Annotated in this window: 42 protein-coding genes, 2 tRNA genes, 1 rRNA gene and 4 riboswitches; of the genes, 5 read left to right on the top strand and 40 right to left on the bottom strand. The window is 42.7% G+C overall.

The genetic code is table 11. The features are described 5' to 3' along the window. Positions 1–408 precede the first annotated feature (408 nt). The 25 genes from ACXAHI_RS20790 to ACXAHI_RS20670 all read right to left on the bottom strand — a co-directional run bounded on the left by ACXAHI_RS20790 (position 409) and on the right by ACXAHI_RS20670 (position 24,744). Positions 409–1,713: a VWA domain-containing protein gene (locus tag ACXAHI_RS20790; protein ID WP_474850976.1), complete on the bottom strand. Its 1,305-nt coding sequence runs from the start codon at positions 1,711–1,713 to the stop codon at positions 409–411. Positions 1,714–1,765: 52 nt separating this feature from the next. After that, the gene (locus tag ACXAHI_RS20785; protein ID WP_474850974.1) at positions 1,766–2,056 is read right to left on the bottom strand and encodes a hypothetical protein; all 291 of its coding nucleotides are present in this window, start codon (positions 2,054–2,056) and stop codon (positions 1,766–1,768) included. A gap of 97 nt (positions 2,057–2,153) precedes the next feature. Beyond that, entirely contained in the window at positions 2,154–2,438 is a 285-nt protein-coding gene (locus tag ACXAHI_RS20780; RefSeq protein ID WP_474850972.1) for a hypothetical protein, read from the bottom strand. Between the two features lie 51 nt (positions 2,439–2,489). Then, entirely contained in the window at positions 2,490–2,756 is a 267-nt protein-coding gene (locus ACXAHI_RS20775; RefSeq protein ID WP_474850970.1) for a hypothetical protein, read from the bottom strand. A 507-nt stretch (positions 2,757–3,263) separates the two neighbouring features. Beyond that, positions 3,264–3,530 (bottom strand): hypothetical protein, encoded by a 267-nt coding sequence (locus tag ACXAHI_RS20770; protein ID WP_474850968.1) that lies wholly within the window; start codon positions 3,528–3,530, stop codon positions 3,264–3,266. Positions 3,531–3,629: 99 nt separating this feature from the next. Beyond that, a complete protein-coding gene (locus tag ACXAHI_RS20765; RefSeq protein WP_377891776.1) occupies positions 3,630–3,908 on the bottom strand; it encodes a hypothetical protein in 279 nt (92 codons plus the stop codon). 23 nt (positions 3,909–3,931) lie between these two features. After that, the gene (locus ACXAHI_RS20760; protein WP_474850966.1) at positions 3,932–5,377 is read right to left on the bottom strand and encodes a hypothetical protein; all 1,446 of its coding nucleotides are present in this window, start codon (positions 5,375–5,377) and stop codon (positions 3,932–3,934) included. Positions 5,378–5,398: 21 nt separating this feature from the next. Beyond that, positions 5,399–6,073 carry a pilus assembly protein TadG-related protein gene (locus tag ACXAHI_RS20755; protein ID WP_474814498.1) on the bottom strand — a complete coding sequence of 225 codons (675 nt, stop codon included), beginning with the start codon at positions 6,071–6,073 and terminating at the stop codon, positions 5,399–5,401. After that, entirely contained in the window at positions 6,070–6,459 is a 390-nt protein-coding gene (locus tag ACXAHI_RS20750; RefSeq protein WP_270182998.1) for a TadE/TadG family type IV pilus assembly protein, read from the bottom strand. The genes ACXAHI_RS20755 and ACXAHI_RS20750 overlap by 4 nt, the downstream gene beginning before the upstream one ends. A 6-nt stretch (positions 6,460–6,465) precedes the next feature. Next, the gene (locus ACXAHI_RS20745) at positions 6,466–6,672 is read right to left on the bottom strand and encodes a hypothetical protein (protein WP_474814499.1); all 207 of its coding nucleotides are present in this window, start codon (positions 6,670–6,672) and stop codon (positions 6,466–6,468) included. A 42-nt stretch (positions 6,673–6,714) separates the two neighbouring features. Beyond that, entirely contained in the window at positions 6,715–7,656 is a 942-nt protein-coding gene (locus ACXAHI_RS20740; protein ID WP_270182996.1) for a type II secretion system F family protein, read from the bottom strand. A 3-nt stretch (positions 7,657–7,659) separates the two neighbouring features. After that, complete coding sequence (locus tag ACXAHI_RS20735; RefSeq protein WP_474850964.1) at positions 7,660–8,592, bottom strand: type II secretion system F family protein; 933 nt, start codon at positions 8,590–8,592, stop codon at positions 7,660–7,662. Beyond that, a complete protein-coding gene (locus ACXAHI_RS20730; RefSeq protein WP_474833110.1) occupies positions 8,589–9,920 on the bottom strand; it encodes a CpaF family protein in 1,332 nt (443 codons plus the stop codon). The genes ACXAHI_RS20735 and ACXAHI_RS20730 overlap by 4 nt, the downstream gene beginning before the upstream one ends. Before the next feature lie 13 nt (positions 9,921–9,933). Beyond that, positions 9,934–11,052, bottom strand: coding sequence for a CpaE/TadZ family protein (locus tag ACXAHI_RS20725; RefSeq protein ID WP_474850978.1), 1,119 nt, complete (start codon positions 11,050–11,052; stop codon positions 9,934–9,936). Between the two features lie 15 nt (positions 11,053–11,067). Further along, complete coding sequence (locus tag ACXAHI_RS20720) at positions 11,068–11,841, bottom strand: CpaB family protein (RefSeq protein WP_474814506.1); 774 nt, start codon at positions 11,839–11,841, stop codon at positions 11,068–11,070. After that, positions 11,834–12,586 (bottom strand): hypothetical protein, encoded by a 753-nt coding sequence (locus ACXAHI_RS20715; RefSeq protein ID WP_474850962.1) that lies wholly within the window; start codon positions 12,584–12,586, stop codon positions 11,834–11,836. The genes ACXAHI_RS20720 and ACXAHI_RS20715 overlap by 8 nt, the downstream gene beginning before the upstream one ends. Positions 12,587–12,836: 250 nt before the next feature. Beyond that, a complete protein-coding gene (locus ACXAHI_RS20710; protein ID WP_474850960.1) occupies positions 12,837–14,132 on the bottom strand; it encodes an NCS2 family permease in 1,296 nt (431 codons plus the stop codon). 125 nt (positions 14,133–14,257) lie between these two features. Further along, positions 14,258–14,359: riboswitch (purine riboswitch) on the bottom strand. Positions 14,360–14,443: 84 nt separating this feature from the next. Further along, complete coding sequence (gene guaA / locus ACXAHI_RS20705; protein WP_270182990.1) at positions 14,444–15,982, bottom strand: glutamine-hydrolyzing GMP synthase; 1,539 nt, start codon at positions 15,980–15,982, stop codon at positions 14,444–14,446. Between the two features lie 134 nt (positions 15,983–16,116). After that, positions 16,117–16,218: riboswitch (purine riboswitch) on the bottom strand. A 39-nt stretch (positions 16,219–16,257) separates the two neighbouring features. Next, on the bottom strand, positions 16,258–18,429 hold the full coding sequence (locus tag ACXAHI_RS20700) for a DUF4129 domain-containing transglutaminase family protein (RefSeq protein WP_474850958.1): 2,172 nt from the start codon (positions 18,427–18,429) through the stop codon (positions 16,258–16,260). Beyond that, positions 18,416–19,666 (bottom strand): DUF58 domain-containing protein, encoded by a 1,251-nt coding sequence (locus ACXAHI_RS20695; protein WP_474850956.1) that lies wholly within the window; start codon positions 19,664–19,666, stop codon positions 18,416–18,418. Before ACXAHI_RS20695 ends, ACXAHI_RS20700 begins: the two co-directional genes overlap by 14 nt. Continuing rightward, positions 19,663–20,637, bottom strand: a complete 975-nt coding sequence (locus ACXAHI_RS20690) for an AAA family ATPase (RefSeq protein ID WP_474850954.1) — start codon at positions 20,635–20,637, stop codon at positions 19,663–19,665. The genes ACXAHI_RS20695 and ACXAHI_RS20690 overlap by 4 nt, the downstream gene beginning before the upstream one ends. Before the next feature lie 217 nt (positions 20,638–20,854). Further along, positions 20,855–21,682 (bottom strand): MetQ/NlpA family ABC transporter substrate-binding protein, encoded by an 828-nt coding sequence (locus tag ACXAHI_RS20685; protein ID WP_474850952.1) that lies wholly within the window; start codon positions 21,680–21,682, stop codon positions 20,855–20,857. A gap of 17 nt (positions 21,683–21,699) precedes the next feature. Beyond that, the gene (locus ACXAHI_RS20680) at positions 21,700–22,359 is read right to left on the bottom strand and encodes a methionine ABC transporter permease (protein WP_474850950.1); all 660 of its coding nucleotides are present in this window, start codon (positions 22,357–22,359) and stop codon (positions 21,700–21,702) included. Further along, positions 22,331–23,359: a methionine ABC transporter ATP-binding protein gene (locus tag ACXAHI_RS20675; protein ID WP_474850948.1), complete on the bottom strand. Its 1,029-nt coding sequence runs from the start codon at positions 23,357–23,359 to the stop codon at positions 22,331–22,333. The genes ACXAHI_RS20680 and ACXAHI_RS20675 overlap by 29 nt, the downstream gene beginning before the upstream one ends. After that, positions 23,356–24,744, bottom strand: a complete 1,389-nt coding sequence (locus tag ACXAHI_RS20670; RefSeq protein WP_474850946.1) for an LLM class flavin-dependent oxidoreductase — start codon at positions 24,742–24,744, stop codon at positions 23,356–23,358. Before ACXAHI_RS20670 ends, ACXAHI_RS20675 begins: the two co-directional genes overlap by 4 nt. 82 nt (positions 24,745–24,826) lie before the next feature. Further along, a riboswitch (SAM riboswitch) is annotated at positions 24,827–24,928 on the bottom strand. Positions 24,929–25,073: 145 nt separating this feature from the next. Further along, positions 25,074–25,179, top strand: a riboswitch (SAM riboswitch). Positions 25,180–25,263: 84 nt separating this feature from the next. Between ACXAHI_RS20670 and ACXAHI_RS20665 the strand changes: the two genes are divergently transcribed. Together ACXAHI_RS20665 and ssuE are read left to right on the top strand one after the other, a co-directional pair. Beyond that, entirely contained in the window at positions 25,264–26,406 is a 1,143-nt protein-coding gene (locus ACXAHI_RS20665) for an acyl-CoA dehydrogenase family protein (RefSeq protein WP_474850943.1), read from the top strand. Positions 26,407–26,454: 48 nt separating this feature from the next. Continuing rightward, on the top strand, positions 26,455–26,985 hold the full coding sequence (gene ssuE / locus ACXAHI_RS20660; RefSeq protein ID WP_474850941.1) for an NADPH-dependent FMN reductase: 531 nt from the start codon (positions 26,455–26,457) through the stop codon (positions 26,983–26,985). Between the two features lie 596 nt (positions 26,986–27,581). Here ssuE and groL read toward each other — a convergent pair. Together groL and groES are read right to left on the bottom strand one after the other, a co-directional pair. After that, positions 27,582–29,222 (bottom strand): chaperonin GroEL, encoded by a 1,641-nt coding sequence (gene groL / locus ACXAHI_RS20655; RefSeq protein WP_474850939.1) that lies wholly within the window; start codon positions 29,220–29,222, stop codon positions 27,582–27,584. A 48-nt stretch (positions 29,223–29,270) separates the two neighbouring features. Beyond that, the gene (gene groES, locus ACXAHI_RS20650) at positions 29,271–29,558 is read right to left on the bottom strand and encodes a co-chaperone GroES (protein WP_224885549.1); all 288 of its coding nucleotides are present in this window, start codon (positions 29,556–29,558) and stop codon (positions 29,271–29,273) included. 341 nt (positions 29,559–29,899) lie between these two features. On the opposite strand from groES, the gene ACXAHI_RS20645 reads away from it, so the two are divergent. Beyond that, entirely contained in the window at positions 29,900–30,610 is a 711-nt protein-coding gene (locus tag ACXAHI_RS20645; RefSeq protein ID WP_270182978.1) for a CPBP family intramembrane glutamic endopeptidase, read from the top strand. Continuing rightward, positions 30,607–30,831, top strand: a complete 225-nt coding sequence (locus ACXAHI_RS20640) for a YdiK family protein (protein WP_270182977.1) — start codon at positions 30,607–30,609, stop codon at positions 30,829–30,831. Before ACXAHI_RS20645 ends, ACXAHI_RS20640 begins: the two co-directional genes overlap by 4 nt. 19 nt (positions 30,832–30,850) lie before the next feature. On the opposite strand, the gene tatC is transcribed toward ACXAHI_RS20640, so the two are convergent. From tatC to moaC, 4 genes are read right to left on the bottom strand one after another with little or no spacing between them, the layout of a single operon-like run. After that, positions 30,851–31,612 carry a twin-arginine translocase subunit TatC gene (gene tatC, locus ACXAHI_RS20635; protein WP_474850937.1) on the bottom strand — a complete coding sequence of 254 codons (762 nt, stop codon included), beginning with the start codon at positions 31,610–31,612 and terminating at the stop codon, positions 30,851–30,853. Positions 31,613–31,632: 20 nt separating this feature from the next. Further along, positions 31,633–31,815, bottom strand: coding sequence for a twin-arginine translocase TatA/TatE family subunit (locus ACXAHI_RS20630; protein ID WP_224885557.1), 183 nt, complete (start codon positions 31,813–31,815; stop codon positions 31,633–31,635). 27 nt (positions 31,816–31,842) lie between these two features. Next, positions 31,843–32,481 (bottom strand): redox-sensing transcriptional repressor Rex, encoded by a 639-nt coding sequence (locus ACXAHI_RS20625; protein ID WP_474850935.1) that lies wholly within the window; start codon positions 32,479–32,481, stop codon positions 31,843–31,845. Between the two features lie 43 nt (positions 32,482–32,524). Then, positions 32,525–33,007, bottom strand: coding sequence for a cyclic pyranopterin monophosphate synthase MoaC (gene moaC / locus ACXAHI_RS20620; protein ID WP_270182974.1), 483 nt, complete (start codon positions 33,005–33,007; stop codon positions 32,525–32,527). Positions 33,008–33,253: 246 nt separating this feature from the next. Between moaC and ACXAHI_RS20615 the strand changes: the two genes are divergently transcribed. After that, positions 33,254–35,173: an ABC transporter ATP-binding protein gene (locus ACXAHI_RS20615; RefSeq protein WP_474850933.1), complete on the top strand. Its 1,920-nt coding sequence runs from the start codon at positions 33,254–33,256 to the stop codon at positions 35,171–35,173. 249 nt (positions 35,174–35,422) lie between these two features. Here the strand turns inward: ACXAHI_RS20615 and tsaD are convergent, their stop codons facing one another. The 9 genes from tsaD to rrf form a co-directional block, all read right to left on the bottom strand. Next, positions 35,423–36,439, bottom strand: coding sequence for a tRNA (adenosine(37)-N6)-threonylcarbamoyltransferase complex transferase subunit TsaD (tsaD, locus tag ACXAHI_RS20610; RefSeq protein ID WP_474850931.1), 1,017 nt, complete (start codon positions 36,437–36,439; stop codon positions 35,423–35,425). After that, positions 36,429–36,887, bottom strand: coding sequence for a ribosomal protein S18-alanine N-acetyltransferase (gene rimI, locus ACXAHI_RS20605; RefSeq protein WP_474850929.1), 459 nt, complete (start codon positions 36,885–36,887; stop codon positions 36,429–36,431). Before rimI ends, tsaD begins: the two co-directional genes overlap by 11 nt. 10 nt (positions 36,888–36,897) lie before the next feature. Further along, complete coding sequence (gene tsaB / locus ACXAHI_RS20600; protein ID WP_474850927.1) at positions 36,898–37,593, bottom strand: tRNA (adenosine(37)-N6)-threonylcarbamoyltransferase complex dimerization subunit type 1 TsaB; 696 nt, start codon at positions 37,591–37,593, stop codon at positions 36,898–36,900. Then, positions 37,574–38,044: a tRNA (adenosine(37)-N6)-threonylcarbamoyltransferase complex ATPase subunit type 1 TsaE gene (gene tsaE / locus ACXAHI_RS20595; RefSeq protein WP_270182969.1), complete on the bottom strand. Its 471-nt coding sequence runs from the start codon at positions 38,042–38,044 to the stop codon at positions 37,574–37,576. Before tsaE ends, tsaB begins: the two co-directional genes overlap by 20 nt. Positions 38,045–38,053: 9 nt before the next feature. Then, positions 38,054–39,043 (bottom strand): thiamine-phosphate kinase, encoded by a 990-nt coding sequence (gene thiL / locus ACXAHI_RS20590; RefSeq protein WP_474850925.1) that lies wholly within the window; start codon positions 39,041–39,043, stop codon positions 38,054–38,056. A gap of 197 nt (positions 39,044–39,240) precedes the next feature. Continuing rightward, positions 39,241–39,316: transfer RNA gene (locus ACXAHI_RS20585), tRNA-Asp, on the bottom strand. Positions 39,317–39,436: 120 nt separating this feature from the next. Beyond that, positions 39,437–39,513, bottom strand: a tRNA-Met gene (locus tag ACXAHI_RS20580). A 245-nt stretch (positions 39,514–39,758) separates the two neighbouring features. Continuing rightward, the gene (locus tag ACXAHI_RS20575) at positions 39,759–40,898 is read right to left on the bottom strand and encodes a trans-sulfuration enzyme family protein (protein ID WP_474850923.1); all 1,140 of its coding nucleotides are present in this window, start codon (positions 40,896–40,898) and stop codon (positions 39,759–39,761) included. Positions 40,899–41,473: 575 nt separating this feature from the next. Further along, positions 41,474–41,562 (bottom strand): 5S ribosomal RNA (rrf, locus tag ACXAHI_RS20570); the annotation flags it as partial.

Here is a 41,562-nt window from a genome sequence, read left to right as displayed (position 1 = left end):
CTCCGATAGAAAAGTTCAATCTAGCTTTAAAACAATGTTGTTTCCGTAGAAACAATTTCTTGCATGGCGTTTCGTTCAGTTTTCAAAGATCAAGTGTTTCTTTCGTTTGTCGTTTTCAGCGACTCAACTAATATAACATTTCGTTTAAGTCGTTGTCAACAACTTTTTTTGAGATTGTTATTACAATCTGTTTGCTCCGTAAGAAGCAACGTGATTAATAATACATGACTACCGAAGTAGTGTCAATCCCTTTTTTTAATTAAGTGATGTTGTCTTTGCAACAACGTTTACTACTATATCAGCTAAAATAGAGTGGGTCAATACATAGATTGATATTCTTTTAAAAAAAAGAGCCAGAGCAAATCGACTCTGGCTTGTGCGGTCTCTCTTATTCAATCAAACGTTTGTTTAACTCGCTGTTTTCTCGTCGATCTTATCGAACATTTTCTCTTTTTCTACCTTTATTGACTCACTCAACTCATCATGCTTTTTCTCGCTATAGTCGAGAAGCGTATCTGAACGCTGAGTAATTTTCTCTTTGAGGAGCTCTACTTCTTCCTTTGTAATCTTTTCTTCAAAGTACAACTCTTGAGCTGCTTTATATAATAGGTCTTCTTCCGTTTGAACGATATCATTAAAGGTTGCTCTGATTTCGTCTACCTCTTTATTCTTTTGAAGATGCTCTTTGTTTACTGCAATATCAGCCTTCGCTGATGCAAGGTCTGCTTGAATTGATTTATGGGCATCGTTCAATAATTGATTGAGGGTGTTATTTAGCTCAACTTTTGAATTAACAGTCTTATAAACTCCACCGCCTGCTTCTGCCGCATCTTCAAGCTGTCTACGACCTTCAGTATCTACATTGAATCCGATGATGTTTACCGTTACCTCTAAATCAGATTGATGAAGCTTTTCCGCTTCACTCACAGGGTCTCCATCACAGGTTTCCACACCATCACTCACTATATAAACTGTGTTTTTCACACGCTCTCCAGTTTTCCCTTTTAAATCAGACTGAACAGAGCTAATCGCATCCCCTAGTGGAGTCCATCCTGTAGGTTTGAATTGACCCAAAGCTTCGTTGAACGTGTTTTCATCATATGTATCCAAATCATAAAAGACTTCATTACTACTACAAGAGAGTTCCTTATCGCTATCATCATTACTCCCTTTGTGACCGTAAGCTCTCAAGAGTATATTCGCGTCTTCAGGTAAGTTACTAGAAAATCGCTTTAAAGCATCCTTTGCGAGATCCATCTTCGTTCCTCCGCTTACTTGCCCTGCCATACTCCCACTAGAATCCAATAAAATCACAACATTCTCTTCATCAATCTTTTCTTCCTCAGATGTAAGACTTGCAAATTCAGGATTATAATCCTCATACGCCGCGTGAACCTCACTGTAATCGGCATGAAGCATAGAGACTAACCCGTTATATGCCGTCTCCGCATCAGCAGAAGAAGGGATTTCCTTTAAAATGTTATCGGGATTAATGGATTGTTTACCACTACCACTTTTGATTAAGGATCCTGGACTTCCTTTTACAATACTCTGTGCATCTGTTGCAGCTTCAGGAAAGTCTGTTTTCTCTTCCTGCTGCTGTTCCTCTTGTTTATTATCTTTATTATTTTGACTAGCACTTTCTTCGTTATTAGAGCAAGCTGCTAGTAGTAGACAAACTAACCCAATTAGAAAAACAGAATATGTCTTCAAATGTAAGCACCTCCTATAATGTTAATAAACGAGCTATCTTTAAAAATAACTTTTACCTAAACATACTTAACACGGTGACAATACCTGCAAGGAAAAATATCATCAATATAGTTTGAATTAGACGTACTATTATACTATCCCCCGGATTTCTTCTACTCATATGAGCAAACACACCCAACACAGCAAAAACAAATACAATCATTGAAGCATAAATTAACCATGGAGGGCGCTCAATCATTTTATAGACACCCCCACCAGCCGGTTCTGCTGTTGTAAAGACTATCCCAACGATACTACCAATAACGATAATACCTGAAATAGCTTCTATTAATCCCCATCTCATTCATTATCCTCCTTGAAGTATTGCCCGTGGAGTTATTAAATAAATAAACAGGTGCATAAGAAAGGAAAATTAATTTCATCTCACCAACTGCTAATTCTTATAAAAACTCTACAGCTAATCTATAAAGTACAAATAGTAAAAATAACGCAACTCCACCAACGAAAGATTTACGTGTTATCTGCTCACCATTTCGACTTGTTAGATTGACTGATGAAATGATTCCAACAAATAGGAAAACAAGAATAACTACAGCAAAGAATAGCTTATCGTTATAGTCTAATTTTCCATTTTTAATAAACATTTCAGAATAAATAATAATCATTATAAATATTCCAATTAATAGAAAGGTAGAAAACCTTGATAGTTTTTGCCACTTTTTCATACTTTCTCTCCAAAACGTCTAATAAATTAAAACCTTTCGCACTTCCTCTTATCACCTAAACATATTAACAAGAGCTATTGCACCAGCAAAAAATAATACAAGCAATGCAGTTTGAAGTATACGCACTTTCATACTAACGCCCTCGGCTCTTCTACTAATATGGGCAAAGACACCAACAACTATTGTTGTTCCAAGACCAATTCCAGCATACATCAACCAAGGTGGACGTTCCGTCATTTTATAGACACCGCCACCCTGTGATTCTCCCAATGAAAATACTAGTCCAGCTGTGATTCCCAAGATGATTATTACACACACTGACTCAATGACACCCCACACCTTATTCAATTAACATTCACCTATATTCTATTTAAGGGTTTATCTATAACTGCACTGACATTCGGTATAAGGTGAAAAAATCAAAAAGATTATTGCTGCAATCACACTCTTCTTTGTTATCTTCTTACCTCCGTCACTAGTTAGGTTTATACTAGAAACAACACCTACAAATGCCATAATAGTTAAAACAATGATGAAGACCTTCCTATCAGTTGAGTCGACAATACCATCCTTCATAAACATCAGTGGATATACAAAAATAAATATCATAGAAATAATCCAGAGTACATTAGAAAGTTTAGATGCTTTTTTCCACTTCAGTTCAAAAACCTCCAACTTGCCGTTGTGCTATTCAAATCACCCATCTCTTAGAATGAAAACTTGAGAATTACATAACTTAATATTATTTACTACTTCTATAAAACCCCACACCTTATTCATTTAACTTCAACCTTAGTATAAATAAACCTAAGGAATTATATATAACTAGAATTCTACTATGACCCTATAAACTTGGAAGATTACGAGCAATATTATTGCACTTACTACAGATTTGGATTTTATCTTTTTCCCATTTTCACTTGTTAAATTAATTCCAGAAATGACACTTACAAACAAAGCCGCAACCATGACTCCCACAAAAACGCTGTTGTCTAACACTCCATCTTTAATAAACAATTGAGAATAAATTGCAACAACGACAATAACACCTATAAATACAATAGTTGATGCTTTAGATAAGTATTTCCACAATTACTTCTCACTCCATAATTAAAGATGATTGAGAGATCAGCAAAGATTTATTGGCTTAACTGTGAAGTTGTTGAGATCAATCGTTCAACATAATTTTATTTATAAAAACTCCACTGCTGCTCGATACATAATAAAGAGCAAGAATATAACAATGCCGCCGATAACAGAACGAAATGTGATATTTTTTCCATGTTGTGAAGTAAGGTTAATACTTGATATAACTCCTACAAAAATAAATACAACGATCACCATCAGTAAAAAAATTCTATCATTAAAATCTAACCTACCATTTTCTATAAATAATTTAGAATAGATAAAAACTATACCTATTGTCACTACAAAAAAGATTTTCGATGCTAGCGAAATTTTTTTCCACATTTAAACACCCCCTTTTTTCATAACTAATTTTTCATGTTTGAGGTTTTCATATTATACGTTTTTGAGTTGTGTATATCTCTCATTTTATTTAAATCCCTTGCTTTATCCGAGTTATCTATTTTCCCATTGTTTTGGTTATGATCTTGGAATCTATCATTAAGGTTCGGTTTTTCTGAATCACTCATATTGTTTTTTACATTATCCTTAATAATATCTTCAGTTCCTTTGTTAAAAATTTCTTCATAAACATCTGTAGAAGCAGGGTTTCTAAGAAAATCACTCACCCTTTGATTACTGAAGACCCACTTACTTATATGAGATATTAATCCGTAACCTGCGATAGCCGCAATAGAGCCAGAGACAAAGTTATCTACAAAAGCCCACTCACCTTTCAGACCTTCAACTACAAAGTTCTCTAACCCTCCAATCGTTGCAATCGGGAGCCCCCAAGATGCATATTGGCCGAATTTCCCAGCTGAAAGTAGGCTTCCTGCGAATACGGACATAGGCGCTAACAAACTCCCCATCGCAGCCCCTGAAACAATATCAATCATGAAGTTTCCAAAGGTGAAATCACCAGTTATAAAACTTTTTACGCCTGAAATAACACCAGATCCTGCTCCACCTATGATTGCACCCTCGGCCATAGTTGAAAGCACACCACCGGCTCCATATGCTAATCGCAAATGTCCCCATGCACTCTTCCCTAAACTCAACAACCCTCTCCCAGCAGCAGCCAACGCCCCAGTAGCCTGTCCAATTCCACCTAACATGGCACCACCAGCTGTCCAGCCTAATGAGCCTAGGAAACTATAATCGCTTGAGTTTCGATTCATAAGGTAATAAGCGCCACCTGCAATACCAGCACCTATTCCAGCTGCGATTGCAACTGGTGCGCTGATTACGCCAAGAGCGACGGCACCGACGATTCCGGCACCAACGCCTACAAAGCTCAAGGTTGATTTTACCCAGTTTGGCGTCGCATCCCAGACATTCGAAGTGAAGTTTGTAAAAGCGTTCCATGTATTGACCGTGCCATCGACGAAAGCTTCCCACGTGTTAGCTGACCAGTCCGTGAATGAATCCCATGTGTTCGCCGACCAATCTGCGAAGGACGACCACGTGTCTTGTGACCAGTTACTGAAGTCATTCCACGTATCACTCGACCAATCAGTGAACCTATCCCAGCCGCCAGCAATGACATCCCCCATATCCCCGACAGTATCAAAAAGCGGGCCTAGAAACTCTCTTCCTTTGTTAAAAGCGTCTCCGATACCGTTCCCGATTTCTTCCCACCAATGACTATCTTTCTTACCGTCATTACTAGTGGCATCTCCATCACTTTCCGTTTTGTTGAGGTTATCATTGTTATAGTCGAGTTCCCCAACCTCGGCTAAAGCGACGGGAGATACACTCGTAGCAAGCATGAAGAGAAGAATCACGAACGATATCAGTCGTTTAAACGCCACTCTGCACCCTCTCCCCTCAACTTATTTACATGTTATATCGATCCCCACCGGTGTACCGATTCCAGCAGAGGCATCTGCTTTGATGCCGTCGAACTGCGAATCTTCGACCGTGACGTATGAACCTTTGCGTTCTGATTCCACAAAAATGCTGAACGTTTCTTCATCAAATTCAACCCTTACATTTCGATCAGCACCGTTTTTCTTCGCATAGCGATTGGCGGCGTCTTTGATATCAGACATGTTTCCTCTTACAGCGTCGCATGCGATCTCGCTAATTTCGTCTTCTTCATATAAAAAGAGCAGCAGTTCATTCGCATCCAGGTCAACACTGTCACCTTCTTTAAGCCATTTTTCAACTGTTGACCGATACGAATCATCGCTGCCTTCAATTTCATCTTCAAGCCAGTTCCCAATCTCGTCATCTGTTAATTCTTCACTTGAGAAACGTTCTTCAAGTTCTTCTAACCGCTCTTCGAGTTCCTCACGAAGTTCTTTGTCATAAGAGTTCTTCGCCTCTTTTGCAGCGGCTAGTACCGCCGAGTCCGCACTCGTTTGGCTGACGCGTTTTGAGATGAACACATTAAAGAAATCAAAGAAAGCGAAGCTGATGAAAATGGAAACGACGAGTAAGCCTACCATGATCAGCAGCATACTGTTGCCTTGTTCATTTTTCAGGTAAGAACGTAATGTTGTCATGGCAAACTTCCTTCGTCGTCATCCTCTTCCATCGGCATCGTCGCATCTGCATCAAAATCCAGTTCAATCTGACCAACGAGAGGGATCGAAACGGTCGGTATTCTTGAAACGACCGTTACGGTAACGTCCTCTCCCGATTCAACTGAACTGACGGATTGAATCTGTAAACCGCCTGCTGATCGTTCCGCTACTTGTTGTGCATTCCCACCTACCGATGCCGCTCTGGCACCATCTCTGGCAGCTGACTCTGTGACAACAACCGCATAAGCAACGAGCGCCATCTGCCAGATGATCATAAATGCCACGATCACAAGCGGGAATACAGCTAAAAATTCAATCGTTTGTGACCCTTTCTCATTTTTTAGGTAAGAAGTAAGCTTTCTCATCGCGAATTAAATGTCACTAATCATTTGAGCGATACGATCAACGATAGCAGATGCAATTCCGTCTCCATTACCATCTACTGCAGTAGCAACAGCTGCCATTACTGCTAACACGACTAGTCCTAGTGCTACCCACTCAAGAGCCTGTGCACCTTCTTCATTATTTACGTACTGATTCATCGTTTCCTTAGACTTTATTACTAGTTTGTTTAACATCATAATCTCTCCTTTTAGGTAATTAGTTTTTATTTGAACCTTCTAATTGAAGAAGGTATCAAGACCAAATGCGCCAGGGTTGTAAATCACATTCAGAGCAAGCAATCCAATGATCAAGATGAACACACCCGGCAATACGAAAAATGTTGTGACTAACGTAATTTGAGGACTTGCCTTCGCTGCTTTTTCCTTCGCTTTAAAGCTTCTTGTCGCGCGAAGGTCATCCGCTTGAATGGCAAATGTTTTAGAAACAGGGACACCTAGAGTAGATCCCTGGATAAGAGAGTTCACAAGCATCTCTAGCTCTCTAGATGAATTTCGATTGATTAGATTTTCATAAGCAGTTTTCCTCGGAACGCCGAGATCAATTTCTCGATTAAATCGTTCGATCTCTTCGCTCAGCGGTCCATCGAACTGCCTTGTCACTTGATGGAGCGCGCCATCTAACCCAACACCTGCCTGAAGCGTAACGCTAACGGTATCGAGAAAGTCCGGCATCATCATGCTGATCGTTTCTTGTCGCTCACGAGCTTTTAATAATAGCCATAGATTCGGCCCTAAATAGCCCCCGAGCGGCAGAAGTAGAAACATCGCAAAAGCAAGCGGCAGTCCTAGAAGAAGGTAAAGCATTCCAGCGACAATCCCGCACAGTCCGAGGAAAAACCTGAGACCATAAAAGCTCTCTAGCCGGAGCCCCATCGGGTTCCCTGCCTGGATCAGCTGGTTTTCATCCTTCTCTCGATCTGAGAAGAACGCGTATTTAACACCTGTAGGTCCTGCATATTCAGCTGCTTTTATGAGGCGATCACTCATTTTTCGTCTGAAACTCACTCGCCTCTGTCGAACAGATTCCTCTACCTTTAGTTGATCAACTAGCTTATGTTTCTTGCTGATATACAAATAGATATAAATAAATCCGATGAGTAAAATGAATAGAATGGCAGTAAATAAGAAGCCGGCATATACACTTAGTAATGAACTCATAAGTTACACCCTTATCCTTGAAATCCGTTTGATCAGAATGAAAGCCGCGAACATAATGAGTGAAAATATCGCGAAAAGAAGCAGCCCCCATGTGGTAAATAGAACGTTTAGAAAGCCTTCGATGAACAAGTTCATCATGATCGCCATCATGAAAGGCATAATCACAAGGATGTACGCGATCGAACGCGACTCCGCTGTTGCGGTTTGGATTTCTTTTTGTACGCGTCCTCTTTCTTCGATCGTTCCAGCCATTAAATCTAGCACTTCAGCGAGGTTCCCCCCAACGCGTCGTTGAATCAAGATCGTACTAACGAAGATTGAGATCTCTTTACTTGAATACCTCTCACGAAAACGTCCCATCACTTCTTCAACATCGTCTCCAAGCTTTATTTGCTGATCCATTATTCTAAACTGCGGACCTGCTGGTTCTGAAACCTCTGAACCTACCATTTCGATCCCTTGAGGAATCGTTTGACCAGCTTTAATCGAATTTGACATCATCCTGCATATTTCAGGAAGCTGTTTGTTGAAGCTTTCGTTCAATTTATCTTGCCTCGCGTTTAATAAGAGTCTCGACCCGATCCATACCGAGAAGTAGGCGATCAACAGCGCGATAAGCGGAAGTAAACCTAGTAAGAAAAACCCCACGAACCATATCACGGCAAGAGTAAGTAAATAGATCCCCATATACTCCGACGGCTTTAAGCGGATGTTCGCTTGAACAAGCTTCTTTTGTAAGTCTCGTGACAATTCCGATTCATCATATTTATCACCGATTAGAATTACGAAACTCTTTCTGTTCTGTTCACCTGTTTCAAACCATTCATCGATCTTCTTTACTGACTGCTTCGCTCGGCGGCTTTCCATCACGTAATAGATAAATAGGAAGAATGAAAGAAACGCAGCGGTAAGCGCTAGGAGGAGAGCGATTGTCATACGATCGCCCCCTCAAGGAACAACGAATCGGATAGTTCAACACCATATGCTCTAAAACGATCGACTAGTTTAGGTTTATATCCAGTCGCTTCAAAGTGCCCTTTCACCTTGCCATCTGCCGTAACGCCTTCGCGTACGTACCGGAAGATGTCATGTATTTCGATCTCTCCATCACCTTCAGTAATTTCTGCGATACTCACAACCTTACGTCCACCATCGGGCTGTCTTGACGTTTGCACGATCAAGTCGAGAGCACCAACGAAATAACCACGAATGATCTCAACAGTTATCGGTAGACCAGACATGACAACCATCGCCTCCAAACGACCAAGTGCATCTTTAGGTGAGTTCGCGTGGACGGTTGTGAGAGATCCTTCGTGTCCGGTATTCATAGCCTGAAGCATATCGATCGCTTCAGAACCACGAACCTCCCCAACGATAATGCGATCAGGACGCATGCGCAGAGCATTCTTTACAAGCTGGCGGATCGTGACTTCACCCTTGCCTTCCATGTTAGGAGGCCTCGCCTCTAGCCGAACAAGGTTTTCATATGAAAAGCGAAGTTCTGCCATATCCTCGATCGTTACGACTCTTTCCCCGAGCGGAATTGAATCAGAGAGAACGTTGAGTAACGTCGTCTTCCCGCTCCCTGTTCCTCCTGATACGAGGATGTTTGTCTTTGCCTGTACCGCCGCTTGAAGAAACCGCCCCATTTCATCCGTAAACGTCCCAAAACTCTGAAGGTCTTCAAGAGTGAACGGCGTTTTGTTAAATTTACGAATCGAAATCGATGGACCATCAAGTGAAATGGGCGGGATGACCGCGTTCACACGGCTTCCATCTGGAAGTCTCGCATCTACCATCGGTGAACTTTCATCGATCCGTCTTCCGAGCGGGGCGATAATGCGGTCGATGATATGGCGGATATGCTGATCATCCTTAAACTGAATATCTGTCTCCTGCATTTTTCCGCCGCGTTCGATGTACACTTCGTTCGCACCGTTCACCATGATCTCGGTTATGCCATCATCCTGAAGCAATGCTTCGAGAGGTCCATACCCTACGGATTCGTTGATGATCTGTTGAATGATCCTCTCCATTTCCTGACTAGGAATGATTACTTTCTCTTCATCGATCATTTGCTTTACGAGTCGCTCGATCGTTTGTTTTCGTTCAGTTGGGGGAAGGGTCGTAATACTTTCAAGATTCGCTTCCTTGATCAAACGATTTTTGTAGTGCCTCACCCATTTTTCTTCAGGGCTGTTCGTCACTTCCCACTCTTTCGACCGAGGCGTACTTTGATTCGATGCTCGTTGTAACCAAGACATACACTCACCTCCTCTACATCAGCACTTTGTCAACAAAGAGCTTCATATCCTTCGTTGCTTTCGACTGCCCACGATCATTTTTCTTTTTATAAAATGGCTCTCCCATATTCAGAACTGGTTGTAAGCCGAAGTAATCTGAACGAACCGAAGCAGTCACTTCTTTTGAAAGAAGCCTCGCGATATCTTTTTCCGCTAGCTCACCTTTTGGATGCGTTCGATTTAAAAGCAATGACACAGGATGGTTGCGTCCACTCAATTGGAAACGCTCGAATAAATCCATCGCATTTTTTAATGCTCTAAGCCCAAGGCTATCCGGAGTCAAAACATAATGGATCGCCGTCGATTCTGATAATCCTGTAAAACTGATCGAGCTGATCGCTGAAGGAACATCTAGAATCACATGATCATAGTGAGCTCGGCACGTTCGAATCACCTTCGTGATCAACTCTTCGTTAATCTCTTCTGCCTTAGCTGGATTTGCAGGCCCTGTTAACACATCGATACCCGTCCGTTCATCTCTGATCAATACGTTCTCGATGTGGTGTAACGAAAGCTCTTGAAGGACAGGCTGTAAATCATAATACGACCTTGAAAATTCAAGACCAAGTGCTGGTTCAACTCCGCCGAACTGCGCGTTTAAATCGATGAGAATAACGCGCTTATCATGGTGAATGCGAAGTGACTGAGCAGTTAAGATTGATAGTAACGTCGTGCCACTGCCACCCTTAGCACTATAAAAGGCATGAACGATGCCGTTCCCAGAATCGCGATTAAATGATTGCTCCGTTAATTCAAGGCTTTGCTGAATATCGACAATTAGTTGACTCAAACGATCGATCTCATCAGGGAAGACCATTACGTCATAGGCACCGGCCTTCACCCACCGTCTACCTTCATCAAACGAACGATCTTCTGTAATTCCGATTACAAAACTTGAAGTAGGAACCGTAATGGCTTGTAGAGCCTCAAGCTCATCACTATCTACAAAGTAAAATTGAAAGGTTTCAGAGAAAGAAGGTTTCCATTCTTCCTGAGTCACAACATCGACTCCGCTTTCTAAAAGCTCTCTTTTCACCGATTCAATAACATCTTCTTTCTTAGATAAAATTAATGACTTATACGACGAACTCATCTCATCCACCCCGCTTTACTCCTCATCAGCATCATCCTCAGCTGCTTTTTTCTCAGCTTCTTTTTTCTTTTCAGCAGCTTCTTTTGCTTTCGCTTCTTCTTCCTTCTTCTTCTCAGCCGCTGCTTTCTTTGCTTCAGCTTCCTTCTTCGCTTGTTCAGCTTCAGCTGCAATTTGATTCACACGAAGAATACGGATCTGTTTGGCAGCATTTTGAGCATGTATCAGCTTTTCAGCCTGTTCTAGGTCCAGCGATACTCTGATTGCAGGACCAAACGATTCATCATCGTTATCCGTCTGAAGCTCTTCTTGTTGAACGACTGGAACCGTTTCAAGCAAGCGCTCAGTTGTTACACCGCTTTTTGTTTCCATAACGGAATACACATCAACAAGATCACCTTCTGTGATCGCTTGGTCGATCACGACATTAGACGTTGGATTCAACCACACGACCCGATTCTCAGCAGGGATATCCAACTTCTTCCTCACGACGTTTTTTGTAAGGATATCGCCATCGTTTAAGTTTACGACCGCAATGGCTTCTTCTAGGTCCTTCTCATCCTGTATGAATGAGGATACCTGACTGCTTCTCGGCATCTCGACCCACTCAATATCACTTTCTTCAAGAGAGGTATAGGAACGGATATCAGATCCTGCCGCTGCGACTTTCACCGTTTCACCGAGCGACTCTTGAGCCATTCGAATTTGGTTTAAAATAAAGCCAGCCGCGACGACGGCAAGTATAAAAGCAAGTGTAAGAAAGATAAGTGCTTTTCTTTTTGCATCAATCATTTGATTCACCCCAACGATTCGTTATAGGAATACGAGCGATATGAATAAATGGAATGTTAACTGGAAGATGGGGCTTTGCGATCTCGATCTCATGGTCTGCTCTCAGTGAGTCAGACACTCCTTTTTTCACAACCCAATACTCTGAGTCAGCCGAAGTAGTGGCGGCTTTTAATAATCCTGATAGACTCCCAGATTCTTCTACAGTTAGTGCTTCGTTTTTCCAAACAGCTCGTTTGTAGATGTCTTTCTTCGGTGCTCGATATGTACGAAGCATCCTTCCATTCGAGAAAACTGCTGGCTTTTGAGAGATGACCGTTCCCGATACAGATCGAACCTGCCACTCAACCCAACGCAGGACTTCCTGTTTCGTTGGATTGGTTAAAGCTTGCACCTTTTCAACGAGCATGTAGAGCAGTGCTCGGTTATCGGGAGCTGGAATCATGATCACAGACCTTTCATTCATGAGCCAGTTTGATAACTTACTAAGTTCATCAGCCGGTTGTACATGAGGATCATAAAAATAAATGATCCGACTACCTGATGGGAATCGATCGATGAAGTAGGCAATCTCTTCTTCTAGCTGCCAATTGGCAATCGGAACCTTCTTTGATCGTAGGAATTTTGCATCATACTTTTCGAGAAAGTTTTCTAAACCATCAGCACCCTTTATATTGATCGGTTTTATACGTATGTTCTCGCTTTGGAGTGATTGAAGCCCTAGTGATTCATCAAGTACGATTTTCATATAATCTCCCTACTCCTAATTTTTTTCACATTGCTATATTCGCATAAAAGTGTAAAATTTTGTGTGCGATTCGCCTATAAAATGGATTTACCAAAAAAAGACGAAAATAGTCACCGTTAGTATGCTGAAGGACCCTATGTTTTTATAACTTTATACCCAATAGAAAAGAGAATTTAACCCTAAATATTGGAAATAAAACACAAAAAAAACAGACAGCGTTTTGCTGTCTGTTTTCTATTAAACTCGTAATCTATGCTAAAAATGCAAAATACGCAACGAATACGAAGAACAACACATACATGATCGGATGGATGTTCTTTCCTTCACCTTTTACTAGCATGGTGATTGGATACATAACGAATCCAAGTGCAATTCCAGTTGCGATACTGTACGTCAGCGGCATTGCGATGATCGTTAAGAATGCTGGCACAGCGATTTCAAAACGATTCCACTCGATTTTACCAAGAACACTGACCATTAGAACTCCTACGATAATTAGAACAGGAGCTGTAACGGCGGGTGTTACGACAGCTAATAAGGGCGAGAAGAACAGTGCGAGAAGAAACAGTCCAGCTGTTACGACCGAAGTGAAACCAGTTCGTCCACCTGCTGCTACACCTGATGAAGACTCGATGTATGCTGTTGTCGTAGATGTTCCTAGTACAGCACCAAGTACCGTTGCAGATGAATCAGCGAACAACGCTTTTCCTGCACGAGGAAGCTTATTGTCTTTCATGATTCCTGCTTGCGTCGCAACTGCGATCAATGTTCCAGCTGTATCGAAGAAATCGACAAACAAGAATGTAAGAACAACAACTAGCATGTCGATCGATACCAAGTCACCAAGATGACCAAGTGCTACACCAAACGTTGGCTCGAGACTCGGAATACTTCCGACGATGCTGTCCGGAACTGGTACCTGATTAAAGATCATTCCTACGATCGCTGTAATCACCATTCCGTAAAAGATACCGCCGTTTACGTTCCGAACCATGAGGATGACCGTGATGATAAGGCCGAATACCGCTAGTAGCGTTGAACCAGATAACAGATTTCCTAACTGAACGAGCGTTGAATCGTTATTCTCAACGATTCCAGCACTCTTCAGTCCGATAAACGCGATAAATAGTCCGATCCCGCTCGCTGCTGCGTATTTTAATTCCATCGGGATGGCGTTGATAATCATTTCTCGAATTTTAAAAATCGTAATGATGATAAAGATAAGTCCTGAAACTAAAACACCTGCAAGTGCCGTTTCCCAAGGCACTCCCATTACTGTTACAACGGAATAGGTGAAGAATGCGTTCAATCCCATTCCAGGTGCTAATGCAATCGGATAGCCAGCGAGTAGACCCATGATTAGCGTACCGAGTGCAGCGGCTAACGCCGTCGCTGCGAAAACGGCTCCTTGATTCATTCCAGCATCCGCTAGGATAGATGGGTTAACAAACAGAATGTATGCCATGGAAAGAAAGGTTGTTAATCCGGCAATCGATTCCTTTTTGTACGTTGTGTTGTGCTCTTGAAAGCGAAAAAATCGCTCCATCTTACTTCCCCCTTATTTCAACATCCGTCGTAAAAATAAAAAAAGCTCCGGGTTCTCTACCCGGAGCGGACTAATAGGAAAAGAAAGATCGCAAACCGTTATGCTTCAAGAGCCAAACGGTTCACTTCTCTCACTGTTTCCTTCGTAGTCAGGTTATTTACGGTAACCTGGTAGAGACTTTCGGGCCTTATTCCCGATGTTATACGATGGATTGTCGTTCTTTTATTTACTTTTGCAGTATATCAATTACAACTTTACGCGTCAACAGTAAATACGAACATTTTTAGTCTATACTTACGTTTCGTTCGTGTTTACTCCCACTCGATTGTAGCAGGCGGCTTGGACGTAATATCATACACTACGCGGTTTACGTGGTCGACTTCATTCACAATACGAGTTGAAATGATTTCAAGAACCTCGAACGGAATGCGCGCCCAATCGGATGTCATGCCATCGATCGATGTTACAGCACGTACGCCAACCGTGTAGTCATATGTTCTCGCATCACCCATGACGCCGACACTACGGAAGTCAGGAAGCGCCGTGAAGTACTGCCAGATTTCTCGATCAAGACCTGCTTTTTTGATTTCTTCACGAAGAATCGCATCAGATTCACGGACAACCTTCAGCTTTTCTTCCGTTACTTCACCAATCACGCGGATACCAAGACCTGGTCCTGGGAACGGCTGTCTCCACACGATTTCGTCCGGTAGGCCAAGCTCTGTACCCACTTTACGAACCTCATCCTTAAATAGCATGTTTAACGGTTCGATCAAGTCGAGCTTCATATCTTCTGGAAGACCACCTACGTTATGGTGGGATTTAATCGTCTGTGCCGTTGCTGTTCCACTTTCAACGATATCCGTGTATAGCGTACCTTGTGCAAGGAAAGACATATTCTCAAGCTTCTCAGATTCTTCTTCAAACACGTAAATAAATTCGTTCCCGATGATCTTACGCTTCTTCTCTGGATCTGTTACGCCCTTAAGCTTAGATAAGAAGCGGTCAGAAGCATCGATCTTGATCAGATTCATTTCGAACCCTTCACCGAACGTCTTCATCACACTGTCCGCTTCGTTTTTACGAAGAAGACCATGATCGACGAACATACACGTTAGCTGATCACCGATCGCTTTATGAACGAGGGCCGCAACGACTGAAGAATCTACACCACCGCTTAGTGCGCAAAGAACTTTTTTGTCGCCAACAGATTCGCGGATCGTCTCGATTTGTTCATCGATGAAGTTTTCCATCGACCAGTTTCCTTCACATTCACACACTTTGTAAACAAAGTTCTTCAATAGTTCGTTCCCGTGCTCCGTGTGACGAACTTCTGGGTGGAACTGTACGCCATAAAGGTGACGAGAAGAATCGCTCATTGCAGCGACAGGACATGATGGGTTTGTTGCTGCGACATCGAATCCTTCTGGCGGTGCTTTTACAAGATCACCATGACTCATCCATACGGATTGCTTTTCTGGAAGGCCATCATATAACGGCGATTGGTGCGTGATGTCGAGCATCGCTTTCCCGTATTCACGGTGTTTCGCTGCTTCTACACTTCCACCAAAATGGTGCGTCATAAGCTGCATACCATAACAAATGCCAAGAACCGGAATGCCAAGCTCAAAAATTTCTTCATCACAGCGAGGTGCTCCTTCACCATACACACTGTTTGGCCCGCCGGAGAAAATGATCCCTTTTGGATTGATCTTCTTTACCTCTTCAGCAGTAATGGTGTTTGGATGTAATTCACTGAATACACCGAGGTCACGAATACGTCTTGCGATTAGCTGATTGTACTGTCCTCCAAAGTCGAGGACAATAATGGATTCCTGTTCTTCTAACATCTAATTCCCTCACTTCTATTTAGTCTTCAGTAGTTTTGTCTCGTCTAGCTTTAACTACTCTAATAAAAAAATTGCCCTGTACTATAAAAAAAGCCAGAACTCTGCCATGGTACAAAGGCAGAATCCTGGCTTTAACTAGGAATATCTGCCTTCATAGTCAGATCATTTACGGTGATCCGGTAGAGACTTCTGGGCCATATTCCCAGGGATATACGAAGGTGACTCTTATTCTCGCTAAAACTATGGATTCATTCTATCAACCGTCTATCAAGCGGTCAAGATTGCATCTTTTTAATTAAATTTTCCCATAATTCCTTCATTTCGTTCCAACTAGATTCTGAAGGCTTCCCGCGATAATGACTTTCCTCATAACGTCTCGTTAAAACCTTCATGTCTTGCGTGCCGAGTTGATGGTCGACTTTCACCGCATACTCGCGTAACGTCTGACCTTCTCCGCGCTTAATTCCATGAAGTTCCAATAACCACAGAAGTCTAAAGTACGCTTCAGAGAGCGCTTTGTTATCATGACGCTTATTGTATTTACGAAGGAAAAAGCGTTTGATCCATTTCTTGTAATTTTTAAACGCATAGACTATGAACGCTGCAAGCACCATGACTAAGCCGATCGTATGCCAGATCGTCCAGTTCCATGATAATGAGAAACCTTCTGAAGATGATTGCTGTTCATTTTGCTCTGTTTGGTTCTGAGTTTCCTCTTCTTCTGGTGTAGTCGGTTCAAGAGCTTCTGCTTCAGCACCGCCTTCAGCATCATAATCAGAAACAAAGTCAGCTAAGCTTGTAAAACCACGGGTCGGTTCGAACGGTACCCAGCCTACACCTGGAAAGTACGCTTCTACCCAAGAGTGCGCGTTATTATTTGTGACCTGATACTCGCCGTAATCGCCATCTGTGTTCACGTACTCGCCTTCAGTGAAACCTTTTACCCAGCGTGCAGGGATATCAAGACTTCTCAACAGGACTGCCATTGAACTTGAGAAATTATCACAGTATCCTTGTTTACTTTCAAAAAGAAATTGATCAACATAGTCTTCGTCTTGATCAGGAATTGATACGTCTCTCGTTTCATAAACAAACCCATTACCAACAAAGTAATTCTCAATCGCTCTCGCTTTATCGTACGGATTATCTTCTTCTGCTACGATCTGTTCAGCAAGTTCCGAAACACGCTCTGGCAGTGATTCAGGTAACTGAAGATACTGATTTTGAACCGATTCTGGATACTCTTCAGGTGCTTCTCTAAGCAACTTCTCTGAAAAGGTCGGACTTTCATAGGACATTGCGTAGTCATCGAGCACGAAAGGCTCTGCCAGTTTTTGAGTGAACACTTTTCCTGAAACGACGTTCGTTAATAGCTGCACATCATCTGGTACGTCGATATCAGTTACTTGTCCAGGGTGAATGATGAAGTCATACTCCTCTTCCCCACTCATCGATAGTCTTGCATCTAAAGCTTCAACTTCAACGCTTTCTTCGTACAAAAGGTCAGTTCGCCCTTCAAAAATTCTTCGATCAGGGAGAGAAACGTCCCAACCTTTCCCCGTATACACGTCTTTCGTCTCTACTCGATAGTAGCCTCTTTCCTCTGTTTTTGCAGTGAAAACCGGCGTATCATCTTCAATAAACGGACCGCCAAGTCTCGAATCATCTTCATCGTAGCCAATCTTACTAATGCCATTTCCTTTCGCATCGCTACCCTCTTCATAAGACGTTGTCTTCTTAATGAACGGTACTGGGTCTGGCCACTGTGGTTCAGCCTTCGGTGCGAGATAACCAAACATAGAAGAAAACGCAATGATCACGACAAGAGGCATAAGCCAGAACACTGGAAATTTGCCTTTAGAAAACGTCACGCCCTCTTGCTCTTGAATTCGTAGAATCTGGAGCAAGCCTAATAATACAAAACCAATGATCAAGATGCGAATGATCGCAACATCAGCATTATAAGCCGTGAACGTATCGATCACAGATATATAAACAATGGTAACAACGAGGAAGAGGAAAATCCTCCTCGTTTGAATCAGCCAGTACTGCATGAGGTAGCTGATCAGCCATAACAAAATAAAAAACAACAGTGTCCTGAACAGGTTGGATAATTCACCCCAACTTGCATCGAACATTAAACCGATATTTTTGCCAAGGTCTGAGAGTAAGTAGTCAAACCACATCATCTCAAAAAAGCTTCCAGGGAAGAAAAGCGAATGAAGCGCATAGATCATCGCGACTCCCTTAATCGGAAACGATAGCCAAAATGGTATTTGAAAATAGGACATCAAAAACAAAAAGGCTGTGAATAGGATAAATACTTCCGTTTCCCCGGTATCTGAAATGACAGAAAGAGGCCTCAGCCACTCCCAGAATAAGAGGAAACCTAGACCGTAAAGGAGAAGGGAATAAATCCAGTCTAATTTCTGATCAGTTTGTTGCACGTTTCCCACCTACCTTTAGTTCCTCATTGAAAACCTCGCCTGATACCGCATGAACTTTTACTCCGAATTGAATGAGCTTGTTCAGTTCTGCTTGCTCAGCGAGTTTGATATTTTCTGTCACATAAAAGAATTCCACCTGTACTTTTCTTGATACAAGCTCTTTTAACGTAGAAAGAAAGACGGCATCAAGAGAAGGACTCACGATAAACACACCCGTTCCTGACGGGAAATGGTGCGCTTCTCTTTTAATAACGGTATCGAAGGAAGACGTTCCGTTCGGACTTACTCTAGCAAGATGGTGAAAGATTCTTCTACGCTGGGCCTTGCCACCATTTACGCTCAAGACGGTGTGATCTCTTCCTGAGGAAACGACGCCAATCATCGCATTCTGCTTTAACGCAGCATGCGTGATTGAAGCAGCAAGTCGAACCGCCTTCTCAAAAAGGGGCGAATAATCACGTCCGTAGTGTTTTTCCTCGCGATCTAGAAACAGCATGAAGTCACGACTCACCTGTTGTTCGAACTGTTTTGTCAATAACTTCGTGCTTTTCGCAGTTGACTTCCAATCGATCCATGACAACTTGTCACCTGGCACATAATCTCGTACGCTTACCGCTGTTGAATAATCAAAGTCTGCTTTTCTAGGAGATGGCCTCGTCCCAGAAAGCTGCTGGCGATAAGGCGTCCATGTAATAGATTGATAGCTTGGAAGAACATATACAGATTGCTCGACTTTCAACTTCTTTTCATGTTGAACAAAACCGAACATATCGCCCGCCTTACACCGCAACGAGTGAAAGTGATATTCACCTCTTGGGATCGGATTGATGTGATAAGAATACGTCAACTCTTTTTTAAACATAGGGAAAAGAAGTGCTAATGAACCTCTTTGATACCGAGACGACTGTTCTGAAGCAAGCGGGAATAAACGCTCAGGTAAGAGATCCTCTACGATCAAATAAAAGAGAGGAAAACGATTGGCGCGCGTGACGTGAATCGTCACTTTCAGCTCCTGTCCATCTACCAATTCCATCTTATTAATCTCTCTCGTCATCTTGATTCCATCCAGTGGATAGAAAAGCAGTGCGAGAGAATAAATGACGAAAGGGACAAACGCATAAAAGAGAAACCAGCTAACAAACCCGCCCTGGAACATCGCATATGAAAAGGTGATCAGTAGGAGGAGAAGTAAAAAGAAGAATTTCAATACCCGATTTTGTGAAAGCTTCTCTCTCATTTCACTTTCTCTTCTCGGATGAGAGGTACTTTTACTCGTTGAACGATCTCTCGTATAATTTGCTCAGACTCCTGCCCTTCAAACGCTGCTTCTGATTTTAACAGCACACGGTGTGACAAAACGTAAGGTGCTAAGTATTTGATATCGTCTGGAACCACATAATCCCGATTCCGCATGAATGCATACGCCTGCGCTGCTTTCATCAATGATAGGGACCCTCGAGGACTCGCTCCTAAATAGATCGATGTATTATGCCTCGTACGACTCACGATGTCGATGATGTACTGCTTAACAGATTGCTCGACGAACACTTCTCTCACTTTCTTCTGCATGTCGATCAACTCCGCGATCTCAAGAGCTGATTCGATCTTATCGATCGGATGACCGTGCTCCGTTCTGTTCAACACCTCGAGCTCTTCTTCAGGCGTTGGATAGCCCATCTTCAATTTTAATAAGAAACGATCGAGCTGAGCTTCAGGTAGTGGATACGTGCCTTCATACTCGATTGGATTTTGTGTTGCCATAACGAAGAATGGCTTTGGAAGAATGTGCGTTTCTCCATCGACCGTTACACTCCCTTCTTCCATTCCTTCTAACAGCGCAGACTGTGTCTTAGGAGAGGTACGGTTGATTTCATCGGCTAGAATAATGTTTCCTAGAAGTGGTCCTTTTCGAAATTCGAACATCATTTCTCTTTGATTAAAGACGGAGACTCCTGTTAGGTCAGATGGCAGTAGATCCGGGGTGAACTGAATACGATTAAAACCTGCGCCCACTGACTTTGCGAGTGCTCGCACCATCATCGTCTTTCCTACACCTGGAACATCTTCGAGAAGGACATGGCTACCTGCTAGTAGTGCAACAAGACTAAGTTCCGTAACCTCCCTTTTTCCTACCATGACATTTTCAATGTTTTCTATGACTTTTTTCACAGATGGTTGGTACGTATCGTACTGGTACTCTGAGCTCATGAACGATTCCTCCATTAACCTTTTACAAGGTAGTTGTATTCGATATAGGTATCTTTACCTATTAAACATAATGTCTAAGTACTCATATCCTTATTGTAACAAAAATAGGAAACAACACGTTAGTAAGTTACTATGTTTTCACACAATTACAAAAACAAAGCATGGTGTCGGGAACGAGAAAAGGCTTCGGTTCAAAACCGAAGCCTTTCGCAGACTGTTATTTTTGTTTAAACCACTCAGGCTGATGAAAGCCCTGGAACTCTTCTTCTATGACTTTTCGAAATTCATTAGATCTTACTGCTTCTTCAATATCCTTCACATACTGCGCATCTTTATCTGCCGTGTTCACAACAACCTGGTTGATGATATTCTCAGGAAGCTTATCTTTCACGATCGCATCGTTTAGGTCCATACCTGCCGCGATCGCAAAGTTACCGTTCACTGCCGATACATCGACTGAATCGAGCGTTCTTGGAAGCTGCGCTGCTTCAACAGGCTTAAAGACAAGGTCTTTCGAGTTCTTCGTGATGTCTTTTACTGAAGCTTTTAGAGGATCAACATCGTCATCAAATTCGATGACGCCATTATCACGTAGAACTGTTAGACCACGTGCAAGGTTCGTTGGATCATTAGCGATTGCTACCGTACTCCCCTTCTCAATCTCGTCTAGCGAATCATACTTGTTCGAGTAGATTCCGATCGGAGCAGTAGGCACCCGAATCACACCGCTTAAGTCCATATTGTTCTCTTTCGCAAATGCCTTCATATATACCTCATGCTGATACAAGTTGGCATCGATCGACCCGCTTTTTAAGGCTAGGTTTGGCTGAACATAATCATTAAATTCCTTGATCGTAACCGAGTACCCTTTTTCCTCAAGATAAGGTTTAACACCCTTTTCTAGCATATCGCTATACGGAATCGTTCCTCCGAGTATCAATTCTTTCTTTTCTAACTTGCTCGCTTCACTACTCTTGTCCCCACATGCCGATAATACACCGACTACTAGTAAGAGAACGATCATCACGATCGTATTTTTCTTCATATAAAAGCCTCCATCCATTATTTCTTATCTACTGTTTTCGCAATAAAATCACCAAAGTACTGTACGAGCTGAACGATGACGATCAATAGAATGACGGTCGTGAACATGACCGTATCATCATAACGGTAGTATCCGTAGCGAATCGCAAGATCCCCGATTCCTCCACCGCCGATCGTTCCAGCCATCGCCGAGTAGCCGATCAAACTAATCGCCGTAATCGTGAGCCCTGTGATCAATCCAGGCTTCGCCTCTGGCAAGACGATGTGTTTAATGATCATCCACGGTGAAGCACCCGCTGCTACGGCTGCCTCAATCACACCTTTGTCGATCTCACGAGCAGCCGATTCTACGATTCTTGCATAAAACGGAATCGCTGCAACGGAAAGGGAAACAGAAGCTGCCATAGGTCCAATCGTCGTTCCCAACAGAAGACTCGTTACCGGAAGCAAGAATACGAGCAAGATGATGAAGGGGACGGAACGAATCAAGTTGATGATGATGCCGACCGCTTGTTTCACCCATTTATTTTCTAAAAACAACCCTCGATCTGTGATAAAGAGGATGACCCCTAACGGGAGACCAATGAAAACAGCAAACAACAAAGCGATTCCAACCATGATCAACGTCTCAAAAAACGCGACGTTCAGTTCAGGCAAGAGCTCGATAATGTGGTCCATCGTTGATCACCTCCACGTTGTTTACTCGCTTCTCTAAGTAAGCGATCGCTCGAGACACTTCAGCATCCTCTCCACTCACATCCATGATGAACACACCGAGCGGCGTTTCCTGGATGTATTCGACTTTTCCATGCAAAATGTTGCCTTTCACATTAAACCTCTGCAGCATATCGGAAACGACCGAATCCGTTGCTAGATCGCGGAGAAACATGAGCTTCACTAGCTTCCCTTGTACATGTTCGATCAACGAATCAGGAAGATGGAACTCTAGTACGTTCTGAATGAACGTTTTTGTTAATGCATCTTTTGGATCCGAAAAAATATCGAACGTCGTGCCCGACTCCACGACTCTTCCCTCACGCATGACCGCACAGCGATGACAGATCTCCTTCACCACTTCCATTTCATGCGTGATGATGACGATCGTAATCCCAAGTTTTTGATTGATGTCTTTCAGCAATGAAAGAATGGATTTTGTCGTGTTAGGATCTAGAGCGGACGTCGCCTCATCACACAGCAACACCTTCGGATCATTTGCTAAAGCCCGCGCGATACTCACTCTTTGCTTCTGACCACCGCTCAACTGTGACGGGTATTTCTCCTTCTGATCAGCAAGGTCAACTACGCTCAATAAATGATCGACCTTTTCACCGATCTGCTTTTTACTAACTCCAGCAGCCAGAAGTGCAAATGCGACGTTCTCATAGACTGTTTTTGAAGCAACCAAATAGAATCCTTGAAAAATCATTCCGATCGATTGCCTTGCTTTTCGAAGCTCTTTATTCGATAGCGATAGCAAGTCGATTCCGTCAACGTGTACTGATCCTGTCGTCGGTCTTTCCAAAGCATTTATAAAACGTAGAAGCGTACTTTTACCCGCTCCGCTATACCCAACGATTCCGTAGATTTCTCCCTTTTCTACACGAAGAGAAACGTTATCGACAGCAACGATCTTGTCCTTCTTTCCATACTCTTTCGTAATCTCTCTTAGTTCGATCATCGCACGACTTCCTTACGAAAAGCGTAGTTTTTTCCTGGATGGTCGTCTGGCAGTCTTGCGTCTTTGTTGAAGAGCTTTTCACGCAGCGTACCTTCTTGATAATCCTTTTTATAAAGACCACGCTTTTGTAGTTCTGGTACGACTAATTCTACGAAAGCTTCCAAGTCTCCAGGCGTTACGAGGTGGTTCAAATTAAATCCATCTACTCCTGAAGCTTCGAATTGAAATTGAATCGCATCTGCTACATCAGAAGGGTTACCAACGATCACGCTGTTGCGGTCGATCGATTCAAAGCGATTCAACACCTCTCTTACCGTCAGCTTTTTCGGCGCATCCTTCGTCAACGTTGCCGCTTTATACTGACCGCCTTCTGTTGATTTCTTATATTCAAACGGCTCATCAAGGTCCATCTCTTCAAACTCTGCAACATCATAGCCGCTCGCACCGTATTGAGCCTTTGCTGCATCAGCACTCCATAGCTTGTTGTACGCCTCAAACTTCGCCTCTGCTTCCTCAGTCGTTTCACCTACGATCACACTTAAAAACGAGAAAATTTTCACGTGATCTGGATTTCTTCCATGCTTGACGGCACGCTCACGAATATCATCGGCATAGTAGTGGATTCTCTCAGGAGTCGGTCCTCCGACAAACACGCACTCCGCATGCTTTGATGCGAATTCTCGCCCTTTCTCTGATGTCCCAGCTTGATAGATCACAGGCGTTCGCTGCGGAGACGGTTCACTAAGATGCGGTCCTTCAACACTGAAATAGTGACCTTCATGATTGATTTCATGAACTTTGTCGGGCTCAACAAGCGTATCAGCTTCTCGATCTTCAACCACAGCACCATCCTCCCAGCTCCTTTCCCACAATTTGTAGGACACGTCCATATACTCATGAGCGATATCATAACGCTCATCATGACGAATCATCTTCTCAAGTCCGAAGTTGCGTGCCGCATTCGGTAAATAAGAGGTAACGACGTTCCAGGCAACTCGCCCTTTTGTTAGATGATCAAGCGTCGAAAATCTGCGCGCATTTCCAAAAGGTGCTTCGTACGTCGTGCTGACCGTAACAGCGAAGGAAAGGTGCTCGGTCACACTCGCCATCGCAGGGACAAGAAGTGCGGGATCATTGATCGGCACTTGCAATCCATCACGGATTGAAGGATCCTTACTCTTTTGGTACACATCATAAACACCAAGAACATCTGCAAAGAAGACCGCATCGAACTTCCCTTTCTCTAATGTCTTAGCAAGGTCGATCCAGTAGTCTAAGTCTTTGTATCTCTGATGACGCTGACTTTCTGGATGCTTCCATAGCCCATGTGAATTGTGCATCGAACTGTTCATGTCGAACGCATTCAAAATGATTTGTTTACTCATCTCTTTGAACCTCCACTCTTTTTTAAAACATAAAAAGGCCTCTTCATAAGAAAAGAAGAGGCCGTGAAAAAGCAACTGTCTTTTCTTATCCTTCAAGCATCGCTTGCTGGAATTGGCACAGTACTCAACCGAGTCTGTTGCCGAGGCTTCAAAGGGCCAGTCCCTCCACCTCTCTTGATAAGAAAGTTTGTTTTATTGAATTTAACGATGAATATACAGCACCGATCGATTCCCTGTCAACAAAAAATCAAAAAATTATTTCTTTTCTAATTACTTGTTGACATTGCGTTTATTTGTCCGTATTCTATTCTTTAACGCACTACCGCATACATTTATCTAGAGTCAGGGGAGGAATCTGGTCCAACGATCCTGCAGCAACCGCTTATCTTAAGCAAGGTGCTCATTCCAGCAGACTTTTTGTCTGAAAGATGAAGCTTGTATGGTTCGAATTTTGATGAGCCTAAGTCTACTTTCAGCTGAAAGTAGACTTTTTTTGTATAGAGAAAAAGGAGGATACCGATGCCATTTGCAACTGAAAAGCAGCCTGATTTGAAGGAAGAACTCACTGAACTCGTTGAACTTTTTAAAAGTAGATCTGCAAAATATGATGAAGAAGAAAGGTTTCCTTACGAGAACTTCGAAGATTTAAAGGCAAGGAACTTTTTATCACTCACTGTACCAAAAGAATATGGAGGCTCTGGTCTTAACTTGTACGAGTTCTTGAAAGTTCAAGAACAGCTCGCATCAGGTGATGGTCCGACGGCACTGTCCCTCGGCTGGCAGCTTGGCGTTATCTTAGAAATCGCTGAATCGCGAGCCTGGGATGAAGCGGTTTTCGAAAAAGTGTGCCACTTGATCGTAAACGAAAAAGCACTACTCAACCTTGCGCAAACTGAAAAAGCGACCGGCAGTCCTTCACGCGGCGGGATTCCTCAAACGACTGCTACAAAAACGCCGGAGGGCTGGATCATCAATGGACGAAAATCCTTTACGTCGATGGCCGTGGCGCTTGATTACTCCATCGTCACAGCTGACGTTGATCAAACCGGTAAGAAAGGGTTTGTCCTGATCGATCATAAGCTTGAAGGCGTACAAGTTGAGGAAACGTGGGACAGTATCTCCATGAAAGGGACAAAGAGTGATGATCTCGTGCTACATAACGTCCACGTTAAACCTGAAGATCTATTGGTAATTGAGGAGAACCACAAAGCATCTCCGAAAGGATGGTACCTGCAGATTCCAGCCGTTTACCTTGGCATCGCCTCTTCAGCCATGGATTACACGGTCGAATTCGCCTCCTCCTTCTCCCCTTCCACACTTCCTGGACCGATAAAAGACGTGCCAGAAGTAAGGAGAAAGATCGGCGAGATGCAGTTAGAGCTATTCAACGCTCGAGAAGTTCTTTATGCTGTCGCAAAGAGATGGAGTGAAAACCCTGAAGAGCGCCCGCATATGGGAGCGGACTTAGCAGCCGTGAAGCATATCGTAACAAATAGTGCGAACCGAGTCGTAGATTTAGCGATGCGCGTGGTCGGTGCTAGAAGCCTGTCTGCCAGCAACCCATTACAGCGCCATTTCCGAAATGTACGCGCAGGACTTCATAACCCGCCGACAGACGATGCGATTGTGTATAGTCTTGCAAACAGCGTGTTTGCTGACTAAGTATGTGTTAGAAAAATGTGATGACACTAGTTTAGGAGAGTGAAAACAATGAGCAATGTTGTACTTATTTACGGAGGAAACTCCCTTCAATCGAGACTAAAAGGAATCAAGGACTATGCAGAAAGTTATTTAAAGGAGCAGTCGATTTCCTATGAATCAATCAATGTCATCGACTTACCCGCTACAGATTTAATCACCGCTAACTTTAGCAGCACTGCGATTTTAGAAGCGAACGAAAAAGTAGAAAAAGCGGATGCCGTTATTATTTTGACGCCTGTTTATAAAGCTGCTTATACAGGGATATTGAAGACGTACCTTGATCTTCTTCCTCAAAAAGGATTGAAAGGGAAAGCCGTTCTTCCATTGATGATCGGTGGATCGTTCGGGCACCTCCTTGCGATCGATTATGCGCTTAAGCCTGTACTCTCTTCTCTTGGAGCGACGAATCTCCTTAGCGGTGCGTATGTGATCGACCAGCATGTTCAGCGTGGTGAGGGGAATGAGTTTATTTTGGATGAAGAGGCGAAAGAGCGGTTGAAGGGGAATTTGGAGACGTTGGTGGAGGAACTTAATATATAAAAAATAGATGACGAACGAGATGTTCGTCATCTATTTTTATGAGGAGCCAACTGGACATTTTTACTTGTAAAAACCAATTCGCTAGGCCATGACTCTTACACGCCTAACTAAATACGAAAGTTCATGGCACCATCAATCATAAGTACACATTTTCTAACTTATCATTTGCATTCCGAACATTATTCGGTTACTTTTACTATAGGCAACTTTTTTTCTTATAGGAAAAAGTCGCAGGGTAGTTCAAATGATTAGCCTGGTCTCCCAGGGTGGTAGCTGGGAGACTCCTCACTTTTTTAGGGGTCTCACTCAGTCTTGAAAGGCTCATTAAAAAGTGGGGATCAGTGCTATCTTTAAGATTCACCGAGGAGTTATTATTGTTGGAGTGATATGAATAACCCTTATACAACGATTATTTATGGTGGACGATATGATAAAAGCCTCTCAGGGTTTTAAACAGCTGAGAGGCTTTTCTTTTCACTATTTTTTAGAATTAATTCAAGTGATTAATAAAAAAAGAAAGAGCCAACCTCCTTTATAAGGAAGTTGGCTCTTGATTTAAATGGGTTGTTTCAGAAGGGGAAAATGTAAGGAGAACCTTACATCATACCGCCCATTCCACCCATACCGCCCATGCCGCTCATGTCAGGCATGCCGCCGCCTTCGTTTTCCTCAGGCTTATCAGCGATAACTGCTTCAGTTGTAAGAAGCATAGCAGATACAGATGCAGCGTTTTGTAGTGCTGAACGTGTAACTTTTGTAGGGTCAACGATACCAGCGTCTACCATGTTTACCCACTCACCAGTAAGAGCATTGAAGCCGATACCGATCTTCTCGCCTTTCAGGCGCTCAACAACTACAGATCCTTCAAGACCAGCGTTGTGAGAGATCTGACGGATTGGCTCTTCTAGTGCGCGAAGAACGATCTTAACGCCTGTTGCTTCGTCGCCAGATGCTTCAACAGCTTGAACTGCCTTCACAACGTTAACGAGCGCAGTACCACCACCGGATACGATACCTTCTTCAACTGCTGCGCGAGTTGAGTTAAGAGCATCCTCGATGCGTAGTTTACGTTCTTTCAATTCTGTTTCAGTTGCAGCACCAACTTTGATGACAGCTACGCCGCCAGCAAGTTTAGCAAGACGCTCCTGAAGCTTTTCTTTATCGAACTCAGACGTTGTTTCTTCTAGCTGAGCTTTGATTTGGTTAACGCGAGCAGCGATCTTGTCAGTTTCGCCAGAGCCTTCAACGATTGTTGTGTTTTCTTTCGTTACAACAACTTTAGAAGCGCGGCCAAGCTGCGTGATGTTTGCTTGCTTAAGATCTAGACCAAGATCTTCAGTGATCACTTCAGCACCAGTTAGTGTACCGATGTCTTCAAGCATTGCTTTACGACGGTCACCGAAACCAGGAGCTTTAACAGCTACTGCGTTGAACGTTCCACGAAGCTTGTTAACAACAAGCGTTGCAAGAGCTTCACCTTCAACGTCTTCAGCGATCATAAGAAGTGGTTTACCTTGTTGTACCACTTGCTCAAGCACTGGAAGTACATCTTGGATGCTTGCGATCTTCTTATCAGTGATAAGGATATATGGATCTTCTAGAACAGCTTCCATTTTATCGGAGTCTGTTACCATGTAAGGAGATGCATATCCGCGGTCGAACTGCATACCTTCTACTACTTCAAGCTCAGTAGCGAATCCTTTTGATTCTTCAACAGTGATAACGCCGTCGTTTCCAACGCGCTCCATTGCTTCAGCGATCAATTGACCTACTTCTTCGTCAGCAGCAGAGATAGACGCAACTTGTGCGATAGACTCTTTGCCTTCGATCGGCTTAGAAATTTTCTTAAGCTCATCTACAGCAGCTTTCGTTGCTTTTTCGATTCCTTTACGGATAACCATTGGGTTAGCACCAGAAGCAACGTTTTTAAGTCCCTCACGAACCATTGCTTGTGCAAGAACCGTTGCAGTTGTTGTACCGTCACCAGCAACGTCGTTCGTCTTGCTTGCTACTTCAGCTACAAGCTTAGCACCCATGTTTTCGAATGCATCTTCAAGTTCAATTTCTTTCGCGATCGTTACACCGTCATTTGTGATAAGAGGAGAACCGAACTTCTTCTCTAGTACCACGTTACGTCCTTTTGGACCGAGTGTAACTTTTACTGCGTTTGCAAGAGAATCAACACCGCGAAGCATTGAGCGACGGGCTTCTTCACTAAACTTAATATCTTTAGCCATTTGTTACCCTCCAATTTATGTAGTTCTTATTTTATTTGAGTGGTTGTATTACTTGCTTACAACTGCAAGAATATCGTTTTCACGAAGAATTAAATATTCTTTACCGTCATATTTTACTTCAGTACCAGCATACTTACTGTAAATAACTGCATCGCCTTCTGAAACTTCAAGAGCTACACGCTCACCAGAATCAGTTAACGCACCGCTACCTACAGATACAATGCGACCTTCTTGAGGCTTTTCTTTTGCAGAATCAGGAAGTACGATTCCACTAGACGTTTTTTCTTCTAATTGAATTGGTTCTACTACTACGCGATCACCTAAAGGCTTTAACAACTCAAACACCCTCCTCAGTGGATATTAATGGTTTGTATTGTTTCTGTTAGCACTCAACATAGGCGAGTGCTAACACATGTATATAATAAAATATTTGGCTATTCTTTTGCAAGTAGTAAAGTTGATTTTTTTAACAGAAAATTTGCATTCCTTTATTTATCAACTTCTTCTATCTGAAAGATAAGACTTACGTACTAGTTATCAGAACATTCCCTCTTCAGATTCGTCACTGTTTCGAAACTCTTCTAAAGGGCATTCCCATTCCTAAATGTGTTAAACTAATACAAGTATGCAAAATGCCTTTATCTAGGCATGCAAACCACTAAAAGGAGTTATGCTTCTTGGCAAAACACTATTGGACTATCTTAATTACTTATATCGTTATGCAGCTTTCCGGATATCCGGGTGCAAAACTATTTCAATCCCTAGATGTTCCGAACCCAGTCGTAAGCTACTCGGTTGTGAGCTTTTTTACAGCACTCATCATCATGCTGTTTCTACTCCGCTCAACTCCTGACGAGCCGTTTGAACGTTCTACCCGCGTATCAGCAGGGAAAGCGGTAAGCTGGAGCATTCTTGGTATCTTCATGGCTTACTTTGCTCAAATTATCGCAGCGATGATCGAGGTCAATTTATTCGGAATCGAACCTGGATCAGAAAATACAGAGATGCTGATGGATGTTGCGAAAGCATCACCGATCTTTATCCTTGTAATAGCGATCATTGGCCCAATTCTTGAAGAGATCGTCTTTAGAAAAGTGATTTTCGGGGCACTCTATACACGGTTTAACTTTTGGATCGCTGGAATCGCGAGTTCGGTTATCTTTGCAGCCATCCATTTGGATTTCGACCACATCCTTGTTTATACTGCGATGGGACTTACGTTCGCGTTTCTATATGTGAAAACGAAGCGGTTGATCGTACCGATTGTCGCTCATATGACGATGAATACGATCGTTGTCTTAATCAACATCTTCTTTGCAGATGATCTAGCAGAACTACAGAAGAAAGCGGAACAAATGCAGTCATTTATTGGAGGAGTACTTACATGAGATTTTCACCAACTCTAATGGGGTTTTTCTACGCAGGGCTCGGTTCGATCTTCACGTACCTTGCGATTCAAAGCGCCCGTTCTGATGCAGATATGTGGAGCCTTTGGACGATACTACTGATGGTGCTCGCCACAGTTGATTTCGCTTACTCCATTCGCTTCTTTTTACTTAAAAAGAAAATCAATCAACTGAAGAAAAAAGATCAAAACAAAAAGCGATAGGGCTATCCTATCGCTTTTGTTATGCTTCTTCTTCCTGTTCTTCCAATTGACGCTTCGCCTCTGCTTGTAGTCTCTTTCTATAACCATAGCGAGACACAAGAATGCTGAATTCATATAGTAAAAACAGTGGTACCGAAACCATTAGGTGTGAAATAATTTCAGGCGGTGTGATCATACCCGCTATGACGAGGAGTCCAAAATACGCGTATCTCCTAATCTGTACAAGCATGGCAGGATTTAAAATTCCGAGTCTCGTGAAGAAAAGAACGATCACAGGCAGCTGAAACACAAAGCCAAATGGTAACGTTAACTGAAACAAGAAAGTGAAGTATTGATTTGCGCCGTACATTTCCTGAATGTTGAGGCTTTCTGCCAAATTACCGACAAAGTCGATGACAAAAGGAAACAGGACGAAATATGAAAATGAAACTCCTCCAAGAAAGAGGAGAAAGACTGCTGGGATATACGATAACGTTACTTTCCGTTCATTATCATAAAGTCCTGGCGAAACAAAAGCCCATAGCTGATAGAGAGCGATGGGCGATGTCATAATGAAAGCAACCAGGAACGCAAAGCTGAAATAAACCTTTAACGGGTCTGTTAATGTAAAAGCGTTCATCGGAATCCCCTGTGCTTCAGGAGCATTCTGGAGAAAGACGATGACCGGCTTTGCGATGAATAGTCCCGCAATAAAGGAGAGAATTAAGACGACGACTGTGATGATGATTCGTTTTCTTAATTCTTCTATGTGATCATAGATGGATTGTTTTTGTTCATCCATTCCCTATCCGTCCTAACCGATTACTGTTCGTTTTTTTTCTTATCGTTCGTATCATCGTCGTCATCTGCTAGACCTTTTGTTGCGTTCTTGAACTCACGAAGTGTGTTACCTGCTGCTTTACCAAGCTCAGGTAGTTTCTTAGGTCCAAAAATGATCAAAGCAACAACTGCAACTAGAGCGATACTTGCGCCACCCATTCCCATGCGTGTCACCTCCTTAAGATTATAAGTTTATACCGGGTAATGCTTCATAAAATACACGAGAGCCTGCAGTTCAACTGCCAGGTCAATATGATGCACTCGAATATGATCTGGTACGGTCAAACGTGCTGGCGTAAAGTTCAGGATCCCTTTAATTCCAGCCTCGTCCATCTGATCTGCAATCGACTGAGCAGCATGAACGGGTACTGTAAGGATAACGACTGAGATGTCGTTCTTCTTTACCTGTTCTTTAAACTGATCGATATGGTAGACCGGAATACCACCGATTTCTTGGTTTACTTTTTCTGCATCCGCATCAAATGCCAGTTCGATCTTCGTATTGTTATTCTTAATGAAATTGTAGTGCAGAAACGCTGTCCCAAGGTTACCTACTCCTACGAGAGCTACCCTGGTCGTTTCATCTTGATCTAGGGTCTTACTAAAGAAAGATAACAGATAATGAACATTATACCCATACCCTTTTTTACCAAGAGCACCGAAATAACTAAAATCTCTTCGTATGGTAGCAGAATCTACCTTTATCGCATCGCTCAATTCAGCAGAACTTACCCGCTGTTTACCAGATGCACTAAGATTTTTTAAATAGCGATAATAGAGCGGCAGTCGTTTTGCTGTCGCTTGCGGAATTTTTGTTTGATCAATATCCATAAACACCCTCCACATTGACCTCCGCGCTCAATCTATGGTTGTCCTACTCGCGCTTGTAATCCCCGCTTTTCCCCCCTGTTTTTGTAAGGAGATAGGTTTCCCCGATAACGATGCCTTTATCCAGCGCTTTGCACATATCGTACACGGTTAATGCCGCCGCTGATGCTGCCGTCAGCGCTTCCATTTCTACTCCGGTACTTCCTTTTGTTTTCACATGAGCTTCAATTGTAAGCTCATAAAAGGAAGCGCTCACTTCCCAGTCGAAATGAAGGTCAACGCCAGAAAGCGCTATCGGATGACACATAGGGATGAGATCAGACGTTTTTTTTGCTGCCATAATCCCGGCAATTTGGGCGACTTGAAGCACATCGCCTTTCTTCATATTTCCGTCTTTGATACCAGTATAAATTTCTTCACTAACCTTCACGCTCGTTTTGGCAACCGCTGTACGAGCAGTCGGAGTTTTCTCTGTAATATCGACCATCTGTGCGCGGCCTTCTTTATTAAAATGAGTAAATGAACTCATGGCTGCCCCTTTCTTCTATAGATGATAGAAGGTTAAATGGAATGCTGCTACTTGTGACTATACACCATTTCTATCCTTTTTGCTGTTTTTTAACAAGAATTTTTATTACCATTTAATGAACATTCCTGTAGTTGCCCACCTTGTCCTCACTACGATAAACTTAAAGGAACGTAATCGAATGGTAGATCAAGCAAATCGCTCGATTCAACATACAACGAGAAGAGAGAAATTCGAGGTGAAGAAACAATGATCGCACTACAAGTAAATGGCGTATCAAAATCATTTGGTGCTGACCCTATTTTATCTAATATTAAGCTAGAAGTACAATCGAGAGACCGTGTGGCACTCGTTGGTCGAAACGGTGCCGGAAAGTCTACTCTTCTAAAACTCATCACAGGGCAGCTCTCCTATGATTCAGGAGATATCATCAAACCGAAAGATGTACGGATCGGATACATGGCTCAGGACACGGGTCTCGAATCGAACCTATCGATCTGGGATGAAATGCTTAGCGTCTTTGAAGAACTACGTCGTATGGAAAAAGAACTTCGACGGTACGAAGAGAAGATGGGCGACCCATCTATCTATGAAAATGAGCAGGAATACCAGCGTATCATGAAAGAATATGACCAGCTTCAGGTCGCTTTCAAAGACAAAGGCGGCTACAAATACGAAGCGGATATTCGTACGGTCCTTCACGGGCTTAACTTCAAAGATTTCGATTATAAAACACCGATTTCTAGTCTAAGCGGAGGGCAAAAGACGCGCCTTGCGCTCGGTAAACTCTTACTTACAAAACCTGAGCTACTCATACTCGATGAGCCGACAAACCATCTTGATATCCAAACACTCACATGGCTCGAAGGTTATTTAACAGGCTACACAGGTGCCATCCTCATCGTTTCGCACGACCGTTATTTTCTCGATAAAATCGTGAACAAGGTGTATGAAATCTCGAGAAACCGCGCAGAACGATTCGAAGGAAATTATAGCTTCTATTTAGAAGAGAAAGATCGGCGCTATGAACAGCAGCTTAAAGAGTTTGAGAAGCAGCAAAAGGAAATCGCAAAACTAGAAGACTTTGTTCAGAAAAACATCGTCCGCGCCTCTACGACAAAGCGTGCTCAAAGTAGAAGAAAGCAGCTTGAAAAGATGGAGAGGATCGATAAGCCAAAAGGCGATGAGAAATCAGCCAACATTTCGTTTACGATCGACAAGCAAACAGGGAACGATGTACTGAGTGTGAGGGAGTTATCGATCGGCTACCCGGGTACGGTGATCAACGATCAGCTTACGTTCGACTTGAAACGCCAGGAAAGCGTTGCGCTCGTTGGTCCGAACGGAATCGGAAAATCGACGCTCCTGCAGGCGATCGTCTCAGGAAAAACCCTACTAGGCGGAGATTTAAACTTCGGAAGTAATGTTCAGATCGGGTTCTATGATCAAGAGCAAACGAATCTCACATCAAATAAAACTGTCCTTAACGAATTATGGGATGACTTTCCATTAACAGATGAAAAGGATATCCGTGCCGTATTAGGCCGCTTCCTTTTCAGTGGAGACGATGTGTTGAAAATCGTCTCAGAACTAAGTGGTGGAGAAAAAGGAAGACTCGCGCTCTCTAAACTGATGATGCGAAGGTCAAACCTCCTGATACTCGACGAACCGACGAACCACCTTGATTTAGATAGTAAAGAAATATTAGAAGAAGCGCTGATCCAGTTCCCTGGAACAATCTTGTTTGTTTCACACGATCGGTACTTTATTAATCGAATCGCCACTCGTGTTCTTGAGTTATCCACTGAAGGTGTCACATCATACCTCGGTGACTATGATTACTACGTAGAAAAGAAACAAGAGCTCGCTGAACTGGCCGCTCTTGAACAGCAGGAACAATCGAGTGAGCCTGAAGTATCAGGGAAATCTAGTTTTCAACAAGATAAAGAAGCAAAACGCCAGGAAAGACAAATCTTAAGACGAATCGATGAAATTGAAAAAGAAATTGATGCGGCAGAAGCTAAAATCGATGAAATTGAAGCAGAACTTTGTATTCCTGAAGTGTTTGAAGATCATGAAAAGGTAATGGTCTTAAATGAAGAGCTCGATAAACTAAGAACGAGAACAGAAGAACTTATGGAAGAATGGGGAGAACTCCAAGAAGCGTAAACAGTCCACAGTGGACTGTTTTTTCTTTAGATAGAAAATTTTCCGACATATTCACACAATCCACATACTTATACACAGAATGTGTGTTTATTTAACGAGATATTTCAAATTTATCAACATTATCCACATGCAAACGAATAGTTATCCACAAATTTTTACCCACAGTAAAAATGCCTTTTATTTCGTATCTAGGTCAATATGTCCACAATATTCACCGCTTGTGGATAATTAGAAACAAAAAAACCGGGACTAGATTCCCAGTTCTAATCCCGGATTTGCATTAAGGTGTAAGGAAGAACGCTTCCCTTTTCGATAGGAAATGGTACCTGCTGCAGCAATCATCGCAGCATTATCTGTACAATAATGAAGAGGTGGAATAATCAACTCGATCTCTGAATCCTTAAAGGCTTCTTTTAATGCCGTTCGGAGACCTTTGTTTGCCGCAACTCCCCCAGCAAGTAGCACTTGTTTCACATCATATTCTTCAGCCGCTCGCTTCGTTTTCGTTACGAGGACATCGACTACGGCTGCTTGAAAGCTTGCCGCTAGATCTTCAGGCTTGATCTCCTCATTACGCTGCTTTGCGTTATGAACGGTGTTGATTACGGCAGATTTCAATCCACTAAAGCTGAAATCATAAGACCCTTTCTCAAGCCATGCACGAGGAAGCGGTACGGACTCCGTGCCTTCTTGTGCAAGACGATCGATATGCGGTCCACCTGGGTATGGCAGCTTCAACGTTCTCGCCACTTTATCATAGGCTTCTCCTGCAGCGTCATCACGCGTTTCTCCTATCAACGTGAACTCTCCTTCAGATTCCATATAAACAAGCTCTGTATGCCCTCCTGAGACAACGAGAGATAGCAATGGATACTTAAGCTCAGAAACAAGCTGATTCGCATAAATATGCCCGGCGATATGATGGGTTCCAATCAGAGGCTTTTGATGAGCAAACGCTAATGCTTTGGCTGTGTTCACTCCAATTAACAAGGCTCCTACTAATCCTGGTCCTTCCGTAACGGCGATCGCGTCGATATCGTCCATCGTCACTTCAGCTTCACGAAGTGCTTCTTCTAAGATAACCGTCATTTCCTCTACATGATGACGAGAAGCGATCTCAGGTACGACACCACCAAAACGCTTATGACTTTCAATTTGTGAAGCCACAACGTTAGAAAGAACTTCTGTTCCGCCTTTAACGATGGAAACCGCTGTTTCATCGCAGCTTGTTTCGATTCCTAGTATGATTTCTGATTTATTTTCCATTTAAATTCACCCACATTACTAGTGCATCCTCCTGGTTATCTGAATAATAACCTTTGCGGATACCTCCTTCTACAAAACCTAGTTTCTTATATAAATTCTGTGCAACTGTATTCGACACTCTAACTTCAAGCGTCATGGTCAACGCTCCTCGCGATTTCGCAAAACGAATCGCTTTATTCATCAGCGCTTCGCCTAACTTCATTCCTCTATAGTCTGGATGGAGGGCGATGTTCGTAATATGGGCTTCATCAATAATTACCCATACGCCGCAGTACCCAGCGATTTCTTCACCGACTTCGAGTAAAAGGTAAGTAGCAAACTGATTTACAACGACTTCATTGTAAAAAGCAGATCGACTCCACGGCGTTGGAAACGTTGCTTTCTCAATCTCCATGACAGCTTCAATATCTTTCACAGTCATCGAACGAAACGATATCGTCTTTTCCATTACGAATCCCCTACTTTTCCTGCGAAGCGAGCCATTTAGCTTCCGCCTCTGCCATCCTTACATAATTCGGTTTAAACGCGTGTACATCCTCAACCGGTTCCTTCTTCGCTCCTAGCACAGCAAGCTCGGATGGACGAGCATTGGTACTACTAACAGGTGCAAAGATTGCTTTATCACCAAGTATACTTTCAATCGTTTCTTTGTGATTCGATAAATCGTTGCTAATGAATAGGAACTGATCATGGCTTTCTTTATTTATTTTAAGCCACTCTTCAAACAATACGATCTGATCGTCACTCTTTCTTACAGGATGTGGCATGCCTTTCTCGAATACCCCATTATAGACTTGTCCTCTTCTCGCATCGAAGAATGGCACGATCGCCCCGTCAAAATAGCGTCCGCTTTGCGCGAGAACTTGGAGACTCGATACGCCTACAAGCGGTATATTTAACGTCCAAGCTAACGTTTTCGCAATACTCACGCCAATTCGAAGTCCAGTATACGAGCCGGGTCCTTCAGCAACGACAATTCGATCGAGCTCATTCGGCTTTACCCCGACCTCTTCTAATAACTCTTCGATCGCTGGCATCAGTCGAATCGAGTGATTCTTCTTTAAGTTTGTAATCAGTTCGCCTACGATAATATCATCTACCATGACAGCGACACCCATCACATAGTTAGATGAATCAATGGCTAGTACTCTCATCTTGCAACTCCTTACAAACAGATTCATAAAAGTCCCCGAAAGGTCTTAATATCAATCTGCGTTCTGATTCTCTTTGATGATAGATTTCGATACGTAATAGTTCTTTTGGCAGCATGTCCTGTATAAATTTCGCCCATTCTACTACAGTGACACCTTCGCCTTCAAAATATTCACTAAATCCTAGATCCTCATCGCTTTCTTCTAATCGATAAGCATCCATATGATAAAGAGGAATATTCCCCTCGTATTCCTTAATGATGGTAAACGTAGGGCTATTTACAATTTTCTTTACACCGAGACCTTTTCCAATTCCCTTTGTAAAAGTTGTCTTGCCTGCACCTAGATCTCCCTCTAACGTTAATACGCTACCTGGCTTAAGCTTTTCACCAAGCTTAATGCCGAGCTCTATGGTTTCTTCTGGAGATTTCATGATGAAAGCATATGCACTCATGGTCATCACCTATTCCTCAGACGAGAAGTGATTGTATCCCTTCTTGTCCAAAATAAATTTGTTTTCCTTATTCATTAAATGTACAGATACACCGCCTTCTGCGACATATCCTACCTTATAGATTGGTTCGTGCTGATTTCTAAACAACTGCTCGACCTTATCCCAATCACTTTCTGACACTGTCCCGATCAACACAAAATCTTCTCCACCGTATAACATCCAGTCTAACCGCTGTTCTGAAGAATAAGCATCAAACCCTTCAGGACGTGGAAGATATTGTTCTTCTAGCACAATGGAAACGTTGCTCGCTTCAGCAATTTCATGTGCTTCACTAGCAATTCCATCACTTACATCGTTCAATGCTACACGACACCCACTCTTCGATAGAAGCCTTCCTGCTTTCACATGAGGATAAGGCGTTTGATGGGCCGTTATATAAGATTGCGCATTAGGGTTTTCAAGTTCCGTTTCCTTGAGCAGATACGAAAGTCCTGCAGCCGATCCACCGACCGCACCAGTAAGAAAAACCACATCTCCGGCTACAGCATTTTTCCTCAAAAGTTTTCTTTCTCGTTCTACTTTTCCGATTGCCGTAACGGAAATGGTTAAGGCATCTCTACTCGAAACCGTATCCCCACCGATCATGTCCATTTCAAACTCATCGCCAATCGCATGCAGACCACGGTAAACCTGCTTGAGTTCTTCATCTGACCATCCCGATTTAGGGATTGCTATAGACACTAAGTAAAAGAGAGGAACTCCGCCCATCGCTGCAATATCACTAATGTTTACCGCAAGAGCTTTACTTCCAATCTGTTCTGGCGTCATTGTATCCCTCGTGAAATGAACACCTTCCACCATCGTATCGACGCAGGCAATCTCATCCCACTCTGAAGAAACACGATAAAGGGCTGCGTCATCCCCGATTCCTTCTATTAATTCTTCACGTTTTGTATAAGCTGGTTTAATTGATCGTATAAACTCAAATTCATCTTTCAACCAAACTCATCTCACTTTCCATTTTATAAAAAAACCTTAGGAATTTCATCCTAAGGCTCTCCTTCTAACAGTTTATCTTAAATTCAAGAAAAATCACATCCAATATGAAAAATCAGATGTGCAGTCGGTTTTGAAATTCGGTTTTTCTTTATAAAACAAAAAAAAAGCGATTCGCTCGCTCTATGAAAATACTAAAATGGCGGTCCCGACGGGAATCGAACCCGCGATCTCCTGCGTGACAGGCAGGCATGTTAACCGCTACACCACGGGACCACTTATATGTTCACTTACGTTAGTTACAGAAAACTGTAATTAAGTGTTTAGGTTGCCCCTAAAGGGACTACAATTAAATTCTAGCAGAGTCGCAAATTCGACGTAGTCAGAATTTGTAATTGGTTGCGGGGGCAGGATTTGAACCTGCGACCTTCGGGTTATGAGCCCGACGAGCTACCGAACTGCTCCACCCCGCGACGATAATATAAAATTAATGCTATACCTGCTTCTATATGCAGTGATCTGTTTCTTCCTCTACAAGGTAATGCTACGATGTGTATCCGTCGAAACAACTCGGTGTTGAATCATGGAAGTAACGCTCGTTGCTCCACCCCGCGACGATATAAATGAATTGGCGACGTTGTCTAACGTCACAAGTAATACTATACCAGATAAAAACAGGTTATGCAAGCATTGAGAGAAAAAGAAAAATCCCCCTTCATTAGAGGGATTTCTCAACTGCTTGCTTAAATGCGTCAGTTATGTCGTTTTCATTTTCTATACCTACTGAGATACGTACAAGCTGCTTCGTGATACCGAGCTTTGCTCTAGTTTCATCAGGTACTGTGCGATGCGATGTGGCAATTGGATAAGACACTGATGTATCCAAACCGGCTAACGTAGGTACGATTTTCACCCAACCGAGTGATTTGAAGAACGTATCAACATTAACGTTATCTTCTAATTCAATCGATACGACCGCTCCATTTCCTCTCTCAGAAACATAGCGTGGATAGTAGACACTCTTTATTCCCTCTACCCGTTTAAGCTCATCAGCAAGGAACTGAGCATTCTTCACATGACGATCCATTCTGACACTTAACGTTTTCAGTCCTCTACATCCTAACCATGCTTCAAATGGGCTTAGATTCGCTCCGAGATTAATGACCTTTGCTTTCGCTTTAGCAATAATGTTCTCTTTTCCCACAACAACACCAGCAGTTACATCGCTATGTCCACCTATGTACTTTGTAGCACTATGCGCGACAAGATCGATTCCCATCGTATACGGTTGGAGTAGAAATGGCGTCGCAAACGTATTATCAACCATCGTTACAAGGTTATGCTTTTTCCCTAGGCTAGCAAGTTGATGCAAATCTTCCACTCTTAGAAGCGGATTCGTAACCGATTCTGTATATAGGAGCTTCGTATTCGATCGTATCGCACTTTCAACTGCTTCAACGTCTGCATAATCTACAAACGATACTTCTATACCGAAATCTTTTAGTTCACTCTCAAACAACGAGTAAGTACCACCATACAAGTCATCGCATGCGACGATGTGGTCTCCAGCTTTTACAGCAGCTAGCACACCGGCAAGAATAGCTGATAACCCTGATGAAGTTGCTACCCCTTTAGGCGCCCCTTCAAGATCTGCTACACCCATTCCGAGATCATCTGTGTTTGGATTACTAACCCTCGTATATAAATAATCTTTCTTCCCTTGATAGAAAGACTCTAAATCTTCTAGGTCCTCAAATACAAAAGAAGATGTTTGGAAGATTGGTTTAGCCTTACTTACAGTTTCAGCTGTTTCTTTTTTAGGAAATCGAACTGCCCTGGTGTCAAAATGAAAACTCATTTACTTTCCCCTCTCTATTCTGAAATTCTTTTTCATTAACCTTAAGTCTTCTAGCATTATTTATCAAGTAAGGCGGTCGGAATATTCAAAAATAATTTTCAGTTGATGCTATGTGTAAGCAATTTGAAAGGAGAGTTGAGCTACGGAGCATTAATTAGACAAAATATTATTCAGAAAAGGCGTAGAAACATGGTTTATCAGCGATTTTTATTGATTTATCAGCGGAAATTTTAATTTATCGGCGAATTTGAGGTGAATATCAGCGAATGGAAGACATTTATCGGCGATTTTACGTTTTTATCAGCGAAGCGTTGTTTGTAACTTTTGATTTGTTAAAAACACATTCAGATAAAACCTTTTGAGGGCGGGAATCATTGCGATATCCGCGAAATTTTCATTTTATCCGCGATAATCTTGATATATCCGCGCTTTTCGATTTATATCCGCGAAACCCGGGCATTTATCCGCGATTCTGAGAATATATCCGCGAAACCCTTTTTCTCTCCCGTTATGATTCAACCCAGCATTCAGACAAAACAAAAAAGCCAGAGCTCAATGCTCTGACTTCTCTACTTGCCTAGCGACGTCCTACTCTTGCAGGGGGAGAGCCCCCAACTACCATCGGCGCTGAAGAGCTTAACTTCCGTGTTCGGCATGGGAACGG

Source organism: Anaerobacillus sp. ABD4_527 (assembly GCF_056160805.1).
Note: the sequence above shows the minus strand (reverse complement) of the source record. Positions and strands in the feature narration are given on the sequence as shown.

What these genes read in the sequence shown, in the direction of transcription:
- ACXAHI_RS20785 (WP_474850974.1), bottom strand. Translation starts at nt 2,056, where the DNA reads ATGAGATGGGGATTAATAGAAGCTATTTCAGGTATTATCGTTATTGGT.
- ACXAHI_RS20780 (WP_474850972.1), bottom strand. Translation starts at nt 2,438, where the DNA reads ATGAAAAAGTGGCAAAAACTATCAAGGTTTTCTACCTTTCTATTAATT.
- ACXAHI_RS20765 (WP_377891776.1), bottom strand. Translation starts at nt 3,908, where the DNA reads ATGTGGAAAAAAATTTCGCTAGCATCGAAAATCTTTTTTGTAGTGACA.
- ACXAHI_RS20755 (WP_474814498.1), bottom strand. Translation starts at nt 6,073, where the DNA reads ATGACAACATTACGTTCTTACCTGAAAAATGAACAAGGCAACAGTATG.
- ACXAHI_RS20750 (WP_270182998.1), bottom strand. Translation starts at nt 6,459, where the DNA reads ATGAGAAAGCTTACTTCTTACCTAAAAAATGAGAAAGGGTCACAAACG.
- ACXAHI_RS20745 (WP_474814499.1), bottom strand. Translation starts at nt 6,672, where the DNA reads ATGTTAAACAAACTAGTAATAAAGTCTAAGGAAACGATGAATCAGTAC.
- ACXAHI_RS20740 (WP_270182996.1), bottom strand. Translation starts at nt 7,656, where the DNA reads ATGAGTTCATTACTAAGTGTATATGCCGGCTTCTTATTTACTGCCATT.
- ACXAHI_RS20735 (WP_474850964.1), bottom strand. Translation starts at nt 8,592, where the DNA reads ATGACAATCGCTCTCCTCCTAGCGCTTACCGCTGCGTTTCTTTCATTC.
- ACXAHI_RS20730 (WP_474833110.1), bottom strand. Translation starts at nt 9,920, where the DNA reads ATGTCTTGGTTACAACGAGCATCGAATCAAAGTACGCCTCGGTCGAAA.
- ACXAHI_RS20725 (WP_474850978.1), bottom strand. Translation starts at nt 11,052, where the DNA reads ATGAGTTCGTCGTATAAGTCATTAATTTTATCTAAGAAAGAAGATGTT.
- ACXAHI_RS20720 (WP_474814506.1), bottom strand. Translation starts at nt 11,841, where the DNA reads ATGATTGATGCAAAAAGAAAAGCACTTATCTTTCTTACACTTGCTTTT.
- ACXAHI_RS20715 (WP_474850962.1), bottom strand. Translation starts at nt 12,586, where the DNA reads ATGAAAATCGTACTTGATGAATCACTAGGGCTTCAATCACTCCAAAGC.
- ACXAHI_RS20710 (WP_474850960.1), bottom strand. Translation starts at nt 14,132, where the DNA reads ATGGAGCGATTTTTTCGCTTTCAAGAGCACAACACAACGTACAAAAAG.
- guaA (WP_270182990.1), bottom strand. Translation starts at nt 15,982, where the DNA reads ATGTTAGAAGAACAGGAATCCATTATTGTCCTCGACTTTGGAGGACAG.
- ACXAHI_RS20695 (WP_474850956.1), bottom strand. Translation starts at nt 19,666, where the DNA reads ATGAGAGAGAAGCTTTCACAAAATCGGGTATTGAAATTCTTCTTTTTA.
- ACXAHI_RS20690 (WP_474850954.1), bottom strand. Translation starts at nt 20,637, where the DNA reads ATGAGCTCAGAGTACCAGTACGATACGTACCAACCATCTGTGAAAAAA.
- ACXAHI_RS20685 (WP_474850952.1), bottom strand. Translation starts at nt 21,682, where the DNA reads ATGAAGAAAAATACGATCGTGATGATCGTTCTCTTACTAGTAGTCGGT.
- ACXAHI_RS20680 (WP_474850950.1), bottom strand. Translation starts at nt 22,359, where the DNA reads ATGGACCACATTATCGAGCTCTTGCCTGAACTGAACGTCGCGTTTTTT.
- ACXAHI_RS20675 (WP_474850948.1), bottom strand. Translation starts at nt 23,359, where the DNA reads ATGATCGAACTAAGAGAGATTACGAAAGAGTATGGAAAGAAGGACAAG.
- ACXAHI_RS20670 (WP_474850946.1), bottom strand. Translation starts at nt 24,744, where the DNA reads ATGAGTAAACAAATCATTTTGAATGCGTTCGACATGAACAGTTCGATG.
- ACXAHI_RS20665 (WP_474850943.1), top strand. Translation starts at nt 25,264, where the DNA reads ATGCCATTTGCAACTGAAAAGCAGCCTGATTTGAAGGAAGAACTCACT.
- ssuE (WP_474850941.1), top strand. Translation starts at nt 26,455, where the DNA reads ATGAGCAATGTTGTACTTATTTACGGAGGAAACTCCCTTCAATCGAGA.
- groL (WP_474850939.1), bottom strand. Translation starts at nt 29,222, where the DNA reads ATGGCTAAAGATATTAAGTTTAGTGAAGAAGCCCGTCGCTCAATGCTT.
- ACXAHI_RS20640 (WP_270182977.1), top strand. Translation starts at nt 30,607, where the DNA reads ATGAGATTTTCACCAACTCTAATGGGGTTTTTCTACGCAGGGCTCGGT.
- tatC (WP_474850937.1), bottom strand. Translation starts at nt 31,612, where the DNA reads ATGGATGAACAAAAACAATCCATCTATGATCACATAGAAGAATTAAGA.
- ACXAHI_RS20630 (WP_224885557.1), bottom strand. Translation starts at nt 31,815, where the DNA reads ATGGGAATGGGTGGCGCAAGTATCGCTCTAGTTGCAGTTGTTGCTTTG.
- ACXAHI_RS20625 (WP_474850935.1), bottom strand. Translation starts at nt 32,481, where the DNA reads ATGGATATTGATCAAACAAAAATTCCGCAAGCGACAGCAAAACGACTG.
- moaC (WP_270182974.1), bottom strand. Translation starts at nt 33,007, where the DNA reads ATGAGTTCATTTACTCATTTTAATAAAGAAGGCCGCGCACAGATGGTC.
- ACXAHI_RS20615 (WP_474850933.1), top strand. Translation starts at nt 33,254, where the DNA reads ATGATCGCACTACAAGTAAATGGCGTATCAAAATCATTTGGTGCTGAC.
- tsaD (WP_474850931.1), bottom strand. Translation starts at nt 36,439, where the DNA reads ATGGAAAATAAATCAGAAATCATACTAGGAATCGAAACAAGCTGCGAT.
- rimI (WP_474850929.1), bottom strand. Translation starts at nt 36,887, where the DNA reads ATGGAAAAGACGATATCGTTTCGTTCGATGACTGTGAAAGATATTGAA.
- tsaB (WP_474850927.1), bottom strand. Translation starts at nt 37,593, where the DNA reads ATGAGAGTACTAGCCATTGATTCATCTAACTATGTGATGGGTGTCGCT.
- tsaE (WP_270182969.1), bottom strand. Translation starts at nt 38,044, where the DNA reads ATGAGTGCATATGCTTTCATCATGAAATCTCCAGAAGAAACCATAGAG.
- ACXAHI_RS20575 (WP_474850923.1), bottom strand. Translation starts at nt 40,898, where the DNA reads ATGAGTTTTCATTTTGACACCAGGGCAGTTCGATTTCCTAAAAAAGAA.